Here is a 44,949-nt window from a genome sequence, read left to right as displayed (position 1 = left end):
CCTCCTTTGTCATGGATGAGGCGCATGCGCTCGCGGCGGCCCGCTATATCGAACGCAATCCCGTGCGTGCAGGCATGGTCTCGGACCCTGCCGATTACCCCTGGAGCAGCGCCCTGGCCCATTTGCAAGGGAGGGACGATATTCTGGTAAAGGCAGGGCCTCTGCTTTCCATGGTTCCGGAGTGGCGAAGCTTCATAGCCTCAGAGGATGTGCAGGATGATATGGATGCCTTGAGTAAGCATGCACGGACAGGCCGCCCGCTCGGCAACGACGTGTTTTTCGATCGGTTGCAAGCCCGTACAGGAGTGGACTTGCGACCCCGGAAACCCGGCCCGAAGAAGCGGAATTAGGTATACTGTCCCTCTAATTCCGCGTCCCTCTAATTCCGTCCCTTGAATTGTTGAGTCCAAATCCTAACAAGCCAGGGAAGATGATGATTAAAAAAGGTGACAACTTACGTATAAATATCAAGGACTAGTGTATGAAATACTCTTTTGACTTACCAGACGGCAACTATTGGAAAAATGGAGTTGAAGTTGAAGTTCACATCAATGCTTCAAACGAAGTAGTACTAAAAGCTAATTCTGCAGGATTTTTATCATTAGCACGACTGTTTTTGTTGTTTTCAATGGATGACACTTTGAAGGGGGAGCATATGCATTTAGATGAGTTGACGGGGTTAGAAGACGGATCGTGTGAGTTAATAATTGAGCGTTCATAATAGAAGTTTCACATTTTGGGAATTAGGGGGACAGGAATTAGGGGGACAGTATACCTCGAATTAGGGGAACAGTATACCTAATTCTTGACTTGGTAGAGTCCATGTAGGATATTGCGCCCATGCCGAGAATTGCTCGTATTGTCGTATCCGGTGAGGCCCACCATGTGGTGCAGCGAGGAAACCGTCGATTGCCCACGTTCTTTTGCGAGGCGGATTACCAGTTGTATCTGGAACTTGTCAGGGAGTGGTGCGACAGACATTGCGTGGCCATCTGGTGCTACTGCCTGATGACCAATCATGTGCATCTGATTGCCGTTCCAGAGACCGAAAGCGGTTTGCGCCTGGCTTTCGGGGAGGCTCACCGCCGCTACTCGCTCCATGTCAACAAGCGCGAGGGTTGGACCGGCCACCTGTGGCAGGATCGCTTTTCCTCCTTTGTCATGGATGAGGCGCATGCGCTCGCGGCGGCCCGCTATATCGAACGCAATCCCGTGCGTGCAGGCATGGTCTCGGACCCTGCCGATTACCCCTGGAGCAGCGCCCTGGCCCATTTGCAGGGGCGGGACGATATTCTGGTAAAGGCAGGGCCTCTGCTTTCCATGGTTCCGGATTGGCGAAGCTTCATAGCCTCAGGGGATGCGCAGGATGCTATGGATGCCTTGAGTAAGCATGCACGGACAGGCCGCCCACTCGGCAACGACGCGTTTTTCGATCGGTTGCAAGCCCGTACAGGAGTGGACTTGCGACCCCGGAAACCCGGCCCGAAGAAGCGGAATTAGGTATACTGTCCCTCTAATTCCCTCTAATTCTAAATAGCCCTACAGTGAAGGCGATCGAAGGAACATACCGAGGAGATGAGGTTATTCATTTCGTTGACCCAAAAACAGGACTAAACATGATAACTAAACGTAATGGTGAATTTCTTAGTGGGTGGAAGTTAAATAACAAACAATTAACCAATATTTTATCTAGAGGGAGCCTTTAATGGCAATGCACATAGATATGGTTAACAGCCACTACTCAAGAAAAGTGTATATAAAAATGATTGTTACTTTTTTAAATAAAAAAACTAAAGCAGAAACTTTTCAAAAAGAATACTTTAGAATCTTTTCTAATGAAGCAAAAGAAATTCCAGAAAAAGACTATGAGATATTAAATACTCTTTGCTACGCAGTTGAAGCGTATTGCCCAGATCCTCATTTGCGAGATGGCGACGATATAGATGAAATAGAATTGAAAAAAAGTGCACAATTGCACTAGAGGCGCTAAATTATCAAGAATGAACCAGGTCTTGAACTACAGTAAGCATATAAGAAAGGGGTCAGGTTTTGCTTTTTTGTTGTTTTTGAAGCGTAGGACAAAAAGCAAGACCTGACCCCATTCTGTTTGTTCAATGAGGATGAATCAATGCGTCTGACACAAATATTTGAAGATGTAAAAAAGCAATGGCCCAGAGATATCTTAATTGGAGATTGTATACTCTGGGATGACCAAGAGGGGCTATCGTGCGAGTGGCTGGATGGTTTATTTTGGGATATAGATACGAAAAGTGTCCATGGCGAATGGGGAAACCTAATGTGTTGGGGTATTTTTTGTGGGCTCAAAAAACATATAAAAACTTTACAGCCCCCATATCCAAATAAAATCCCTATTGATTGCCTGGATTTAAAGTACGCAGTAGAAAAGATTAATGAAAGCATCAACATACCTGAATCTGTCTACTACCCAGAGCGCCACAAATATGAAAATGATCTGGATGGCTTGCTTAAAGATCAGGTAGGAGAACTCGATTCGTGAGTTTAGTATAGGAACGGGGTCAGGTCTTGTATAGGAACGGGGTCAGGTCTTGAATTATAAGTTTTTTTGCCTGTATGCCCTCTGCATGACAAGACCACTACGCATAGAATATCCTGATGCATTTTATCATGTGATGACGCGCGGAAATGCGCGATTACCGATTTTTGAAGACGATTCGGACCGAGAGGGCTTCCTTGCTCTTTTGGGAACCGTATCTGATAGATTTAATTTTGTTTTCCATTCGTTTATTTTGATGGGCAATCATTATCATTTGCTTCTTGAGACCCCGGATGCAAATCTCTCCGCAGGAATGCGGCATATCAACGGCGTGTATACACAGTCCTTCAATCGCCGCCATGGCCGTTCAGGGCATGTGTTTCAAGGACGATATAAGGCAATACTTGTAGATGCCGAATTGTGAAAAAGATGACGCCTGAAACCTTATAATTCAAGACCTGACCCCATTCCTAATATCACCAAGCAGGAATCAATATATGAATATCGATACCAAGAGTAGGGTTATACATCTTATCCAAGAACTGCTTGAGACTGACACAACAGAAGAGAGGGATGTTGAAATAGCAATTGAATTGAAGAGTATTGTCCCTGACCCCTACTGTATGGACTATATATTTCAATCCGATGAATTTGTTAACAGCGATGGTAGTTTTAATTATGAGGGATTGATTAAAAAGTGTTTTGACGATTATGAACCAAGCATAATTGCTCTATAAGTGAGGAAAGGTGAGGAAAGGGGTCAGGCCTTGAATTATAAGAACGGGGTCAGGTCTTGCTTTTTGTTGTTTTAGTTAACAAAAGGACAAAGAACAAGACCTGACCCCATTTCCCCAGGCGGCATTCGGGGGCCGATGACTATTTTGTGCTGACAACTGGGAATTGATTCCATACGTTCCTTAGCGGGGATGCCCAGCCTATTCGAAATCGGTCGTTCTTCACACGCTAACTATCTGCAAGTTGTATCATTTTTTGCACTTTTCCCTACCGTTATGCTTCCGGCTGGCATTGTCGCCGCGATTCTGTCATAAGGACCCCATTGCAAATCTACCCGCACCGCGGAAAAGGACACGGGTCGATTGGTTTTGATACAGATAACAAAGGAGACAGAACAAATGCCTGTCCGATACATTCGCTTCATTTCATTACGCAGAACAAGGATACTTGCCACTTTGCTGTTTGCTGTGGTGGGCATGACTATGCTGCCGACTCTTCCCGACGATGAGGCCGCCATGTTCCTGGGGCCGAAGACAGTCAGAGCCGCTTCGTCGGCTTCCGAGCCTTTCGATTACGCCATACTCAAAGGCAAGGCTCGCGCCCTGGCCCAAACATCATACATCGACCACAAGGGCGCTGTGCCCAAGGCGGTGAAGAAGATGACCTGGGATCAGTATCAGGCCATCCGTTTCAACACCGACCATTCCCTGTGGCGCAAAACGGATTCAAAGTTCAGGGCCCACCTGTCCCACCTGGGCCTGTACTTCCTGCAACCCATATCCATACATGAACTGAAGGACGGCAAAGCCCAAAAGATCGAGTACAGTCCCAAGCTCTTCGATTACGGCAAGTCCAAGATCAATCCCGGGAAACTTCCGGCGGATCTCGGTTTTGCCGGCTTCCGCCTCCAGTTCAGCCCGGACTGGATCCGCGACGTGGTCGCCTTCCTCGGCGCGAGCTATTTTCGCGCCGTGGGCAAGGAGATGCAGTACGGCCTGTCCGCGCGCGGCTTGGCCGTGGATACAGCCCTGCCCCGGCCCGAGGAATTCCCGACCTTCACCTCCTTCTGGCTGCAACGTCCCGATCCGGGCAGCAACACGGCCACGGTCTACGCCCTCCTGGATTCGCCCAGCATCACCGGAGCCTACCGTTTCGACATCACGCCAGGCGACACGCTGACCATGCGCGTGGATGCCGCGCTCTATCCCCGCAAGTCCATCGAACGCCTTGGCATCGCCCCGCTCACCAGCATGTACATGGTGGGCGAGAACGACCGTCGCACAGGCTACGACTGGCGGCCGGAAATCCATGATTCCGACGGTCTTGCGATGCAGACCGGCTCGGGCGAATGGATATGGCGGCCCCTGAACAATCCGCGCATTTTACGCTTCAATGGATACATGGATGAAAACCCCAAGGCGTTCGGCCTGCTCCAGCGCGATCTGAACTTCGACCACTATCAGGACGACGGCGTATACTACGACAAACGCCCCGGCCTCTGGGTGGTGCCGCGCGGCGACTGGGGTAAGGGATCGGTGCAGCTCGTGGAGATTCCGACCCTGGATGAAACCTTCGACAACATAGTGGCCTTCTGGCACCCGGACAAAGACATCGAACCAGGCCAGGAACTGCTCTACAGCTACGACCTCTTCTGGGGCACGGCCTCGCCCGGTCCGCAGGAACTGGCCCATGTGGTGGACACCTTCACCGGACTGGGCGGCGCGGTCGGCAAACGGCGCACCGAGTACAGCAAACGCTTCGTGGTGGACTTCTCCGGAGGCCCCCTTGGCCAGATAGGCAGGGACGCCGAAGTCACCGCCTCCATCACCGCAGCCGCAGGAAAAATCGAGCTGGTCCGGGTCGAGCCGCTGCACTCCGTAAACGGCTACCGGGTCCGCTTCGACCTCGTCCCGCCCGACCGGACCGAAACCCCGATCAACCTGCGCCTGTTCCTCAAATCCGGCAAACAAACGCTCTCCGAAACCTGGCTCTACCAATGGACCCCGCCCCCGGCGGAAGAACGCCAACTCCACAACGCCGGCCATCTGTACTAGAAAGCCGTCCACTGGCACAACACACCAAACGGACATGCGGCCATAATGACCGCATGTCCGTTTTTTTCAGAAAGAAAACCCGCAAGGCAACGTGACCCGTAGATTTGTCCACCTTAAATCCGCCCCTCTGTGGTCCAACAAAGAGAACCCACTTCTCCTCTGTAAATCAGACAGAAATGAGGCTATGAGCCAGGCATTTGCAGTACATAAGTATACATAGCAGGAAATCGCAAATCACACAGGCCTTCATTTTAGTTGGGTTAGTAGGCTTATTGCCAAAACAACAAAAAGCAAGACCTGACCCCGTTTTTTCGTTTTTCTGTTCACGTTTTTCATTTGGGAACAAGAATTCCTGACGGTTGCGATAACCGATGAACGACCTGGTTCTTCCGAACCGTCATCACATCGAAGGTATCCGCACCATTTGTCATATATTCGGACTCAAGACTCATCGTTTTTCCCGATTCAAGAGAGACCAGCACCTCGTAATGCGAATCTCCGGGGATTTCATAGCGGGCTGCACAAAAATCCCCATCAGGAATTTTCGGAAAAACGAGTTCGATTTCCCGAATCCGTATAGTTGCTTCAACGATGTCCTGCCCACTGTCGTTCTCAAGGATGACCACCCCGATATCCGGCGGAAAAAACGAATGAAGCCAAGAACTAAAAACAATGGCACACATCAAGAGGACTGAACAAGGAATCCATTTTTTCATTATCGGGGTCCGTGCCTTTAGGAGCCAGGTACACTCTTGCCCCGAGAAAACAATTTCTCGGCTAACCAAGCCACAAGAAGTACCGCAACATACAAAATCACATAGACAGCGAACCGGAGGAATACGGTCCAATCGTCAAAAACCATCTTTGGATAGTATGGGTCAAAATAATCAACGATACTGAGCAGCACCGCACCGTAACAACTCAATTTGATCAGCGACAGAAATGAAGACACCGTCAGCCTCCGTTTTTGCAAAAGCCATATCAATGGCAAGAAGGAGAGGGCGAGAACGATTTAATTAACAACACGCGAATCCGCATTGTAGACAGAAATAAGGTAAGCGAAATGGACAACGGTTGGATATAAAACGATAAGTGTGTTCATGACTTCCGAAAAGGGATGCCCTTTTCAGGGCATCCCCGGGTAAGATGATTACTTCGCCTTAAAGCGTATCTCCCCTTTTTGTTTTTCCAGTAAAGGAAAAAGCTCCCTGTCTCCGCTTCCCATATCGACACATCCTTGAGTTCCAGGGACCTTTCCCCCATGGAGGAAAAAGTCTGATCGTTCATGAAGTTCGGTCTGCCCGGTCGCTTTAAGGGGAACCTTATAGTCGCCCCAATCTCCGAAAAGAGGCTGGTGCCACTTGTTCTTGGTGATATCCTTTGGCAACAACCCATACTCACCAGGAGGAATCGGACCCTTGTTCTTCAATGTATGGTCCTTGACCCCAGGCTTGCCCGATGTGGTTTTGGACCGTTTCCGCGTTTGGCCGTCCTGATCAAGTACATCCAACTCCTCCTTGTCGTTGGCGTACTGCAATCCGCCAATTTTGAAAAATAGCCCGGCCTCGGAATCCGCACCAGCGTACTTCTTCGAAGCAAGCCCCAACGGGTCCACCCCGTTGACCGGATCATCCAAACAATAGCCATACCAGTCCGGATCACCGCCCCTGTCTCCGATGGGGGCGGGCGCGGTCCACCTGCCGGTGAAGGTGTCGTAATTCCTCCAGCCGAAGCGGACGAACCACAAATCGCGGTCGTGCAGGCCGCCTGCAAAGCCGATGGGCACGCGCAGGCCCGGATTGGTGTCCGCTATAATTCCGCCGAAGGGATCATAAAGAACTTCCTTTATCACGTTGCCGTACGCGTCGGCAACCACGCGCAGGGAACCGACCTGGTCGTAGTGCAGGGCGAGCACGGCCCCGTCCTCGCGCCCCATGGTCGAGGGTAGCCGCTCGTTGTCTCCGTACCCGAACTCGTAACCCATACGCCCGTCGTGGAACGCGCCGAGCCGGACGAAGTCGAGCCATTGGTAGGCTTCGACGAGTTGGTCATTGAGATACTTGGCGTCCCGCCTGCCGTCCTCGTCGTGGCGGTATGTGTAGACGTGGCCCTGGTTCTCCACCTCCTTTTGAGCAGCCGGTAGTCCGGCGTATACTCGTACAGGTGGTATGTGCCGCCGTTCGACCAGATGGAACGGAATCCGTTTTCATCGTGCGTGTACCCGTTGTTGCCCGCGCTCATCAGCTGGTTGTCCAGGTTGTATCGGTAGTCGCGGTAGCCGGACCCCACGGTGGCCGGGAAGTAGTCCCGCGAGCGGCGGCCTTCCCTATCATAATAGCACTGGCAGATCAGTCTGCCGTCAAGACGGGCCTCGAAAAGCCGGCCAGCCTCGTCGTAGCGGAACTCCCAGGTAAACGATATCGAGTTCCTCGCTGAGGTCACCATCAATGCCTGTGTGCTGAATGATGATGAGAGAGCTCCTTTTCTCTTGAAGGCGTTTTGCAAGTGTTTGTGAACTCGCATAGACAGGTCTGTAAGGGATATTTAGATTTTGCTTGTCTGCTTTGACTTTCTGGGGAGTTTTGCCCATGGCCTTCCTTCACTCATTGTTTGGGGCAGATGTTGACTGAGTTATAGGCAAGGTTGTCTCTGTCAAAAGAGGAGGGGGGGGGCGCAAACGTTATGTCCGCCTGATGGGGGTAGTGCTGGGGAAAGTTGGAAAACGAAAGATACCGATCATTGCTGATCGGTATTTTTGTTCAATATTGGCGGAAGCGTACAGGAGTCGAACCTGCCTGTGAGTGTTATCCCACACATTGGTTTTGAAGACCAAGCGACACACCGGTGCCGAAACGCTTCCTTGCAGTTTTTGCGTGACCGGCATGTCCTGTGCCGAACTGTTCCCAATGATTCAGGCCCTTGTGTGTTGGAATTCGCTGGGCGTGATCGGGGCGTGGGGCTAGCAGTGCATAGGTGCCTGTCGGAAACAGACACCTATCAACTTTGTTCGGCCCGGACAAGTGGGAAGCGTTTGGGTGTGGTTTTGCACCTCGGCCTAGGGGAAGGGCGGAGGCGGCGGCGGGAGGCGGAAGATGTTGAACTCCCGCTTGCGGGTCTTTTCTATCATATGGTCGAATGCAACCTGTTGCTCCGGCGAGAGATGAATTTTCACCCGTCTGATGCCTTCGGCGATGATGGCCTCGGCTTTTGGGCGTATCTCGGCATGCATGTCCTGCAACAGCTTGAGCGCGGCCGCCACTTCGGTTCGAATTGGTTCCATTTCCTGGTCTGAGAGGTCAAGCCCATGCTGGATGCCGTCGGTCAACTGTTGGGTCATTCTTTCCCGGAAGGCATTTTTGTCCTTGGGCGGGGTGAAATGATGCTTGATGAACAGGCCGGTACAGGTGGTGCCGACAATGGCGCCAGCCAGGAAGACTGCTGCAAATGCCATCCATATTTTCCAGTTCAGCATTGTTTGCTCCTCATAGCCCGAGTCCCAGGGGGCCAAGTTGCAATGCATGGCTGGAAAGGACGGCAAAAAGTTGTCCCGGCAGGTCGTTCAGGGACCAGGTGGCGGCCAGGAGGCTGGCCACCGAGATGACCGCCGCCGCAAAGGTGAATCGGGGGGCCAGGCGGTCGAGTTCGACGGCCATGACCGAGGCGTGGATTCGTGCCACGTCTTCCATGACGGCCTGACGCCAGGTCCGGGTGGGTTGCCATCCGCTGCGGTTCGCATGGATGTGTTGCAGCAGTTTGCGGAAGGATGTCCGTGGGATGTTACGCTTCATGCTCCTCTCCTTGGATGCCGTAGCGTTTGAGAAAAACCTTGAGTTTACGTTTTGCCCGGAATGCGCGCACTTTGACGTTGGGTACGCTGATGCCGAGCATGTCGGCGGTTTCCTTGGTCGTATGCTCTTCAAGATACGTCAGGGAGAGCACCATCCGATCCAGCGGCGACAACCGAGCCAGGACCGTGTCCAGGATTTCCCGTAGTTCGCGTTGTCTGGCCAGAGTTTCGAATACCTCTGCCGAATCCGCAGCCAGGGCCGTGTCAAGCCAGCGTTGCCCGTCTTCGCTCATGTCGCATACCGGAGCTTCCTTGTTACGGTATTGTTTGCGCCAGAAATCATTGCAGCATCGCAGGGCAACAGTAGTCAGCCAATTGCAAAAGGGTTTGACCGGTTTGTATCCAGGCAGGCTCCGATATGCCCGGATGAATACTTCGTGGGCGACTTCTGCCACATGCTCAGTGGGCACATGGGCTGCCACAAGCCGGGAGACAAGGTTCTCATGCCGTTCAAGCAGGAGTGCAAAGGCGTCCAGGTCACCATCGAGCACGAGTTCTATGACTTTTTCGTCACCCAGGTATGCGGGCATTTTACCCTTTTCGTTTGTCACGCCGGAAACATAAGCAGGGTGAGCATTAAAGCACAAGCCCCAAGCACCCCCCCCGGGAGATCCTGTGTCTTCGGGCGAAGTTGAGGCGGTGCCCCTCAAGGAGGAGGGCCTCACTGTCCTTGGGACGGATCAGCGGCGGGAAAGCACGCTAGCAAAAATATCATCGTCGAGAGAGCTTGTGTGGTTACACTTTATTTTGGCCGGTTGTCATATCGATTCGACCCGCCTGGTCCGGTCTGATGTCTCGGTGCCGGTGTTGACTGTGGAAGCGGCTTCAAAAAGCATTATCCACGTTTCATCCTCGCAGGACGGCATGTGCTCCACCTGGTGGGGGACGACGATGAATTCACCCGGCTCGAGCATGACGTCATGGTCCCGAAATCGCATGGTCAGCCGCCCTTTGGTCACGAAGAACATCTCGTCCCCGGTATCGTGGGAGTGCCAGATGAAATCGCCGTCGATTTTGACGAGTTTGACGTGCATGTCGTTGACCTGGCTCACCAGCTTCGGGCTCCAAAGCTCGTTGAACAGATTGAATTTTTCTTGAAGATTGATTTTTTCGGTCATGGAAACTCCTGTTGTTCGACATGTGAGACTAGGCTACCTTGTGGTCGTTTTCATTTCAAGGCGATCACGCAACCAAGGAGTACATAATGGCGCTGACATACGTTTCGGCTACGGTCATGGCAAAGGACGGCTGCGAGGCGGCACTGGAAAGGGAACTGGCAAAGGTGGTGGCCGCTGTCCGGGCCGAGGACGGCTGCATCCGCTACGACCTGCATCGGTCCGAGTACGGCAACGTCTTTCTGTTTTATGAAATTTGGGAAAGCCCGGCCCACCTTGCCGCCCATCTGCGGACTCCGCACATGGACTCCATGCGTGAGGCGACGGCTGATCTGGTGACGGGTGTGGCCGAGGTCAATTTATGGGAAGCAGTGGACGTGGCCGTATAGCCCGACTCCGTCCAGACTGGCGGGTATCCGTGCAAGTTGCATAGCTGTGCTCTATGGAGCGGCAAGGAGCTATGTCGTTTAGCTATTTTTCGAATCGCCCCATTTCCATTAGGGTGTTGCATCGTGAGAAATCCACGGCAACAACCATTGTGACTGGGAGAACGAAATGCACACCATGAAATACCTGGGCTGGAGTCTGACCCTGTTCCTCATGCTTTTCTTGTGCTCGGGCGCTGCCCTGGCCAAGGAAGAAAACACGCTGACCATGTATGTGGCATATGGCGGCCCGGAGGTCATTGCGCAGAAGTTCGAAGAGGCCACGGGCATCAAGGTGGCGTTTCTGACCATGTCTTCCGGCGAGGTGCTGACTAGGCTTCGCGCGGAAAAGGCCAATCCCGGCGCTGACGTCTGGTTCGGGGGCGGCTCGGACGCCTTCATCCAGGCCAAGAAGGAAGGGCTGACCCAACCCTTCGTCGCTCCGAACGCAAAGCGTGTGGGGGCCGCGTTCAAGGACCCTGATGGGTACTGGACAGGAGTTTCCCTGGTTGTCGTCGGATTTCTGGTCAACAAGGATCGTCTGGCCTCCAAGGGACTGAAGGTCCCCGTCTCCTGGGCCGAGCTGGCCTCGCCCGAATACATGGATGAGGTCTCGGCCTCCAATCCCAACACCTCGGGCACGGCGTACACCACGATTTCCGGCGTCCTGCAGATCAAGGGCGAGGAAGCCGGCTGGCCGCTTCTTGACAAGCTCTATGCCAACATTCCCTTTTTGACCAAGAGCGGTTCCGCTCCCGGAAAGATGGCCCTGGCGGGCGAATATGCCGTGGGCATTGCGCCTGATCCGCACAACCTCGCCGGGAGAAATCCCGATGCCCCGCTGGCCGTGGTCTTTCCGGAAGACGGCGTTCTGGCCTGGCCTTCCCCTGTCTCCATCATTGCCAATGCCAAGCATCCTGAAAACGCCAAGGCATTTGTGGACTGGTGCCTGACCCCGGAGGGCCAGCAGATCCTCATGGAGGCCAGCCCCCGGGTGCCCACCACGGATGTCGAGACCCTGCCCGGCGTGCCCAGCCTCTCCCAACTGAATCTTGTCCCCTATGACATCCTGCATTGGGGCAACGAGCGTGAGCGGGTGATGCGGCAGTTCAACGAACGGTTCCCGAAATTCCAATAGCCCCCCCCCCGACGGGCTTCCGGCTGAACGACCGGAAGCCCGTCTTGTTCCCTGCGCGAGGACGGCCAATCCATGCTTTGTCATTCATCCAGGAAAAGCAGCTATCTGATATCCTGCACGGCATTTGCCCTGTTGCTGCTGCTGGTGGTGTATCCGGCGTTCACCGTCCTGCTGGAGAGCCTGCGCCCGAGCGGCGTGTGGGGCCTGGCTTCCTACGGCAGGCTTTTCGAAGGGCCGCGTTTCGCCTCCATCATCGGTTCCAGTATGGGTGTGGCCCTTGCCGGCGGTCTGGCCGCGTCGTTGTTGGGCGGAACCCTGGCCGTGATCGTCATCAAGACAAATGCGCCGTTTCGTCGCCTGATGGGCGTTGCGGCTCTGCTTCCCATCATCCTTCCGGGGTTCGTCTCCTCCATCGCCTACATTTTCCTGTTCGGGCGCAATGGTCTGGTCACGTACCAGTGGCTGGGCATTTCCTGGGACGTGTACAGTTGGAAAAGCGTGCTCGTGCTTCAGGTGGTGGACCAGTCCACAACGGCCTTTCTCCTGGGAGTCGCCGCGCTCAGAAACATCGATCCGGCCCTGGAAGAAGTGGCCGGGAGTCTCGGTGCCGGATCATGGCGCATCCTGCGCACCATCACGTTTGCCCTTGCTTCTCCTCTGGGGGTGGCCGCGTTTTTACTCAATGTCATGCACTCCATGTCGGATTTCGGCACCCCGCTGGTCGTGGGAGGTCCTTTCGATACCCTGGCCTCGGCTTCCTATACCCAGCTCATCGGCAAGTATGATGCGTCCATGGCCTCGACCCTCAACATGACGCTCCTGGCATTCTGCCTTTTGGCCTATGCCGGGTATGCGCTGCTGGAATCGCGTTTCGGGCGCACCCAGGTCATGGACCAGTCCAAGCCGGTGAAGCGGCTGCCCCTCGGCGGGTGGCCGGGCCGGGCCGTCTGGTTCCTGTGCATGGTGTTTTGCCTGTTCATGCTGGCGCTGTTGGCGTCCGTGCTCCTGGCGGCCTTTACCAAGCGCATGGGCGGGGATTATGCGCCGACCCTGATGTACTTCGAGTCCGTGGCCACGCGCGGTTTTGAAAGCGCGCGCAATACCCTGCTGTTCTCGCTCATGGTCGGTTTTCTGGCCGCCCTCGGCGGGCAGGTCCTTGCCTACCTCGTCAAGCGGATGCGCATTCCCGGTGCCGGGGCGCTGGACATCATGGCCACATTGCCTTTTGCCGTGCCGGGTACGTTCATCGGCGTGGGCTATGCCCTGGCGTTCAACAGGCCGCCACTGGTCCTGACCGGGACCTGGGCCATCATCGTGCTCAATCTGGTCATACGCAAACTGCCCATGGGCCTTCGTGCCGGGGCGTCCGTGCTGGCCCGGCAGGACCGCGCCCAGGAGGAGGCCTCCCTTTCGCTGGGCGCTTCAATGCTGCGTACTTTTTTCCGGGTAATCCTGCCGTCCGTGCGAACGGCCATGCTGGCGGGCGGGTTGTATGCCTTCGTGTCTGCCGTGCAGTCGCTCGGCTCCATCATATTCATCATTACCCCGGGCACGCGGCTCCTGTCCGTTGACGTTTTCGAAGCCGTGGTGCGGGGAGACGTGGGGCAGGCTGCGGCCCTGTCCGTCATCATGCTGGCCATGGCCGGTTTCGGCGCGGCGTGCTTTGCCGCAGCAACAACCATGAATCGAAAGAGCAATGAAGCAATACGAACACCTGCCGACATCCTCGGCCAGCGCTGATATCGAGTTGATCGGCGTGAGCAAGGCTTTTGGCGGCGCTCACGCGGTCAATGACCTGTCCATGCATTTCCGGCAGGGCGAGTTGTGCTGTCTGCTCGGCCCGTCCGGGTGCGGCAAGAGCACCACCCTGCGCATCATCGCCGGTCTGGAACAGCCGGACTCCGGCGAAATCCGCATCAACGGACGGGACATGAATGGACTGGCCCCGCAGGAGCGCAACCTCGGTTTCGTATTCCAGAACTATGCCCTGTTCCCGCATATGAACGTGTTCGCGAATGTCGCGTACGGACTGCGTAGCCGAGGCAGGTTGCCGGGCGGCCAAGTGAAAAGGGCCGCATCAGATGCCCTGGCCATGGTCCGGCTCCAAGGATACGGCGACCGCCGGGTGTATGAACTGTCCGGCGGGGAACAGCAGCGGGTGGCCCTGGCCCGCGCTCTGGTGACCAACCCTGACGCGCTCCTTTTGGACGAGCCGTTCTCCAACCTGGATGCGCGGTTGAGGGAGGCCATGCGGGCCGAGCTGGCCGATCTGCGGCGGAGGCTGGGGATCACCACCATCTTCGTGACCCATGACAAGGAGGAGGCCTTTGCCCTGGCCGACCGCATCGTGCTCATGCGGGATGGTCGCCTGGAGCAGGTGGGACTGCCGGAAGCCATGTATCTGCGGCCGGTTTCCGCGTTTGCCGCGGGTTTTCTGGGCAGCGTCAACAGCTTTGCCTTGGATGAAACCTTTTCCCGGACGTTCGGAGCGGCGGCAGCCCCACGGACCGGGCAGGTTTTCGTGCGCCCGGAGAGGATCGTCCTGGTGCGGGACGGGCAGGGGGCTTTCAGCGTGGTCGAGGCCCTTTTCATGGGGGCGTATGTGCGCTACCGGCTGCACAAGGTCGATGATTCGGGGTTTCCGATGGTGGAGGCGCACCGGCCGAACAGCGAAGCGAGGTTTGCTCCGGGTGACAGGGTGACGGTGCGCGTCGTCCCCGAGGATTAGGGGATCAGAGAAATTTATTTCGCCAGGGGCGCAAAGACACCGCCGGTCATCGCCGACAGGTCTGCCGGGGCCAGTTCGATTTCCAGTCCCCTGCGTCCGGCGCTGACGAGCATGGTGGAATGCTCTTCGGCCGAGGCGTCGATGAAGGTCATCAGCCGCTTCTTCTGTCCCATCGGGCTGACGCCGCCGACCACATAGCCCGTGGTCCGCTCCACCTTTCTGACGTCCGCCATGACCAGTTTCTTGGCACCCGCAGCCTTGGCCAGTAGCTTGAGGTCCAGCTGGCACATGACGGGCACCACGGCCACGATCAGGTCTTTGCATCCGTCGACAACCAGGGTCTTGTATACCTTTCCGGCCTCGACACCCAACTTTACTGCCGCCTCCCTGCCGTAGGACTCTGCAGCGGGATCGTGCTCGTATTCATGAACGGTGTAGGGAATTTTGGCCTTTTTTGCCTGATTGATAGCTGGAGTCATGGCATTTGTCCTGAGAGTTGATCGGTGAGGTCGTATTCCTACAGGCTCTTCCGTCATTTTTCAATGACAGTGGTATGGAGCTCTGCCCGGCCGGACCGGCTGACGTCCGACCAAAAAAAAGAAGCAACCGCTGATGCAGTTGCTTCTTTTGATATCATGGCGTCCCCAAGGGGATTTGAACCCCTGTTAACGGCGTGAAAGGCCGCCGTCCTGGACCAGGCTAGACGATGGGGACGCATGGAGCGACTGGCGTTTCCGGCGGGTAGTCTGGAACCCTGTGTTGCCGGTTTGCCTCGTCTGGAATGGCGTCTTTTACACATTATTTGATGCGATGCAAGTTTTTTCGAAGACGGGAATGCGATTGTCCCAGGCAATCATGGTCAGTCTGATCCGGTTGGCTGTCCTAAAGAGATGGCCGGGTCGAAAAAGAGACTGTATCAACCCTTGGATTGCCCCACGAACGTATTGGGAAAAGTTGCGCCTTCATGGGCACGAAACCGTGAAAGCCGTAGCCCTTTTTCGCTTTGCAAAGGGGCGGGGACAGCTACTGCGCCGTTGTCCAGCAAGGCAATATGCGAAGATGTATAGATGGTATCTATATATAATATGTGGCAACAAGATATAAAACAATTGGTCCCGTCTATGTCAAGGGGCTAATGTTCCAGAAGTTTTAATGGGGGACCGTTGGACAATATTCTATTAGGAAAGGAGGAGGTATGAGTAACTTTTTCGCCACACGAAAAGGCATCATTTCCGTTGGGCTGGTGATAGGCGGATTGGCCGCGCTGCTCCAGTACCTGGGAAATCCGGGGAACATGGGTATCTGCGTGGCCTGCTTTGAGCGGGACATTGCAGGGGCGGTAGGGCTGCACCGGGCGGGCGTGGTCCAGTACATGCGCCCGGAGATCATCGGTTTCGTGCTCGGTGCCCTGGGGGCGGCATTCGTAGGCAAGGATTTTCGTCCGAGGGCCGGTTCCGCGCCAATAGTCCGCTTCATCCTGGGCGCGTTCGCCATGATCGGGGCTCTGGTATTTCTGGGTTGTCCGTGGCGGGCCGTTCTGCGCCTGGCCGGAGGAGACCTCAACTCGCTCTTCGGGCTTGCGGGCCTGATCGTGGGCATCGGCGTGGGCACCATGTTCTTCCGGCAGGGGTACAACCTCGGGCGCAGCCAGAAGACCTACTGGTCCGTGGGACTCCTCATGCCCTTGCTCATGGTCGGTTTTCTGGTCCTGATGTTCCTGTATCCGCAAGTGGCTGACCAGCCCAAGACCGATGTGCTCTTCTACAGCCTCAAAGGCCCCGGCGCCATGCACGCCCCTCTGCTCATATCCCTGGGTGTCGGTCTGCTGGTGGGTGTCCTGGCCCAGCGCAGTCGTTTCTGCACCATGGGCGCGTTCCGCGACCTGATCCTTTTCAAGCAGGTACATCTGCTTTCCGGCGTGGTTGCCTTGCTGGTGGCGGCTTTTGCCCTTAACCTGGTTCTGGGACAGTTCAATCTCGGTTTTGACGGTCAACCTGTGGCCCATACTCAGGGGCTTTGGAACTTCATGGGCATGCTTCTGGCCGGTCTCTGCTTTGCGCTGGCAGGAGGCTGCCCCGGCAGGCAGTTGTTCCTGGCCGGTGAAGGTGACGGCGACGCCGCAGTCTTCGTGCTCGGCATGATCGTCGGTGCCGGGTTTGCCCATAACTTCGGTCTGGCCAGTTCTCCCAAGGGCGTTGGTCCACATGGCATAGCCGCTGTGTTCATCGGTCTGGCCGTCTGTTTGTTCATCGGTTTTACCATGCGAAAAAAAGCAGCTTAAGGGGGGCGTGACATGAAAGAATCAATAGACGCACGGGGCCTTTCCTGCCCTCAGCCGGTTCTGGACACCCTGGCCAAGATCGAGGCCATGGGTTCGGGCGAGTTGGAGGTTCTGGTGGACACCGAGGCATCCAAGGAAAACGTGTCCCGCGCCGTTCAGGCAAAGGGATGGCGTGTGGAGTCCATTACTGAGGACAACGGGGAATACTGCCTGAAGCTGGCTGGAGATTGATTTGGCCTTTCGCGACCTGTTCAAGAGAATAGCGCCCCGTCCGCGCGCTGACCAGCGCGCGGATCGGGGACTTCTGGTTTTTGAGCACACCAGCGAAGTCATCCGGGCGGAGCAGATCCTTAAATCGGCGGGCTATGCCGTGAAGGTCATGGGGCCGCCTCCCGAGGTCCAGAAGGGGTGCGATCTGGTGGTGGAGTTCCCGCTCATGGAGGAACTCGATATCCTGCGCAGCCTGAAAGGAGCCGGGGTCGCTCCCATGGAAGTGCTGCCGGTGACCGGGCCGCTGCTCGCGCCGGTGGATCTGTTTCAGGTCAAGGATTTCGGCCAGTACCTGATGGTTCGCGCCGCAAACATGAAAATCACCGTGGAAAAGAATACCCGTGTCATCGTCAACGTGTCCGGAGGAGGGTGCCCGGACGTGCCGTACATCGCGGCCCGTTTGATCGGTTGTACCCTGGATGACGCACCTGCGCCGCGGGACATCGGGCATACCCTGTGCGGCTACGCCCTGGAACTCGCCCACGCGGAGATGCTGCGTTTATGCTCGCCATAGTCGGAACAATCCCGGACCCCACGGTCCCGGTGCTGGATGCGCCTGTGGAGCTTGCGGACGACAGCCTGCGTGTCTTTGGTCGGGTTGTCAGTCCGGATCGGGGCACACCGGCCCTGCTGGCTGCGGCCTCCATCGCGTGTCGGCATCTTGGCCTGCCGTTGCCCCACGCATTTCTCGTGGGCGATGAGGGACTGGGCAAGGGCAGCCGAACGCTCTATCGCCATTTGACTGAAACCCTGCCCGACAGGTCTTTTTCCTCCATGGTCTTTCATTATCTCCAGCCGGATGTGGACTGGCACAACAAGGTTCTGCTGACCGCACTGTCCATGACGCCGCCGCCCACACTTATCGCGGACGCCGGGTTCATGTATGCGGCCAAGATGAGCGGCCAGGCCGGAGAATACGCCCTGTTTACGCCCGATGCAGGGGAGTTGGCCTTCCTGGCCGACGAGACGGCACCGCATCCTTTCTACACGCGCGGTTTCATTCTTCAGGACGAAGGCCGGGTGCCGGAACTTGTCGGGCGCGCCTATGTTCACGACAACGCTGCCGCCTGCCTGCTGGTCAAGGGTAATACGGATTACATTGCGGACCGCAGCGGCATTCTGGCCACGGTCACCGGCCCGTCCGAAGAGGCCATGGAAGCCATGGGAGGTACGGGCGACACGCTGACCGGCATGGCCTGTGCCCTGGTGGAGTACGGTCTGACCGTAGCCGAGGCCTCATATGTAGCGGCCCAGGCCAACCGTTACGCCGGACAACTCGCCGCGCCGACTCCGGCCACGCAGATAGGGGAACTGGTCAGGCATATCCCGGCAGCCCTGAAACGGGCCATGGATGAATTGACATGACCGGCCGCCGCATCACCTCTGACATGACGCTCCTGGATATCGTGTACCGATACCGGGCCACGGAAGCGGTTTTTCATTCGTTTGACGAACAGGCTGGTGAATGCCTGCTCTGCAAGGCGCTCTTTGAAACCGTGACAATCGTGGCTGAACGCTACGGCCTTGATCTCGACGTCCTGTTGGGTGAATTGGAGCGGGCGGCGGAAGAGTCGACGCACTGAAGAATTGACAGCCCCGTCCCGGTTGCGAAGCTGTGCCGTGAAACCGCGGGCACACTTTCGGGAAGAACTCGGTTTTTCTGCTCCGGCGCTGTGCCCGGATTTAATCCGATCCGGCACGGTCCTTAGGCGGCGGCAGTTCTCCGCCGCACTGCTTGCAGGATACGGTCTTGTTCTTGTCCACCAGGCGGACGAGTTGTGTCTTTCCGCAACGTTTGCACCTGCGTTTCATGTTCATTACGGACTGCAGGGCGGCGTGGAAAAACCACATGGCGACACTCCTTGTCGGTTTTGATCAATGGTTCTTTGCGGGCAAAGAGTCATAGCAGATTGTTGTTCAGGACCAGGGACGAGAGCGTTACCATGCCGACCACCTCGCCCATGTCTTCGACCGGGGCGCTGCGTACTCCGGTTCTGTTCATCAGGCGAACGGCGTATCGGATGTCCATCCTGGCCGGGACAGTGATGATCGGTTTGGTCATGATCTCATATACATCGACCTTATCTCCATCCAATCCGGGAACAATGACCTTCTTGACCAGATCGGTAATGGTCACCACTCCCCAGGCGTCATCTTCGTGGCGGCGATCCACCAGGAGTTCGGACACGCGCATTTCGCGCATCTTTCTGGCAGCCTCGGAGGCCGAGGTCATACCATCGATGCTCAATATTTCTTTACTCATGACATCGCCAACGCGGACAATGGGTTCAGACATACTCCCTCCAAGGCCGGATGACGGCGTCACCACGGCTCGACAGTCGTTTACAGGTACTTTTCCCTGACCTCTTCCTTGAACCGTTCGATCTGGCTCTCCATGCCGACGACCTGCTCGACGGGCAGGACCAGGGCTATTCCGGTTCCGGGTTTCTTGAATTCTCCGGCGTCTTCTATGCTCTTCAGAACAGGATTGACAAGGTGTTCCTCCAACAGGAACATGACGATATCGGTTTGATCTTCCAAGGCAAGTCCAAAAAATGTCAATGCTTCGCGCATTCCGGTCCCGCGCCCGGCAATGATGGTCGCCCCGGTGGCACCCACGGCCTTTGCGGCATCCACGATGGGATCGGTCCTGTGTGTTTTGACCGCAGCGAGTATAAGTTTGAATCTCATTGGGTACCCCCTGTATTGGATTTGGTTCGGCGATTGGTCGCCCACTGCGTCAACTGGGCGTAAGTCATGACGGAAATGATCGGGAACAGGCTGGCAAAGGCGATCAGCCCGAATCCGTCAATGGCCGGGTCGCTGCCCGGGACGGCTTCCGACAATCCCAGACCCAGAGCGGCCACCAGCGGCACGGTCACTGTCGAGGTGGTCACCCCACCCGAATCATACGCAAGGGCGATGATCTTTTTCGGGGCAAAGAACGTCTGTGCGATGACCACAACATAGCCGACGAGAATGTAAATGTACAATGGCGTGCCTGTGACTATGCGGAAGGTTCCCAGGGCGATGCCCACGGCTACGCCCAGAGCCACAGTTATCCGCAGCCCCCATTGGCTGATGCCGCCGCCCGAGACCTCCTTGGCCTTCAGGGCCACGGCCAGAAGAGACGGTTCGGCAATGGTCGTGGAAAAACCGATCATTGCGGCGAATACGTATATCCAGCCGTAGGCGGTCCAACTGGAAACGGCTTCGGCTCCTCCCATCAGGAAAGACGGATGGGAAAGCTGGGCGGCCATTATTCGTCCGACAGGGAACAGGGCTTTTTCAAGACCCATCAGGAACAGGGCAAGGCCGATGACCACATACACTCCGCCCAGGACCAGCCGTTTCGGATGTGCAATGGGCTGCCGGAGCACGAACAGTTGAAAACCGACAAGCAGGGCAACGATGGGCAACACGTCGCGGCATGTAGAGAGAAAGGCTGTGATGAACTCGGAAAGTAATTCCATCCTTGTCTCCTTGCTATATGCCGAAGATGAACAGGCCGTACCCGATCACGGCAATCATCGGCAGCAGGGACGCGAACGCGATCAGGCCGAAACCGTCGGTCAGCGGATTGCGTCCCTTGATTATGGATGCAAGCCCAACCCCGAGTGCCGCCACCAGGGGGACAGTCACCGTCGAGGTGGTCACACCCCCTGCGTCGTAGGCGATGCCCACGATTTCCTTCGGAGCGAAGATGGTCATGATCATGACCAGCACGTAGCCGCCGATGATCAGGTGGTGCACAGGCCAACCGCGCAGGATGCGAAGTACGCCGATGAGGATGGACAGTCCTACGGATAATGCCACGGACAGACGCAGTCCCATGGCATAGCTGTTCATGGAGGCCTCGCCTGGCAGGATGAGTCCTCCTTTCGAGGCGATGCTGGCGGCTTCGGCCGCAACGGCGATGAGCGCCGGTTCCGCCACGGTCGTGGCAAACCCCAGGGCAAAGGAGAATGTCAGCAGCCAGAACAGACTGCCCTTGCGCGCCAGGGCATGTGCCATCTGCTCACCGATGGGGAACAGCCCGATCTCAAGTCCCTGTATGAACAGGGTCAGGCCCAAGACCACGAGCAAGGCCCCTTGCAGGACTCCCAGTACGTCCGGCAGGGGCTGCCGGAGCACCACGCCCTGAAAGAAGGCTATGACCAGAATGATGGGCAGCAGATCCTTGAAGGAAGCCCACAGCCGTATACCCATGCCCTTTGCATAGGATAGGGTCAATGTCGTTGCGGCGGTCCTTTTCATGCTTCCCTTGGTTGTATTCAACCCTTCTCGAATTTTCAGCGAGGTCTCTTGGGGCTGCGATCCGTCGAGTACAATATGAACAGTATGATTATATTCATCAGGGGAGGGCATCGTCAACGAGAATCGGAATAGCTGAGCGCTGTTGCGTAGCGGCGCTTTTTTTCACAGGTCTTGAGGAGTTAGCGGCGCCTGCTGTCCCGGGCTTCCCCCGGGAGGGGCGTTGTTCGAGATTGTAAGGAGAAAAAAGAAAAGGGTTACGGTTTAAACCGTAACCCTATGCTTTCTTATGGCGTCCCCAAGGGGATTTGAACCCCTGTTAACGGCGTGAAAGGCCGCCGTCCTGGACCAGGCTAGACGATGGGGACGCAATATTTGGCTGGGCTGCAAGGACTCGAACCTTGATTAACGGAGCCAGAACCCGTCGTCCTGCCAATTGAACGACAGCCCAGTAGCGAGAAGATGATTTAAGGGTTAGGCCCCCTTATGTCAACTCCTTTTTAGCGCAAAATTAAATTGCGCGTGCGAGCTTGCGGGTACGCTTCTTCAGCGTGTTGATCTTGCGGCGAATGAAGGTGCGCTTGCCGCGGTCTTCCATTTCATTCTTTTGGGCGCGCAGGGCACGGATCTGCCTCTTGATTTCGGCGATCTGCTTCTTGTAGGGAGAGACCTGTTCTTCATCGACGATGCCGAAGGCGTCCTTGATCTCCTGAACAAGGGCGTCCTTGTCCTTGCCGGAGGCGCCGACGATCATGGGGAGTTTTTCCACGCAAAGAGCGCGCAGCTCCTTGGCGGTCATTTTCTCCAGGGGCTTGGTCAGGCCAAGCTCGTCAAAGGAAATTTCTTTTACTTCTTCACTCATGGTGTACTCCTTAAAAAAAGCCCTGAGGCTAAAATGTGGTTATGAGTCGTCAAACAATCGTTGGTACGCCCGATAACATCTGCCCACTGGCGAATCGGGGTCCAGCTCTTTATTCAAGTTGCCTAACTTCTCAGGTCTTTTAAGTTTCCTCGGAGGCTCGGGAGCCTCCGGCCGGACTTCTCCGTCCAAAGGAACTCTGCCGTTTAGCAGTTCGAACACCACCTTGTCAAAGACTTCTTCGCCCAGGAAACCGTTTATTTTATCGAGCAGCAGAGGGCCCAGATACTGGGCTTCCTGCATGACCATCGGGTCCTCGGCTGCCAGGATGATTTTCGAGCCTCGGTGGCCCAGCGGCCGGGCGATCTGAGCCATTTCTCCCATGAGGCTGTCCCAGGCACGCCACAGTCTGGCCAGGGCATATCCGCCGGTGGTGTCCAGTTTGTCCAGAAAACGGGGCAGGGCCGAGCCAACGGGCTGTACCCGGTTGGACCGTCCGGGCCGGTCGTAGGTGCGTCTGTAAAAGACCATGGGTTAAATCTCGTCGCCCTTGGGGGTCAGTTTGATGGTGACGAGGGCCGGTTTCAGCACGTAGGCATCGCCGCTGCGTTCCTGTTCGTCCACTTCCTGGGCCGTGGCAGAAGCAACGCCCTCGGGATCGCCCCCCCTGATGATACCGGTGATCAGCCCGTCACGGATGGCCCGATCCGGTTTGAATTCGCGTTTCAGGATGACTTCCTCCTGCGCATAGCCCTCTTTGACGATGGTGATGAGGTGATCGGACTGTTTGTCCGGATTGACCGAGCAGGGGGTGGTGCATGTCTTTTTGCCGTCGAGGTAGACGGTCGCGCCGATGGGGTCGGTCGAAACCGGAATATTCTGCTTGGGCACACCGCAGGCGCACAGCGTGAGCAGGCATATTATCATATATATGGGGGCCGCTCTTTTGGTCATTGAATTCCCTACATGCAGACACGGGCCCGATAATTGACGATGATGACCGGGCAGCCGGGAGAGAGCGCCACCTGGATGGAGGTGGACCCTATGGCCGGTTTGGCCGGTTCTTCGCTGCCTGAGTACTGGGCCATGATCACCAGATCCGCCTGCTCCCAACGGGCCTGTTTGAGTATCTCGATGTACGGGATACCTTCCCAGCAGTGGAAGGCGTGGCTGATGCCTGTCAGGGCCACGGCGTATTTCTTCTGCATCCTCGCCAGGGCCTTGTCGATGAAGATATCCATGGACTGCATGTAATATTTGGGGTTTGGGGTGGTCTGGCCGATGTCCAGCACGTGGAATATGTCCAGGTGTGCGTCATTGGCGGCGGCGAGCTGGATTGCATAACACAGGGCCGAGTCCGAAGGGGTGGAGAAGTCGGTGGCCATGACCATGCGCTTTATTTCAGCGCCCGGAGTCATTTCGTTGGTCACCACCATGACCGGAGCAAAGACATTGGCGCAAACCTTGCGGATGGTGGTGTCCACTACACCCCACATGCGATCGGGGCGGTGTACGGCCTGGGTGTGGTGTCCCATGACGATCAGGTCCACGCCTTCGGAGTGGATAACCTTGAGCATCTCTTCATGGGCAGGACCGCAGGCCACCCGTATGGAATGTTTGGGGATGTCCTTAAGGTCGTCTGCGTAGTATTCAGCGATTTTCACTTTGGCCGATTCATTCAGGGCCTGTGCCGGAATGGTGTCGTCAAAGGAACACCAAGCGTCCCTGCCGATGGGCAGGGCGTGGAACAGCACCAGTTCCGCCCCGCGCTTGCGGGCAAGGTCAAAGGCCGCTCTGGGTGCGGTCGGAGTGTCGATCTGCGGAGTTACAGCCAGGAGAATCTTTTTGAACATATCGCCTCCTTGTCGTGCCGGTGAGTGTTGTTCTGCATTCCGCCAACCGGCTTGGCGGCTGTCCAATGCTACTATTGCAAAATTCGGATGAGCAGAGCAAGCATTATCGGAAGTCTGACCGACTGGAAAAGGAAAAGGCCCCGCTGATGCAGGGCCTCTTGGTATTGTTGTGTTTATTCTTTGGATTGATCCGTGCCGCCCTCTGCGTCTTCCAGCAGGTGAAGGACTCCGAGTCCTGCCTCCACCGGGTTGACGTGTACGCCCACTTTCACCGAGCTGGAGGAGGAAGTCTGTTTCATTGACCCGTCACCGTTGTAGTGGGTGGAGGTGTGGGAGTGATGGCTCACTTCCTTTTCGGTTCCCACGGTCGGGGCTGCAACGGCTGCGCCTTCCAGCAGGGCCTCGGCTTCTTGGGTCGGGTTGTTCTCAATGGCGCTGCCCAGTGTCGCTGGCTCGGTCGTTTTGACCAGTGCCTCCCGGTCTTCGGGGGCGAGTTGGTCACTGGAGATGACGATGGGGGCCTGCCCGCCTTCAGCCTGGGAGGTCTGCGCCTCAATGGGTTGCAGTCGGACGACCACGGAACTGGGGGAGAGGACATAGGCGTCGCCGCTCTGCTCATCGGCGCCCATGGTCATCAGGGCATTGGCCACGGCACCTTCGGTATTGGCTCCCATGGAGCTGGTGCTGAGGCCGGATTGTGCCGCGTCGCGGGTGACGCCTGTCGTGTCGTATTTTTGGGATATCTGGACATCGACCTGGTGAAATCCGTCTTTCTTGAATGTCAATATATGCGGCTGCGTCTTTTCCAGGGTCACGTTGCAGGGGGTTTGTCCGACCTGGTTGCCGTCGGCAAAGACCAGGGCTCCGTCAGGGTTGCTGCTGACGGGAATGTTCTGTGTGGCGGCGGAGCAGGCGGTGAGAGCAAGGCAGGCGATCAGGATTAACGGAAGGGTAAGTTTCATGGGGATTCCTCATTGGTTATGTTTCAGGGCACTATACCTAAGGCTGGTTTTTAGCTCAATGATAGATTGAGACTCGGTTCATACAGGGCTTGACGGGTCTGGGGTTCATGGGCTAGAAGTCGGATATTCCTTATATCAAGATATACTGATATAGAGTGAAAAATATGGAAATAATAAAATATTGCAAAGCATTGTCTGACGATACGCGGGCGCGACTGGTCAACGTTCTGCTGGAATACGAGCTGAACGTCGGTGAAATCGTCCAGGTCATGGAGATGGGGCAGTCCCGTATTTCCCGTCATCTCAAGATCTTGTCCGAGTCCGGTCTGGTGCATGTGCGCCGGGAAGGGTTGTGGGCCTTCTACCGGGTCAGCGAAGACGGGCCGGGGCGCATGTTCCTGAACGGCGTCAGTGCGTTGCTTGAAGGCGAAGCTGAGTTGAAGCGGGACCGCAATCGGGCCGAGAAGGTCGTCAGGGAACGGACTGCCGCCACGCGTCAGTTCTTTGATGAGATAGCTCCCGAGTGGGACCGCATGACCGCCGAAGTTCTGGGCGATCTCGACTTGGGTCGAGAGATCCAGGCACGGCTGCCGGAGTGTGCCTGCGCCGCCGATATCGGCTGCGGGCCCGGCGACATGCTGGAAATCCTGTCCCGCTCGTCTGACAAGGTCATCGGTGTGGACAACTCGCCCAAGATGCTGGAGCTGGCCGAGGAGCGGTTCCCCGACAACGCACGCATGTCCCTGCGCATCGGCGAGATGACCCATCTGCCCCTGCGCGACTGGGAAGCGGACTGCACGGTCATGTCCCTGGTCCTGCACCACCTGACCCGGCCCATAGACGCCATCAGGGAGGCGGGCAGGGTGCTCAAGATCGGCGGCAAGCTGATCATTGCCGAGTTCGATCAGCACGAGAACGAACTCATGCGTTCGGAATACGGTGACCGAAGGCTTGGTATCCCGCGTGAAAAGATGTGCGTGTGGTTGGAGAAAGCCCGGTTTACCATCAGTGCCGTTACGGAATTTTCTGTCAACATGGGCCTCGTTGTTGTTTTGTACGAGGCAGAAAAAAATTAATATCCAACCCCTTATTTGGAGGTAACAATGTCCAAGAATGTCATGCCCGTGGATCCCGCGTGCGAAAACAAGGTCGCTGATCTGTCCCTGGCCGAATGGGGCCACATGGAAATGCAGCTGTCCGAGCGCGAGATGCCGGGCCTTATGTCCATCATAGAAAAGCAGGGCAAGGACAAACCGCTCAAGGGTCTCAAGGTCATGGGCTCGCTGCACATGACCATCCAGACCGCCATGCTCATCAAATGCCTTTATGAGCTGGGTGCCGATATCCGCTGGGCGTCCTGCAACATCTTTTCCACCCAGGATCACGCCGCAGCGGCCATTGCCGACTCCGGCATGGCCAAGGTCTTTGCCTGGAAGGGCGAGACCCTTGAAGAATACTGGTGGTGCACCGAGCAGGCCCTGACCTGGCCTGACGGCTCCGGCCCTGACCTCATCGTGGATGACGGCGGCGACGCCACCATGCTCATTCACCAGGGTGTCAAGGTCGAGGCTGATCCGTCCATCGCCGACCAGAAGTACGATGTCCTTGAATTCCAGATCGTCATGGAACGTCTGGCCGCCAGCGTGAAGGCCAATCCGACCAAGTGGACCGGGATTGCCAAAAAGATTCGCGGCGTGTCCGAAGAGACCACCACCGGCGTGCACCGTCTCTACGAGATGCAGCGCGCAGGCGAACTGCTCTTCCCGGCCATCAACGTCAACGACTCCGTGACCAAGTCCAAGTTCGACAACCTGTACGGCTGCCGCGAGTCCCTGGCTGACGGCATCAAGCGCGCCACCGACGTCATGGTGGCGGGCAAGGTCACGGTGGTCGTGGGTTACGGCGACGTGGGCAAGGGCTGCGCCCAGTCCATGCGCGGTTTCGGTGCACGGGTGTTGGTCACCGAGGTCGATCCCATCTGCGCATTGCAGGCCGCCATGGAAGGGTACGAAGTGACCACCATGGACGAAGCCGCTCCGCAGGGCGACATCTTCGTCACCTGCACCGGCAACTACCATGTCATCACCGGCAAGCACATGGATGCCATGAAGGACGAGGCCATCCTCTGCAATATCGGCCACTTCGACTCCGAGATTGAGATGGCTCACCTGGAAGCGAACCCCAAGTGCATCAAGAAAGAGGTCAAGCCCCAGGTGGACAAGTGGACCCTGCCTTCCGGCAAGTCTCTGATCGTCCTTGCCGAAGGTCGCCTTGTCAATCTCGGTTGTGCCACCGGCCACCCGAGTTTCGTCATGTCCAACTCGTTCACCAACCAGGTTCTGGCTCAGCTCGACCTGGCCAAGAATGACTATGATCCCAAGGTCATGATCCTGCCCAAGAAGCTGGATGAGGAAGTGGCCCGTCTGCACCTGGCGCGTCTCGGCGTGAAGCTGGAGAAGCTGACCAAGAAGCAGGCCGATTACATCGGCGTGGACGTGGAAGGTCCGTTCAAACCCGACCACTACCGTTATTAGTCATTAATATCGTTGAATATAGTAAGCGGGGGTCGATTGGCCCCCGTTTTTTTGTGCGGGACTGCCCATGTGTCTTGTGCTAGGAGTGTGGTCATGCGCGCAACAAGTCTGATTATCCTCTTCCTGGTCTCCCTGCTCATGGCCGGTCCGGCCCTGTCCATGGACGTGAATATCAAGGTTTCCAGCTTCAAGATGGACCTTGTCCTGGCATACGCTCCCGAGAATCTCATGGACGGGGATCCGACCACGGCCTGGGCAGGGGGCAGTATCTCGTCCGGTGAAGGACAGTGGATGGAATTTGTCTTTGATGTTCCGGTGCGGGTTACCCGATTGGGTGTTTACAACGGGCATCAGGGCGAGGGGCAGTTCGAGAAGTTCCGGCGCATCCGTTCGGGGCGCATCGTCTATCCCGACGGGACCGAATTCCCGTTCTGGCTCCGGGACGAGCCGGGCGAGCAGATCATCGAGTGCAACGGCGATGCGTTCAAATCGATCAGGGTCGTGGTGGACGAAGTGTTTCCTGAAGGGGTGCCGCTGGCCAAGATGAAGCTGGCGGTTTCCGAGGTCAAACTCTATCTCACCCTGATGAGTCGTCCGTCCATGGCCGGCGAGAGGGATACGGCGGTGCAGGCGGTGCACGTGCCGGCTCCGCCGCCGGTGGATACGAAGAATTCGGTGCCGGAAGAGATCAAGGAACTGCTCAGAGAATTTTACGTCAAGCAAGCCTCGCTGGATGACGATTATCCTATGCTGTTCGCGCCTCACGTGCGCGACCGGTTTGATTTTCAGCTTGAGGTGTTCAAGCAGATCCAGCGTCAGCGCGGCACATACCAAGCCCTGCGCACGTCCGAGGTGGACCCGTCCGGTCTGGGGTTTGAACTGATCTATCTGGATAAGGATGTGGCCGAGGTCCGGGTCTTCGGCGTCTACCGGGTCAAGGTGGCACAACTGGATCAGAATCTGGAAGATGATTCGGTCTTTGCCCTCATCAAGGGCACGGACGGATGGAAGATTCTCGAGCTTGAGGGTCAGGAAAAGGGTATTTAATCAGAATCCTTTAATCCCAGTCTGTTATATAATCCACACATCAATCAATTCTGTGGCGTAAAGCCCTTCTGACGTGGCCGGAATTGCGGCCAGGCCATGGGCCTGGACAATGGTCCGCAGCAGTCCCGACTTGCCCAGCACAGGGTGGGCCAGGGGCGGTTGGCCGACCCTTTCCTCCAGGCGGATGCGGATATAGTCCTCGCGGCCCGGCTTGGAGGGCATGTTGCGGGCGAGTTCCGCCGTGCGCATCGGGCGCAGCAACTCCGAAAAAGCGTCTGCTTCCCCTTGGAGGTGGCGGATCAGGGGCAGGATGAGCACGTGCATGACAACCAGGGCGGAAGTCACCTGGCCGGGAAGGCCGAGCACGGGCTTTTCGCCCACCCGGCCGAGGATGGTCGGTTTGCCGGGGCTCAACGCCACGCCGTGGGCCAAAACCTGCGCATCATCCATGGTTTCGATAGCCTGGACAGTGAGATCCCGGACGCCGATGGAGCTGCCGCCCGACAACAGCACCAGGTCGTTTTCGGCGATGGCCTTTTGCAGGGCGCGGGACAGGCTTTCAAGGTCGTCCCTGACGATGCCGTATCGGGTGGGCATGCCGCCCGCCAGTTCGGCCAGGGCGGCCACGGTATGGGTGTTCACGTCCCGGACCTGGCCCGGTTGGGGAGTCCGGCCGACTTCGATCAGCTCGTCGCCGGTGGACAGGATGCCTACCCTGGGGCGGCGGGTCAGGGAGAGTTGTTCGAAACCCAGGGCGGCTGCCAGCCCGATTTCCTGGGGCCGCATGATTGTTCCGGCGGGCAGGGCAACGGCATCGGCCTTGGCGTCTTCCCCGCGCTGCATGACGTTTTCACCCGGAGCGATGCTCTTGCGGATTTCGATAGTGCCGTTTTCCGCGTCTTCCTGCATGGACAGGGTGTGTTCCACCATGATGACGCTGTCTGCGCCCTCGGGCAGGACGCCGCCGGTTGAGATGCGGGCGCATTCGCCGGGATTCAGGGCGATGTCCGGCAACTTATCGATAGACAGGCTGGCCACGCATTCCAGATAGCCGGGATTGGATTCTCCTGCACCGAATACGTCGCGGGCGTTGACCGCGAACCCGTCCATGCAGGAACGGTCGAGCAGCGGCCAGTCGTGGGCTGCGGTCAGGTCCTGGGCCAGCACACGGCCGGAGGCCAGGGCCAGGTCCACGGTTTCCTCTCCCAGCGGCGGGAATGTCCGCAGCAGGGTTTCGAATTCAGCGCGGCTGATGATGGTGAAAAAACCGTGACTCATGTGGCTCCTAACAGACAGTTGAAAAACAGCGACCTGCGGCGTTGCTTCAAAAAAAATTAATCCTCACGTGCAGGAAGTACACTTCGGTCTTGAACTTTTTTTTGCGTCTTACATCTCACTATAACTGAACGGTCTGCATTTTTTGATTATTTAAACGGCCTGTTAGTAAGTGATTTCGGTGCCGATGCCGGATTTGGTGAACAGTTCCAGCAAAATGCAGTTTTCCACCCGACCGTCGATGATGGCGGATTTCTCCACCCCGGCCACGGCTTCGAGGCAGCACTTGATCTTGGGGATCATGCCTCCGGTGACCACGCCGGAGCGGATGGCCTCAAAGGCCTCCTTGGCGGTCAGGGATGTGATCAGTTCGCCGTTGGCGTCGAGCAGGCCTGGTACGTCGGTCAACAGATAGAGGCGCTTGGCGCCGAGGGCGGTAGCCACGGCTCCGGCCACAGAGTCGGCGTTGATGTTGTAAGTCACGCCCTGGTCGTCCACGCCCACGGGCGCGATGACCGGGATGAAGCCGTCCTTGAGCAGGGAGTGGATGAGCTTGGTGTTGACCGAGGTGACCTCGCCCACCTTGCCCAGGTCGATGATCTCTGGCGGGGCGTCGTTCTTTTCGATGGCCAGCTCCTTGGGTTCGGCGGTGATCAGCCGTCCGTCCTTGCCCGACAGCCCCACGGCCTCGCCGCCGTGCAGGTTGATCAGGTTGACGATCTCCTTGTTGACCTTGCCCACCAGGACCATCTCCACCACGTCCATGGTGGCCTCGTCCGTGACACGGTACCCCTGGCGGAAGTGGGACTCGATGTTGAGCGCACTCAGCATCTTGCCGATCTGAGGTCCCCCGCCGTGAACGACCACGGGGTTGACGCCGATATATTTGAGCAGGATGATGTTCAGGGCAAAGGCGCGTTTCAGGTTTTCATCGATCATGGCGTTTCCGCCGTACTTGATGACGATGGTTTCGCCGAAAAATTCAGTGATGAACGGCAGGGTCTCGATGATGGATTTTGCCTGAAGCTGGTAGCGCTTCATATCCCGCTTGCTGATGGACTCGTGTTTCATAAATGGCTCCTGAATTCCGGGAATAGCCCGGATTGGGGCGGATTGTCCTTCAAAGGCCCGCCTAAGTCAACAGATTGAAGTTGCGTGTCCTGTGTAGAATCTGTAAATTCTTCGTAAGTTATGTGAAATCTACACAGGACAACCATATGAAAATCAGCTTCAACAGGATGGAATGGGCCGGGAGCATGGGCGACCTGGGGACACTTCTGCCCCTGGCGTTCGGCATGATCATGATAAACGGGCTGTCCGCCACCGGATTGTTTTTGACCGTGGGACTCATGTATGTCGTGGGCGGGACCTATTACAGGGTGCCCATTGCCGTGCAGCCCATGAAGGTGGTGGCCGCCTACGGCATTGCCATGGCCCTGTCTGCCGAGGTCATTACCGCTTCGGGCATGCTCGTGGCCGTGCTGCTCCTCTTCCTGGGCGCCACGGGCCTGGTGGATGTGGTGGCGAGAATCGTGCCCAAGCCGGTCATACGCGGTGTGCAGTTGTCCACCGGCATCCTTCTGCTGTCCAAGGGCGTGTTCCTGATCGTGGGCAAGAATCCGTTGCAGGTCATGCGCGGGGCCGTGGAGCCTTTCATGACGGTCCAGTCTTTGGGGCCGGTGCCCATGTCCCTGGTGTCAGGTGTACTTTTTGGACTGATAGCCCTGTTCCTGTTGCGCAGCAACCGCTATCCGGCAGGGCTGGTTGTGGTCGTGACCGGCGCGATTTTCGGTGTTGCATTTGGCGCGTGGCGGGAGCTGACCGTCATTCAGCCGGGGCTGTATCTGCCGGAAATCCTGCCTTTCGGCATCCCGTCCGGCGCGGACTTCAGCTTCGCCCTGCTGGCCTTGGTGTTACCGCAGATTCCCATGACCATGGGCAATGCGGTCATCGCCAACCGGGACCTGAGCTTCGAGTATTTCGGCCACGAGAGTCGGCGCGTCACGGACAGGGCGCTGTGCATCTCCATGGGGCTGGCCAACGTGTTCTCGGCCATGGTGGGCGGTATGCCCGTCTGCCATGGAGCAGGGGGACTGGCTGCGCATTACGCCTTCGGTGCCCGCACTCCCGGTTCCAATCTGATCATCGGCGGGCTGTTCATCGGACTGGCCGTGTTCCTCGGAACCCAATCGATCAATGTGCTGCATCTGCTGCCCATGGGGGTGCTCGGAATGCTGCTTTTCTTTGCGGGCGCACAGTTGGCTCTGACCATTCAGGACGTCCAGACGCGTTCGGGGTTGTTTATCATGATGGTCATGCTCGGCATCACCATGGCCTCGAACCTTGCCTGGGCCTTCGGCGTGGGAATCTGCATGACCTATATAATTGAAAAGGGGAAGATCAGCATTTAGCATGGTGCTGTCTCGTCGAGAACGAGAACGACCTTGTCTTTATTTTTATGGACAGGTAAAATAGTACTCTCACGTCAACAACACTGATCCGGAGGGAAACACATGGGCAAGCTGATCAAGGAAAAGGGCGCGAAAGGCCGGTTGCATATAGACACACCGCTGCTGGGAGAATCCCTGGTTGGCAAGGCCCTGCTCAGGACCACCGAGGCAACCGAGTATTTTCGGATGCAGCCGGATGTCAACGTACTCAAGATCGGCGGCCAGTCCATTATGGACCGCGGCGCAAAGGCGCTGTTCCCCATTCTGGATGAGCTGGTCAAGGCCAAGGAAAAGCACAAGATCCTGCTCATGTGCGGCGGCGGAACCCGTGCCCGCCATGTCTATACTATCGGTATTGACCTGGGCATGCCTACCGGCGTCCTGTCCAAACTCGGCGACAAGGTGTCCGCCCAGAATGCGGAGATGCTGTCCGTCCTGCTGGCCAAGCACGGCGGGGCCATGATCGGCCACGGCGCGCATCTGGAGCAACTGCACATGTACTGCCAGCTTGGCTATATACCCATTACCACGGGCATCCCGCCCTACGGGTTCTTCGAGCATCCGGCCGAGATCGGTTCCATCCCGCCCCACCGCACCGACTCCGGCGCCTTTCTGCTGGCCGAGAACATCGGCGCCAGGTCGCTCATCTATCTGAAGGACGAGAAGGGCATGTATGAGAATGACCCCAAAAAGGCCAAGAACGTAAAGGATCTGAAGTATTTTGATAAGATTCATGTGGAAGAACTGATCGAGATGGACCTGGAAGACCTGATCGTGGAGCGCCCGGTCCTGACCTTCCTCAAGAACGCCAAGACGCTGAAGTCCTTCCAGATCATCGACGTTCTCCGGCATCCCGAACATTTGATCCCCGCTCTTGACGGGGAGCATGTGGGCACGATCATTTACAAGGATTGAGTCCGGGCATCAGACGCAAAAAAGACCGGGAGCTATATGCTTCCGGTCTTTTTCTCTAGAGCTATTTTTTTTTGCCCTCGGCCCCTTCGCCGTCCCGAGCCAGGTAGATAACCTCGGCTCCGGTAATCTCGGCGATCTCCTTGAGTTCGCATTTGCGGATGCGTTTGGCATAGAGCTTGAGATCCCCGCCCTGGACGCCCACGACCTTGAATCTCGGTTTCTTGGTTCCCTCATCGGCCCTCTGACGCTCACGTACGAATATTTTCATAACTGCCTCCTTGGTGTTGTGCCTTCGTGGATTGTTGTCTATACTGTTTATATATCCTCTAAGCACATATAGTCAAGAAGGACTTTGCACAAATGTCGAAAAAAGTGGGCGGCGGAAAGCCGCAAAGATACGTTCAGTCCTCTTTGCTCATGGCCTTGAGCAAAGGGCCTTCCTATGGATACCAACTTATCCAGTCCATCGGCGAGTTTGGGTTTCTGCGCGGCGATGCGCCACCCGGTATGATTTATCGGCATCTTCGTCAGATGGACGAGGAGGGATTGGTTACTTCAAATTGGGATGCAGAGGGCGACGGTCCGGCCAAGCGGGTCTACTCGGTCACACCTGAAGGGCTTGAGGTTCTGGAGGCCTGGATTCTGCACATGGAGAAACAGCGGGATCGGTTGGACGCCTTTATCGAGCGGTATCGGCAGTCATAGCTCTTTTTCTGACAGGGAGATCAGGCGAGAACCCGGCGGTAGAGGGCGCGTTCATAGCACCACGTCACTGCGGTTGCCGTCCCGTGGGCCAGGCCAAGGGTGCGCAGTCTGCAGTAGACGTGCAGCGGATTGAGTTTGTGTTGTAAGCGCGAGCGTATTCCGGTCATGTCTTCTTATCGGATCGATCCGAGTCTCATATTAGGGGTGGGTGGCCGCTAATCGGTGTTTTTGATGAAAAACAGGGCGATGATCAGGATGGTTGCAGCACTCAATAGGCCGCTCCAGAAAACGGCGTTCATGCCGAACATGGCATAGACGCCCCCCATGAATACGGGGGCCAGGGTCTGGGCCAGTCTCAGGATCAGCCCGTTGACGGCCATGAATGCGCCGCGTTGTTCCATGGGGGCGATACTGGCCAGCATGGTCATGACGATGGGGATGTTCAATCCCTGGGCCAGGCCGAAGCACATGACCGCCGGGATGGTCAGCAGCAGGCTGGGGGCAAGGGGGATGAAGAGCATGGTCAGGGCGTAGAACACTGCGGCCGTGCCCAGAAGGGTGCGCTGGCCAAACCGGGTGGTGAGTTGCCCCAGTTGGAATGCGGCGATACCGGCGAAGCCGGATGACACCAGAAAGACCATGCCTATGGCAGGGGCCGAAGCCTGGAACCGGACGCTGAGCAGCAGCGGCAGGTAGGTGACGACGGGGCCGTAGAGGATGATGAAGGTGAGCAGCGTGGTGGCAAAAAGGCTCAGTGCCTGTCGTGTCTTCATCATTTGGAAGGCGTCGTTGAAATAGTCCTTGAGGCTGCCGTTTTTTTGCGGCTCCGGTGTCTTCATGAACAGGGATATGGCCAGTCCCATCGGGATGGCAAGCAGGGGGAGCAGGAACGGGTAGTTCCAGCCCAGCAGGGCCAGAAGACCGCCCAGCGCCGGGAATCCCGCCGTGCCCATGGCAAGCACGCTGGCATTGTAGCCCATGGCCTGTCCGCGTTCCCTGCCCTGATAGAGGTCTCCGATCATGGTCCCGTAGAGAACGCCCAGGGGGCCGGCTCCGATGCCCTGGAGAAAACGCAGGACGAGCAACTGTTCTATGGTCTGGGCAAAGAAGCAGGCAAAACCGAATCCGCCGAAAATGAAAAGGGACGGGACCAGAATGACCTTGCGTCCCACACGGTCGGCCAGAATGCCCACCAGGGGAGACACGAGCACGCCCGGCAGGGTGAATGCGGAGATGACCAGCCCGATCTGAACCGGGCTGATGTTGAGGCCGACAATGATGTCGGGCAGCGCGGGGATGATGGACGAGACCCCGATTATGGCCATCAGCGTGACGCCGAAGACGAACTGGAGATTCCTGTCGAGATAGAGCCTTCGCATCAAATGGCCGCATCCAGGAGCATGTTGTCGCGGTGGACAGCCTCGTCATGGGGAAGCGGGCCGAGAATGGCGGCCAGCTCGTCCGTGCGTTTTCCCTTGATGCGGGTCAGTTCGTCCGCCGAAAAATTGGACAGTCCCACGCCGAGTTGATCGCCTTCCAGGGTCTTGATGAAGATCAGGGCGCCGCGCTCAAAACATCCGTCCACGTCGGCGACGCCGATGGGAAGGAGCGACTTGCCCTTGGCGAGCAGGGCGTTTGCCGCCCCCTTGTCCACCAGGATGGCACCGGACGGGTTGTCGTGGTAGGCGAGCCAGAATTTCTTGCTGGAGACGGTCCTGTCCTCGGGCAGGATCAAGGTGCCGCCTTCACCGCCCTTGAGGACGTTCAGGATGTCGAATTCACCCCTGCCGGACACGATCAGGGTGGGGACGCCGAGTTGGGCCGCACGTCGGGCCGCACGCAGCTTGGAATACATGCCGCCCGTGCCCACGTTGGTCTTGCCGTCGCACATGGCCTCTATGTCCAGCGCGCTGATATTGTCGATGGTGGGGATGGGTTTGGCCTCCGGATGAGCATCCGGGTTCTGGTCATATACGCCGTTTGCGGACGTGAGATTGATGAACAGGTCCGCTCCGATCAGGCCGAGGCACATGGCCCCGAGGGTGTCGTTGTCGCCGAATTCAAGCTCTTTGGTGGATACGGGATCGTTTTCGTTGACGATGGGGATGACACCCCATTCCAGCAGCCGTTCCATGGTGTTGCGAGCGTTCAGGAATCGTTCCCGGTTCTTCAACCCGCTCCGGGTGAGCAGCATTTGGGCCGTGATCTTGCCGTGCCGTGCAAAGGCCTCGTCATAGTCGTGCATGAGCCGTCCCTGGCCGATGGCCGAGGCGGCCTGCCTCGATGCCATGTCCCTGTTGTTCTTGCTCTTCGTGCTGGTGCGTTCGAATATGCGTTGCCGTCCTGCGGCCACTGCTCCCGACGAGACCAGGACCACGTCCAGCCTCAGGTTGACAAGGGCGGCGAGTTGGTCGGCGAGTCGGTTGATGGCGTCGCAGTTCAGTCCGTCCCCGGTGGTCACCACGGCCGAGCCGACTTTGACCACCACACGGCGGACATCATTGAGCAGGGTGTCTCTTGTTATGCGCGAGTTCGTCATGGGGCGCACGGTACTCCAACTGCCTTTCAGTCGCAAGGCTGGTCTTTGAACGAATTTCGGGATGTTGTCTGTCGGGTATTGTGATTAAAGAGTAAAATTCACGTTATGTTAAGCTGGTCTAAAGTTGCATGAACATGTGTCGATATAACGTTCATATCGAATTGGTGGACAAAACGCATGTCCACACCGTCCTCATGGAGTAACAATGGTCCAACCCCTTGACGCCGCTTCGTTTTATACTCTGACCGATACCGAATCCGCCAAGGCCGTTCGCCGGGAATCCGAGACTGCGGCCGTTTCTGCGCCGCAGTCTGATGTCGTTACCATCAGCGAGGAGGCCATCCAGCGTTTCAAGGCTGAAGTGGCCAATTCCGTCATGCTCCGCGCAAGTGAGCAGGCCGCGGAGCAGAAGGAGTCGCCCTGGAAACTGCCTTCAGGTAAGAACCATGCCGAACATTCCCTGAAGAACGGGCACACCGAGGTCATCGATATCGACGGTGATCGTCTTGAAATCCGGGAGTATGACGGAGACCGTCTGGTTAAATCCGTGGAAGGGACCATGATTGATGGCCGTGCCACCATGGACACCACCTTTTATGATGAGAGCGGTCAGGTCAGTCAGACCATTCATGCCGAGTTGAATGAACTGACCGGCAAGAACAAATGGACCGGTGCCAGGATGACCCGGTCGGTGGAGTGGTTCAAGGACGGAAAGTCAACGCGGACGTTGAATGACGAAATGTTTCTCCAATCAAGGAGCTATGACGGGCAGTCAGCGGGCCTTTCCGTGAACACCTTGAACAAGATGACCGATGTCAGGGCCGACAATTCCGAAGACCTGGTCAAGTACCTGACCAGCGAGGATCACATTGTCGATTACCATGCAACCATCCAGGAATTTCACGAGAACGGCCGACTGTCCAAGAACATGGTTATTGAGCAGTCCGGCAAGTACGCGCAGGCATCCAACCGGCATATGGTGAAGGTGGGCGGCATGGAGCCTCTCAGCACCAAAGAGCTGAGCCATGTGAGCAAGTTGATCATAAATACCTCGGACTACGACGAAGACGGCGAACTGCTGCGCGAGGCCTCGGTTTCGGATGTGCAAAAGGACGGCGTCGGTCAAGACAACGGGACTCAACTCCAGACAGCAGACGTTTCCTGGTACAAAGGCGGCGAGCTGGTCAAGCGGAGCCACGGCTCATTTAAGGTAGATGAGAGCGCCAGTTGCGGGTTGATGCACAGGCCGGGCATTCTGGACCTGCTCGGCATGAAGCCCGAGGAATACCTTACCTCCGAACCGCAGGAAGCCGTGGAGCTGCTCGGCCGCAAGGCTCTGGACAGTTCGGCGGAAGCCTCGTTTTTCATTGACGGTCTGGCAGAGGGCATTGCCAAGGGCGAATACGGCACAGCTACCGCCACCAGTAAATACGGTCACAAGGATCGGCCCTACTCTGCGGACTGGACCACAGAACTCTATGAAGAGGGCGAGCTGGTCATGCGCAAGAAGGACAGCGAACGTGCCGTGGACGCGCCCGACAGGGGCATCGACGATCGTTTGTCCTTCAGAACCGGAGGGGGGTTGAGCGATGGTGATCGTCCCGTGGTTCTTGAGCAGACCGATCATACTGTGGAGCTGTTGCAGGACGGGGAGACCACTGCAATGGAATCCCTGGAAGCCAAGGAAATACTCCAGCCCAGTGAGGCCGGACCTGATACCCTGATGACCCTGGCCGACTACGACCGACTGAGCGCTGACGGCAGGGACGGTTTGAATGTTTTCTATCAGGGCGGTCTGGACGAGGCCGACCCCGACGCCCATGCCGCTGCCCGTTCCATGGGTGAAGAGTTCGATCTGACCATGGATTCGGTTTACGAAATGTACAAGTCCGTGCGCGGTGGCCTGGAGGCCGGACTTATGGACAGTGTCGTCCGCTATGCGCCTGTTGGGTAGTCTCTGCTTTCAGCGAGGTGTTCCAGAAAGGCCTTGACGGGCGGTGAATGAGGCCCTTGCCGGACGATTGTCTGGAATTCCAGCAGCGGCGTGTTCCCTGTAAAGGGGATGAAGGCAACATCCCTTCGGCCTGTTTCGGCTGTGGATCGCGGCACGGGCGAGATGCCCAGTCCAGCCGCCACCAGGGCCACGGTGGCGTGTTTGGTGATCACTTCCTGGGCCACGTGCATGTGTGCCCCGGCCCCGGCCAGGAGGGCTGCCCAGGCATCGAACAGCATGGGGTTGAGCTGCCGGGGGAACATGATCAGCGGTTCATTGTCCAGCATGTGCGGCTCTATGAGCGGCTTCCCGGCCAGAGAATGGGTTGCAGGCACGGCCAGCACGTATTCTTCCCGGTGGTAGGGCAGGCACTCCAGTTCGACAGGGGGCACCTCCATGCGCCGAACCACTCCCATATCCAGACCCTGTTCCCTGACCAAGTTGACTAACTCCGGCGTGGATTTTTCGTGCAGGTCCAGAGCGATGCCGGGCTGCGTCCGGCTGAATTTCTTGAGGTCATGGCCCAACGGACCGTCTATGGCCGGGCCGATGAACCCGATGCGCAGCCTGCCGATGCGTCCCAGGCCGGTGTCCACGGCCTGCCGGCGCGCAGTTTCTATGGACCCCAAGATAAGGCGGACGTCATTGAGCAGGCACTGACCGGCCTCGGTCAGGCGGACAGAACGTCGGTCGCGGATGAACAACTTGACTCCGAGATCCTCTTCCAGGGCCGATATCTGTTGGGACAGTGGCGGTTGGGACATGTGCAGCCGTTCGGCCGCCTTGCGGAAATGCAGGGTCTCGGCAACAGCCAGAAAATAGTGCATCTGTCGGGTGTTCATTGCTGATACTTAAATCATATCACAGGGCATGAAAAGCAATATTGGACGTCTCAAGATTCCATGACCACAGTGGTGAAAAAGGAGGTTGTCATGGACAACGAACGGTTTGAACGCGGAATGGAGATGTTGCGCCGGGTGGATGGCGAACTGGGCGATCAGGTGGTGGCTTCCCTGGAAGAGGTGGCCCCGGACCTGGGCAGGCTCATGGTGGAATATGCCTTCGGGGACATCTATTCCAGGCCGCAACTCGGTCTCAAGGAGAGGGAGTTGGTGACCATCTCGGCCCTGGCGGCCAAGGGAGCATGCGCTCCCCAACTCAAGGTGCATATCAACGGCGCGCTCAATGTGGGCTGGACCCGGGAGGAAATCGTCGAGTGCTTCATCCAGTTGACGGTCTATGCCGGGTTCCCGGCGGCCCTGAATGCCCTGTTCACGGCCAAGGAAGTCTTTGCGGAGCGGGACAAGGCCGAGATGTGACGGACCGGGGTTATTCCCCGGCCATTGCGGCGCGCTGCTTCCACATTTCGTCAAGCAGCGCGTCCACTCCGTCTCCGTGAAGTGCGGAGATGAAGAAGACCTTTTCCCCGGTTGCCTCGATCTTGGCCTTGATGTCGGCCAGGTCCTCTTCAGACAGGGTGTCGATCTTGTTGATGACCTTGATTTGGGGCTTTTCGGCGATCTCGGCGTTGTACTCGCGCAGCTCCTGATTGAGCATGTCGTAGCCGTCGATGGGGTTTTCGCGGTTCACGTCCTCGGCAGCCAGGATGTGCACCAGAAAGCGGGTGCGTTCCACGTGCTTGAGAAAGGTGATGCCCAGGCCGCGTCCTTCGGATGCCCCTTCGATGAGTCCGGGAATGTCGGCGATGACCATGCGCTCGAAGTCGTCGTTCTCGATGACCCCGAGGTTGGGGACAAGGGTGGTGAACGGGTAGGCCGCGATTTTGGGACGGGCAGCGGAAATCTGGGCGATAAAGGTGGACTTGCCCGCAGAGGGCAGGCCGAGCAGTCCCACGTCGGCCAGGATTTTCAGCTCCAGGCGGATCTGCTTTTCCTCGCCCGGCAGGCCGGGTTCGGCATAGCGCGGGGTGCGGTTGGTGGAGGACTTGAAGTGCAGGTTGCCGCGTCCGCCGCGTCCGCCCTTGCAGATGACGATCTCGGTGCCGTCTTCCACCAGGTCGGCGATGAGTTCTTCACGGACGTTGCCGTCCTCGTCCTCGATGAGTTCATAGACGAGGGTGCCCACGGGCAGGTCGACGATCATGTCGTCAGCGGCCTTGCCGTAGCGGTCTCGGCCCATGCCCTGCTCGCCGTTCCTGGCACCGTAGTGCCGCTTCAAACGAAAGTCGTAGAGCGTCATCAGGCGTTCGGAACCCCGGAAAATGAGGTCGCCGCCCTTGCCGCCGTCGCCGCCGTCAGGGCCGCCCTTGGGTACGTTGGCTTCACGCCGCAGGCTGGCGCAGCCGTTGCCGCCCTTGCCGGATGCCACCTTGATGGTCGCTTCATCTACGAATTTCATAACGATTCCTTATTACACAGGTTGGCATATGAGCGCCAGATGCCGGGAGAAAAAACACGGAATCGAGGCGTACCTCGTACACCTGACTGATTCTGGTCTTGTCCTGGGGCGGCACCGGCGGCCATTCGCAAACCCGAACGCAAAAAACGGGCAGGGAGCATTAGTACTCCCTGCCCGGTTCAAATGCTGTTTAACGAGAACTAGGCCTCGGCGGGCGTTACACACACGCGGGTCTTGACGACCTTTTTGCGGGTGTACTTCTCGAATTTGACGAAGCCGTCGATCAGGGCGAACAAGGTGAAATCCTTGCCCATGCCGACGCCGTCGCCAGGGTGAAATTTGGTGCCGAGCTGACGAACGAGAATGTTGCCAGCCAGAACTTCCTGACCACCGAAACGCTTCACGCCACGCCGTTGACCGGCGCTGTCGCGACCGTTTCTGGAACTACCACCAGCTTTCTTATGAGCCATGTTATCCTCCCTTCCAGGCCGCTAGGCCTTGATGGACTTGACTTTCAGTTGGGTGTAATCCTGGCGGTGACCCTGGGTCTTGCGAGCGTCCTTTTTGGACAGCTTGTGAAAGACCACGATTTTTTCGCCGCGGGTGTGGCCCAGAACTTCGCACTCGACCGCTGCACCTTCGATGTAAGGTGCGCCGATCTTGGTGTCGCCGTCCTTGTCAACCAGGAGAACGGAATCGATGCTCAGCGCATTGCCGGCATCTGCCTTGATCAAATCTACATTAAGTTCAAGACCTTCTTCAACGCGGTATTGTTTCCCGCCGGTCTCGATGATAGCAAACATATATAAAACCTCCAATTCGTAAGAGGAGGCAACCTAGCCGCAACCATTGGTAGAAGTCAAGTCCTGATCCACCTTTTTTCAAGTTTTTTTACTGATTCGTGCTGAAGCGGGCAATTCATATATTTATGTGGCTCATGTCGGCTCCTGCAGGGCGCGAGCCAGGACCAATACGTCCACGCCGCCGGCTCCGGCTCGCATCAGCGTGCGTGCGCATTCCCGCAGGGTGGCTCCGGTGGTGTAGACGTCGTCAACAAGCAGCACGCGCTTGTCTTTGACCTGTTCAGGGGCCGCGTAAAAGGCGTCCTTGATGTTGACCTGACGCTCCTTGAGCCCGAGGCGCGTCTGGGGCGGCGTGTGCCGCGTGCGCGTCAGTCCGTTTCCCAGGACCGGCTTGCCGATGTTCCGCGAAAGGCTGCGGGATACCTCCAGGCTTTGGTTGAACCCCCGCCACAACAGCCGCCGATGGTGCAGCGGCACCGGGATAATGACGTCGGGAACTCGGGCCTGCCTCTTGTGGAAGGTTTGGGCAGCCATGGCCGCCAGCAGGCGGGTGTGGCCGAAACGGTTGCCGAATTTGTAGGAGATGATCAGCTCGCGCATGAGCCCGGCATACTGTCCGTGGAAATGCATGGCGTCCCATGGCGGCGGGTTCAGACGGCAATCCGGGCACTGGGAGGGCGGGGCGTCCTCCTGTCCGTGCATGAGGCCGCAGGTGGGGCAGAAACCGCCGGTGCGGAGCGGAAGCCGTTCAGCACACAGGGTGCAGAGGAGCTGACCCTGATCGGCCAGGACCATGCCGCAGACAGGGCAGCGCACAGCGGTCAGGCCGAGCCTGCGGGCAAGGGACAGGGCCGTTCGAAGCATGGTTGTCAGTCCGCCGAGTTCCAGACCTTGCGGCCGAGTTCGATGATCTGATTCTCATGGTCGGTGCGCTGGCCGAGGTCCTTCCTGCTGTCCACGCCCCGGAAGGTCAGGGGAGCGGCCAGATCCATGTTGAAGTTCTGGACAAAGTACTTGAGGGTCAGGCGGGCTCCGTCAAAGAGCTTTTCGCCGGAGGGCTGTCCTGCCACAAGCACGGCATGGGCCGTGCGGGCGGGCATGTCCGCCACCCATGGCTCGTTGTCCAGGCGGGCCTGCCAGAACTGCTGGCCGCGATCTATCCATGTCTTGAACCGGGAGGGCAGGTGATAGAAGTATATCGGTGACGCGAAGAGCACGGCTCTGGCGGTGAAGAAGTGCCCGAACAGTTCCCAGGCCTGATCCTTTTGGCCAAGCACGCACCGCTCGACGCCCTCGCGTCCCGCCGTGTCGCAATATCCGCAGGCCAGACAGGGGAGTATGTCATGGTCGCGAATGTACAGGATTTCAGCCTTTCCCCCGGCATCCTGAACGCCCCTGGCAAGCAGTTCGGCCGCATGATCCGAGTTGCCGTGTCGGTGGCTGCAGGCGAATATGGCGGCGTATGTCATGCTGTCTCCTTTCCGTAGCGCGGTTTCCTGCGGGTGATGACGGCCAGCGCATGGTCGTCGAATTCCTCGAACTCAAAGACCCAGTCCGGGAAGATGTGTTCTTCGTGGCGTACCTGGGCGGCTGCCTTGAGGGAAACTTGGGCCTCGATGCGGTCTGCCTTGGCGAAACGGAGATACCAACCTACCTCCAGTCCCACGCCTCAGCACTTGTCGCGGATGTCGATGCGGACGGCTTCGCTCATCTAGAACCCTCCGAAGAACGGGTTGTGATTTTGTTCGTCGCCAACTGTGGTCTCGGGTCCGTGGCCGGACAGGAGCCGGGTTTCGGGCGGCAGGGTGAATATGTGCTTTTTGACCGACGCCTTGAGGGTGTCCAGGTCGCCGCCGGGAAAGTCCGTGCGACCAATGGAGCGGTAGAAGATCAGGTCGCCCACAAAGGCGGCACCCGCTTCCGGGAAGTAGAAGGTCAGGCTGCCTTCGGAGTGGCCGGGCGTATGGAATATCCGGCACTCGGCTCCGGCAAAGGTGATTTCGCCCGGCTCAAGGTGTTCCCATTGGTAAGGGGCGATGAGGGGCAGGCCCATGTCGCCGCCCTTGCCGAGCCATGTGTCCAGGAGGGAGGCGTCCTTCTTGTTGGCCAGGATCGGCGCGCCCGTGGCGTCGTGCAGGGCCTTGTTGCCCGCAGTGTGGTCGAAGTGCAGGTGGGTGTTCAGGATGTGGGTCAGGGTCAGGCCGCCCGCCTTGAGGTGGGCGAGAACTGCGGCCGGGTTCCCGCCCGGGTCCACGGCGATGGCCTTCTGACCGTTGGAGAGTACGTAGCAGTTGGTCTCCAACTGGCCCAGGGGAAAGGTCTCTATGTGCATTGAAAATCCTCCAGCATGAGTTCGGAAAGTGGCTTGCGGTCGGAGCTTCCTTTCTGGTCGGGGTGTCCGAGGGCGATGACGGCTTGGAGTTCATATTCTTCAGGGGCTTTTCCCAGCACGCCCAGGGTGGCGGCCTGGTCGTTGACGATCTGGCCGATCCAGACCGCGCCCAGACCGAGGGCGTGGATGGCCAGCAGCATATTCTGGATGCAGGCCCCGACCCCCTGGTGGTCCTTCATTTCATTGTACATGGCCGCCTTTTCCAGCAGCACGCAGATGCATGCGGAGGAGGCCCGGACAACGTGTGCATACTTGGTGCATCCGGCCAGCCCGGCATGGCGGGGATCGTCTCTGGTGACGACCATGAATCGCCAGGGTTGGTTGTTCAGTCCGCTGGGCGCCCATTGGCCGGCCGTAAGGATGGTGGTGATATCCTGCCTGGATACCGGCTCGTCCGTGAACTTGCGGATGGAGCGGCGGTCCAAGATGGCTTGCAGGACAGGGTTGTCGAATGTGCTCATGGTTGTGTTTTCCTCGCTGGTGAGTGTATTTGTGTAGCCTAGGAGAAGAAGACGGGCAAGTGGCTGTGACCGAAACCGGCCTGGCGACGTAGATAGTGTTGCAGATGAGTTGCGGCCCTGGCCGGGGCCGACGGGAAAGGAATGAAAGAGAAACGCGAAGCGGACATTGTACGGGAAGTGCTGCTGGGCAAGGTCCAGTCGTTCGGTGTGCTGGTGCAGGAGTACCAGCGTCCCGTGTATAATCTCATGCTGCGCATGGTGGGCGATGAACACACGGCAGCCGATCTCGCCCAGGAAGCCTTTACGCGGGCATATGAAAAGCTCGGAGCGTTCACTGTGGGAAAACGGTTTTTCCCTTGGCTTTATTCGGTTTCGCTGAACGTCGCTCGGGACTGGCTTCGCAAGAACGGGCGGGACAAGCTCCTGTTCGTCGAGGACGCG

The 44,949-nt window shown here is 57.5% G+C and carries 57 protein-coding genes, 4 tRNA genes and 1 pseudogene (1 of these 62 cut by a window edge); 26 read left to right on the top strand and 36 right to left on the bottom strand.

Annotation, left to right across the window (positions count from 1 at the left end; all coding sequences use genetic code 11):
• From DWB63_RS17200 to DWB63_RS03600, 8 genes and pseudogenes are all read left to right on the top strand, one after another.
• Positions 1-350: pseudogene (locus DWB63_RS17200) on the top strand (hypothetical protein); the annotation flags it as partial.
• A 131-nt stretch (positions 351-481) separates the two neighbouring features.
• Entirely contained in the window at positions 482-721 is a 240-nt protein-coding gene (locus tag DWB63_RS03635; RefSeq protein ID WP_128327441.1) for a hypothetical protein, read from the top strand.
• Positions 722-840: 119 nt separating this feature from the next.
• Positions 841-1,500: a transposase gene (locus DWB63_RS03630; protein ID WP_128327440.1), complete on the top strand. Its 660-nt coding sequence runs from the start codon at positions 841-843 to the stop codon at positions 1,498-1,500.
• Positions 1,501-1,705: 205 nt separating this feature from the next.
• Complete coding sequence (locus DWB63_RS03620; protein ID WP_128327439.1) at positions 1,706-1,981, top strand: colicin immunity domain-containing protein; 276 nt, start codon at positions 1,706-1,708, stop codon at positions 1,979-1,981.
• A 147-nt stretch (positions 1,982-2,128) separates the two neighbouring features.
• Positions 2,129-2,518: a hypothetical protein gene (locus DWB63_RS03615; RefSeq protein WP_128327438.1), complete on the top strand. Its 390-nt coding sequence runs from the start codon at positions 2,129-2,131 to the stop codon at positions 2,516-2,518.
• A gap of 85 nt (positions 2,519-2,603) precedes the next feature.
• A complete protein-coding gene (locus DWB63_RS03610) occupies positions 2,604-2,939 on the top strand; it encodes a transposase (RefSeq protein ID WP_128327455.1) in 336 nt (111 codons plus the stop codon).
• 73 nt (positions 2,940-3,012) lie between these two features.
• Complete coding sequence (locus tag DWB63_RS03605; protein ID WP_128327437.1) at positions 3,013-3,252, top strand: hypothetical protein; 240 nt, start codon at positions 3,013-3,015, stop codon at positions 3,250-3,252.
• Between the two features lie 480 nt (positions 3,253-3,732).
• A complete protein-coding gene (locus DWB63_RS03600) occupies positions 3,733-5,304 on the top strand; it encodes a glucan biosynthesis protein D (protein ID WP_241648597.1) in 1,572 nt (523 codons plus the stop codon).
• 332 nt (positions 5,305-5,636) lie between these two features.
• On the opposite strand, the gene DWB63_RS03595 is transcribed toward DWB63_RS03600, so the two are convergent.
• The 7 genes from DWB63_RS03595 to DWB63_RS03565 form a co-directional block, all read right to left on the bottom strand.
• A complete protein-coding gene (locus tag DWB63_RS03595; RefSeq protein ID WP_128327435.1) occupies positions 5,637-6,020 on the bottom strand; it encodes a hypothetical protein in 384 nt (127 codons plus the stop codon).
• Between the two features lie 434 nt (positions 6,021-6,454).
• Positions 6,455-7,426 carry an RHS repeat-associated core domain-containing protein gene (locus DWB63_RS03590; protein WP_241648591.1) on the bottom strand — a complete coding sequence of 324 codons (972 nt, stop codon included), beginning with the start codon at positions 7,424-7,426 and terminating at the stop codon, positions 6,455-6,457.
• 644 nt (positions 7,427-8,070) lie between these two features.
• A tRNA-Sec gene (locus DWB63_RS03585) sits at positions 8,071-8,164 on the bottom strand.
• 195 nt (positions 8,165-8,359) lie between these two features.
• Entirely contained in the window at positions 8,360-8,755 is a 396-nt protein-coding gene (locus tag DWB63_RS03580) for a hypothetical protein (RefSeq protein ID WP_128327434.1), read from the bottom strand.
• 31 nt (positions 8,756-8,786) lie between these two features.
• Positions 8,787-9,092 carry a hypothetical protein gene (locus DWB63_RS03575; RefSeq protein ID WP_128327433.1) on the bottom strand — a complete coding sequence of 102 codons (306 nt, stop codon included), beginning with the start codon at positions 9,090-9,092 and terminating at the stop codon, positions 8,787-8,789.
• Positions 9,082-9,702 carry an RNA polymerase sigma factor gene (locus tag DWB63_RS03570; protein ID WP_241648590.1) on the bottom strand — a complete coding sequence of 207 codons (621 nt, stop codon included), beginning with the start codon at positions 9,700-9,702 and terminating at the stop codon, positions 9,082-9,084. The genes DWB63_RS03575 and DWB63_RS03570 overlap by 11 nt, the downstream gene beginning before the upstream one ends.
• A gap of 207 nt (positions 9,703-9,909) precedes the next feature.
• Entirely contained in the window at positions 9,910-10,269 is a 360-nt protein-coding gene (locus DWB63_RS03565) for a cupin domain-containing protein (protein WP_128327431.1), read from the bottom strand.
• Positions 10,270-10,355: 86 nt separating this feature from the next.
• Here DWB63_RS03565 and DWB63_RS03560 point away from each other — a divergent pair, with 86 nt between their 5' ends.
• The 4 genes from DWB63_RS03560 to DWB63_RS03545 all read left to right on the top strand — a co-directional run bounded on the left by DWB63_RS03560 (position 10,356) and on the right by DWB63_RS03545 (position 14,557).
• A complete protein-coding gene (locus DWB63_RS03560) occupies positions 10,356-10,655 on the top strand; it encodes a putative quinol monooxygenase (protein WP_128327430.1) in 300 nt (99 codons plus the stop codon).
• A 166-nt stretch (positions 10,656-10,821) separates the two neighbouring features.
• Complete coding sequence (locus tag DWB63_RS03555) at positions 10,822-11,829, top strand: ABC transporter substrate-binding protein (RefSeq protein WP_206613126.1); 1,008 nt, start codon at positions 10,822-10,824, stop codon at positions 11,827-11,829.
• A gap of 72 nt (positions 11,830-11,901) precedes the next feature.
• On the top strand, positions 11,902-13,569 hold the full coding sequence (locus DWB63_RS03550; protein WP_128327429.1) for an iron ABC transporter permease: 1,668 nt from the start codon (positions 11,902-11,904) through the stop codon (positions 13,567-13,569).
• Entirely contained in the window at positions 13,526-14,557 is a 1,032-nt protein-coding gene (locus tag DWB63_RS03545) for an ABC transporter ATP-binding protein (protein WP_128327428.1), read from the top strand. Before DWB63_RS03550 ends, DWB63_RS03545 begins: the two co-directional genes overlap by 44 nt.
• A 14-nt stretch (positions 14,558-14,571) precedes the next feature.
• Here DWB63_RS03545 and ybaK read toward each other — a convergent pair whose 3' ends face one another.
• Together ybaK and DWB63_RS03535 are read right to left on the bottom strand one after the other, a co-directional pair.
• Positions 14,572-15,036: a Cys-tRNA(Pro) deacylase gene (ybaK, locus tag DWB63_RS03540; RefSeq protein ID WP_128327427.1), complete on the bottom strand. Its 465-nt coding sequence runs from the start codon at positions 15,034-15,036 to the stop codon at positions 14,572-14,574.
• Positions 15,037-15,193: 157 nt separating this feature from the next.
• Positions 15,194-15,271: transfer RNA gene (locus tag DWB63_RS03535), tRNA-Glu, on the bottom strand.
• Between the two features lie 481 nt (positions 15,272-15,752).
• On the opposite strand from DWB63_RS03535, the gene yedE reads away from it, so the two are divergent.
• From yedE to DWB63_RS03510, 5 genes are read left to right on the top strand one after another with little or no spacing between them, the layout of a single operon-like run.
• Positions 15,753-16,838 carry a YedE family putative selenium transporter gene (gene yedE, locus DWB63_RS03530; RefSeq protein WP_128327426.1) on the top strand — a complete coding sequence of 362 codons (1,086 nt, stop codon included), beginning with the start codon at positions 15,753-15,755 and terminating at the stop codon, positions 16,836-16,838.
• Between the two features lie 12 nt (positions 16,839-16,850).
• Positions 16,851-17,069: a sulfurtransferase TusA family protein gene (locus tag DWB63_RS03525; RefSeq protein ID WP_128327425.1), complete on the top strand. Its 219-nt coding sequence runs from the start codon at positions 16,851-16,853 to the stop codon at positions 17,067-17,069.
• Position 17,070: 1 nt separating this feature from the next.
• On the top strand, positions 17,071-17,622 hold the full coding sequence (locus DWB63_RS03520) for a DUF3343 domain-containing protein (protein WP_128327424.1): 552 nt from the start codon (positions 17,071-17,073) through the stop codon (positions 17,620-17,622).
• On the top strand, positions 17,610-18,473 hold the full coding sequence (locus DWB63_RS03515; protein ID WP_128327423.1) for an NAD(P)H-hydrate dehydratase: 864 nt from the start codon (positions 17,610-17,612) through the stop codon (positions 18,471-18,473). The genes DWB63_RS03520 and DWB63_RS03515 overlap by 13 nt, the downstream gene beginning before the upstream one ends.
• Entirely contained in the window at positions 18,470-18,691 is a 222-nt protein-coding gene (locus tag DWB63_RS03510; RefSeq protein ID WP_128327422.1) for a hypothetical protein, read from the top strand. Before DWB63_RS03515 ends, DWB63_RS03510 begins: the two co-directional genes overlap by 4 nt.
• Positions 18,692-18,791: 100 nt before the next feature.
• On the opposite strand, the gene DWB63_RS17195 is transcribed toward DWB63_RS03510, so the two are convergent.
• The 12 genes from DWB63_RS17195 to DWB63_RS03455 all read right to left on the bottom strand — a co-directional run bounded on the left by DWB63_RS17195 (position 18,792) and on the right by DWB63_RS03455 (position 25,036).
• Positions 18,792-18,959 (bottom strand): hypothetical protein, encoded by a 168-nt coding sequence (locus DWB63_RS17195; protein ID WP_164879778.1) that lies wholly within the window; start codon positions 18,957-18,959, stop codon positions 18,792-18,794.
• Positions 18,960-19,008: 49 nt separating this feature from the next.
• Positions 19,009-19,404 (bottom strand): CBS domain-containing protein, encoded by a 396-nt coding sequence (locus tag DWB63_RS03505; RefSeq protein ID WP_128327421.1) that lies wholly within the window; start codon positions 19,402-19,404, stop codon positions 19,009-19,011.
• Between the two features lie 47 nt (positions 19,405-19,451).
• Entirely contained in the window at positions 19,452-19,799 is a 348-nt protein-coding gene (locus tag DWB63_RS03500; protein ID WP_128327420.1) for a P-II family nitrogen regulator, read from the bottom strand.
• Entirely contained in the window at positions 19,796-20,581 is a 786-nt protein-coding gene (locus DWB63_RS03495; RefSeq protein WP_128327419.1) for a DUF1538 domain-containing protein, read from the bottom strand. The genes DWB63_RS03500 and DWB63_RS03495 overlap by 4 nt, the downstream gene beginning before the upstream one ends.
• A gap of 13 nt (positions 20,582-20,594) precedes the next feature.
• Positions 20,595-21,317: a DUF1538 domain-containing protein gene (locus DWB63_RS03490; protein WP_128327453.1), complete on the bottom strand. Its 723-nt coding sequence runs from the start codon at positions 21,315-21,317 to the stop codon at positions 20,595-20,597.
• Between the two features lie 335 nt (positions 21,318-21,652).
• Positions 21,653-21,730, bottom strand: a tRNA-Glu gene (locus DWB63_RS03485).
• 8 nt (positions 21,731-21,738) lie between these two features.
• Positions 21,739-21,813: transfer RNA gene (locus DWB63_RS03480), tRNA-Gln, on the bottom strand.
• 60 nt (positions 21,814-21,873) lie between these two features.
• Positions 21,874-22,224, bottom strand: a complete 351-nt coding sequence (locus DWB63_RS03475; protein ID WP_128327418.1) for a hypothetical protein — start codon at positions 22,222-22,224, stop codon at positions 21,874-21,876.
• 39 nt (positions 22,225-22,263) lie between these two features.
• Complete coding sequence (locus DWB63_RS03470) at positions 22,264-22,752, bottom strand: DUF721 domain-containing protein (RefSeq protein ID WP_128327417.1); 489 nt, start codon at positions 22,750-22,752, stop codon at positions 22,264-22,266.
• 3 nt (positions 22,753-22,755) lie between these two features.
• Positions 22,756-23,175, bottom strand: a complete 420-nt coding sequence (locus DWB63_RS03465) for a PEGA domain-containing protein (protein ID WP_128327416.1) — start codon at positions 23,173-23,175, stop codon at positions 22,756-22,758.
• Positions 23,176-23,183: 8 nt separating this feature from the next.
• On the bottom strand, positions 23,184-24,074 hold the full coding sequence (locus tag DWB63_RS03460; RefSeq protein ID WP_128327415.1) for a universal stress protein: 891 nt from the start codon (positions 24,072-24,074) through the stop codon (positions 23,184-23,186).
• A gap of 173 nt (positions 24,075-24,247) precedes the next feature.
• Positions 24,248-25,036, bottom strand: coding sequence for a PEGA domain-containing protein (locus DWB63_RS03455; RefSeq protein WP_128327414.1), 789 nt, complete (start codon positions 25,034-25,036; stop codon positions 24,248-24,250).
• Between the two features lie 164 nt (positions 25,037-25,200).
• On the opposite strand from DWB63_RS03455, the gene DWB63_RS03450 reads away from it, so the two are divergent.
• The 3 genes from DWB63_RS03450 to DWB63_RS03440 all read left to right on the top strand — a co-directional run bounded on the left by DWB63_RS03450 (position 25,201) and on the right by DWB63_RS03440 (position 28,617).
• A complete protein-coding gene (locus DWB63_RS03450) occupies positions 25,201-26,112 on the top strand; it encodes a metalloregulator ArsR/SmtB family transcription factor (RefSeq protein ID WP_128327413.1) in 912 nt (303 codons plus the stop codon).
• A 27-nt stretch (positions 26,113-26,139) separates the two neighbouring features.
• Positions 26,140-27,570, top strand: a complete 1,431-nt coding sequence (ahcY, locus tag DWB63_RS03445; RefSeq protein ID WP_128327412.1) for an adenosylhomocysteinase — start codon at positions 26,140-26,142, stop codon at positions 27,568-27,570.
• A 93-nt stretch (positions 27,571-27,663) separates the two neighbouring features.
• Positions 27,664-28,617 carry a discoidin domain-containing protein gene (locus tag DWB63_RS03440; protein WP_128327411.1) on the top strand — a complete coding sequence of 318 codons (954 nt, stop codon included), beginning with the start codon at positions 27,664-27,666 and terminating at the stop codon, positions 28,615-28,617.
• Between the two features lie 24 nt (positions 28,618-28,641).
• On the opposite strand, the gene glp is transcribed toward DWB63_RS03440, so the two are convergent.
• Positions 28,642-29,895 (bottom strand): gephyrin-like molybdotransferase Glp, encoded by a 1,254-nt coding sequence (gene glp, locus DWB63_RS03435; protein WP_128327410.1) that lies wholly within the window; start codon positions 29,893-29,895, stop codon positions 28,642-28,644.
• Between the two features lie 162 nt (positions 29,896-30,057).
• Positions 30,058-30,933, bottom strand: a complete 876-nt coding sequence (gene argB, locus DWB63_RS03430; RefSeq protein ID WP_128327452.1) for an acetylglutamate kinase — start codon at positions 30,931-30,933, stop codon at positions 30,058-30,060.
• Between the two features lie 176 nt (positions 30,934-31,109).
• Between argB and DWB63_RS03425 the strand changes: the two genes are divergently transcribed.
• On the top strand, positions 31,110-32,303 hold the full coding sequence (locus DWB63_RS03425; protein WP_128327409.1) for a putative sulfate/molybdate transporter: 1,194 nt from the start codon (positions 31,110-31,112) through the stop codon (positions 32,301-32,303).
• 102 nt (positions 32,304-32,405) lie between these two features.
• Complete coding sequence (locus tag DWB63_RS03420) at positions 32,406-33,257, top strand: uridine kinase (protein ID WP_128327408.1); 852 nt, start codon at positions 32,406-32,408, stop codon at positions 33,255-33,257.
• Between the two features lie 61 nt (positions 33,258-33,318).
• On the opposite strand, the gene DWB63_RS03415 is transcribed toward DWB63_RS03420, so the two are convergent.
• The gene (locus DWB63_RS03415) at positions 33,319-33,525 is read right to left on the bottom strand and encodes a hypothetical protein (protein WP_128327407.1); all 207 of its coding nucleotides are present in this window, start codon (positions 33,523-33,525) and stop codon (positions 33,319-33,321) included.
• A 92-nt stretch (positions 33,526-33,617) separates the two neighbouring features.
• On the opposite strand from DWB63_RS03415, the gene DWB63_RS03410 reads away from it, so the two are divergent.
• Positions 33,618-33,962, top strand: a complete 345-nt coding sequence (locus DWB63_RS03410; protein WP_128327406.1) for a PadR family transcriptional regulator — start codon at positions 33,618-33,620, stop codon at positions 33,960-33,962.
• 20 nt (positions 33,963-33,982) lie between these two features.
• Here DWB63_RS03410 and DWB63_RS17190 read toward each other — a convergent pair whose 3' ends face one another.
• From DWB63_RS17190 to proB, 3 genes are read right to left on the bottom strand one after another with little or no spacing between them, the layout of a single operon-like run.
• Entirely contained in the window at positions 33,983-34,129 is a 147-nt protein-coding gene (locus DWB63_RS17190) for a hypothetical protein (protein WP_164879777.1), read from the bottom strand.
• Between the two features lie 48 nt (positions 34,130-34,177).
• Entirely contained in the window at positions 34,178-35,341 is a 1,164-nt protein-coding gene (locus DWB63_RS03405) for an MFS transporter (RefSeq protein ID WP_128327405.1), read from the bottom strand.
• Positions 35,341-36,501, bottom strand: a complete 1,161-nt coding sequence (proB, locus tag DWB63_RS03400; RefSeq protein ID WP_128327404.1) for a glutamate 5-kinase — start codon at positions 36,499-36,501, stop codon at positions 35,341-35,343. Before proB ends, DWB63_RS03405 begins: the two co-directional genes overlap by 1 nt.
• 205 nt (positions 36,502-36,706) lie before the next feature.
• On the opposite strand from proB, the gene DWB63_RS03395 reads away from it, so the two are divergent.
• Entirely contained in the window at positions 36,707-38,455 is a 1,749-nt protein-coding gene (locus DWB63_RS03395) for a hypothetical protein (RefSeq protein WP_128327403.1), read from the top strand.
• On the opposite strand, the gene DWB63_RS03390 is transcribed toward DWB63_RS03395, so the two are convergent.
• On the bottom strand, positions 38,437-39,336 hold the full coding sequence (locus DWB63_RS03390; protein ID WP_241648587.1) for a LysR substrate-binding domain-containing protein: 900 nt from the start codon (positions 39,334-39,336) through the stop codon (positions 38,437-38,439). The two genes, DWB63_RS03395 and DWB63_RS03390, sit on opposite strands and share 19 nt — an antisense overlap.
• 90 nt (positions 39,337-39,426) lie before the next feature.
• Between DWB63_RS03390 and DWB63_RS03385 the strand changes: the two genes are divergently transcribed.
• Positions 39,427-39,813 (top strand): carboxymuconolactone decarboxylase family protein, encoded by a 387-nt coding sequence (locus DWB63_RS03385; RefSeq protein ID WP_128327402.1) that lies wholly within the window; start codon positions 39,427-39,429, stop codon positions 39,811-39,813.
• Between the two features lie 10 nt (positions 39,814-39,823).
• On the opposite strand, the gene obgE is transcribed toward DWB63_RS03385, so the two are convergent.
• The 8 genes from obgE to DWB63_RS03345 form a co-directional block, all read right to left on the bottom strand.
• The gene (gene obgE, locus DWB63_RS03380) at positions 39,824-40,852 is read right to left on the bottom strand and encodes a GTPase ObgE (protein WP_128327401.1); all 1,029 of its coding nucleotides are present in this window, start codon (positions 40,850-40,852) and stop codon (positions 39,824-39,826) included.
• A gap of 200 nt (positions 40,853-41,052) precedes the next feature.
• Positions 41,053-41,322, bottom strand: coding sequence for a 50S ribosomal protein L27 (gene rpmA, locus DWB63_RS03375; protein WP_128327400.1), 270 nt, complete (start codon positions 41,320-41,322; stop codon positions 41,053-41,055).
• Positions 41,323-41,343: 21 nt separating this feature from the next.
• Complete coding sequence (gene rplU / locus DWB63_RS03370; protein ID WP_128327399.1) at positions 41,344-41,655, bottom strand: 50S ribosomal protein L21; 312 nt, start codon at positions 41,653-41,655, stop codon at positions 41,344-41,346.
• Between the two features lie 132 nt (positions 41,656-41,787).
• The gene (locus DWB63_RS03365; RefSeq protein ID WP_128327398.1) at positions 41,788-42,519 is read right to left on the bottom strand and encodes a ComF family protein; all 732 of its coding nucleotides are present in this window, start codon (positions 42,517-42,519) and stop codon (positions 41,788-41,790) included.
• Between the two features lie 5 nt (positions 42,520-42,524).
• Positions 42,525-43,124: a flavodoxin family protein gene (locus tag DWB63_RS03360; RefSeq protein WP_128327397.1), complete on the bottom strand. Its 600-nt coding sequence runs from the start codon at positions 43,122-43,124 to the stop codon at positions 42,525-42,527.
• Positions 43,121-43,321, bottom strand: a complete 201-nt coding sequence (locus tag DWB63_RS03355; protein WP_128327396.1) for a hypothetical protein — start codon at positions 43,319-43,321, stop codon at positions 43,121-43,123. Before DWB63_RS03355 ends, DWB63_RS03360 begins: the two co-directional genes overlap by 4 nt.
• A 45-nt stretch (positions 43,322-43,366) precedes the next feature.
• Positions 43,367-43,987, bottom strand: a complete 621-nt coding sequence (locus tag DWB63_RS03350; RefSeq protein ID WP_128327395.1) for an MBL fold metallo-hydrolase — start codon at positions 43,985-43,987, stop codon at positions 43,367-43,369.
• Complete coding sequence (locus DWB63_RS03345) at positions 43,978-44,508, bottom strand: nitroreductase (protein ID WP_128327394.1); 531 nt, start codon at positions 44,506-44,508, stop codon at positions 43,978-43,980. The genes DWB63_RS03350 and DWB63_RS03345 overlap by 10 nt, the downstream gene beginning before the upstream one ends.
• Before the next feature lie 141 nt (positions 44,509-44,649).
• Between DWB63_RS03345 and DWB63_RS03340 the strand changes: the two genes are divergently transcribed.
• A protein-coding gene (locus DWB63_RS03340; RefSeq protein WP_128327393.1) for a sigma-70 family RNA polymerase sigma factor crosses the window boundary here: on the top strand, positions 44,650-44,949 show its 5' portion. 255 nt of this gene lie beyond the right edge of the window; the window shows 300 of its 555 coding nt (coding positions 1-300); the start codon lies at positions 44,650-44,652; its stop codon lies beyond the right edge, outside the window.

Origin of the sequence: Pseudodesulfovibrio sp. S3 (genome assembly GCF_004025585.1) — a bacterium.
Classification (GTDB): Bacteria; Desulfobacterota; Desulfovibrionia; order Desulfovibrionales; family Desulfovibrionaceae; genus Pseudodesulfovibrio.
This window is presented reverse-complemented; position numbering and strand designations above follow the sequence as displayed.

Excerpts from the sequence above, each read along its gene's own strand:
- DWB63_RS03635 (WP_128327441.1), top strand. The coding sequence starts at position 482 with ATGAAATACTCTTTTGACTTACCAGACGGCAACTATTGGAAAAATGGA.
- DWB63_RS03630 (WP_128327440.1), top strand. The coding sequence starts at position 841 with ATGCCGAGAATTGCTCGTATTGTCGTATCCGGTGAGGCCCACCATGTG.
- DWB63_RS03620 (WP_128327439.1), top strand. The coding sequence starts at position 1,706 with ATGGCAATGCACATAGATATGGTTAACAGCCACTACTCAAGAAAAGTG.
- DWB63_RS03615 (WP_128327438.1), top strand. The coding sequence starts at position 2,129 with ATGCGTCTGACACAAATATTTGAAGATGTAAAAAAGCAATGGCCCAGA.
- DWB63_RS03610 (WP_128327455.1), top strand. The coding sequence starts at position 2,604 with ATGACAAGACCACTACGCATAGAATATCCTGATGCATTTTATCATGTG.
- DWB63_RS03605 (WP_128327437.1), top strand. The coding sequence starts at position 3,013 with ATGAATATCGATACCAAGAGTAGGGTTATACATCTTATCCAAGAACTG.
- DWB63_RS03600 (WP_241648597.1), top strand. The coding sequence starts at position 3,733 with ATGCTGCCGACTCTTCCCGACGATGAGGCCGCCATGTTCCTGGGGCCG.
- DWB63_RS03595 (WP_128327435.1), bottom strand. The coding sequence starts at position 6,020 with ATGAAAAAATGGATTCCTTGTTCAGTCCTCTTGATGTGTGCCATTGTT.
- DWB63_RS03580 (WP_128327434.1), bottom strand. The coding sequence starts at position 8,755 with ATGGCATTTGCAGCAGTCTTCCTGGCTGGCGCCATTGTCGGCACCACC.
- DWB63_RS03575 (WP_128327433.1), bottom strand. The coding sequence starts at position 9,092 with ATGAAGCGTAACATCCCACGGACATCCTTCCGCAAACTGCTGCAACAC.
- DWB63_RS03565 (WP_128327431.1), bottom strand. The coding sequence starts at position 10,269 with ATGACCGAAAAAATCAATCTTCAAGAAAAATTCAATCTGTTCAACGAG.
- DWB63_RS03560 (WP_128327430.1), top strand. The coding sequence starts at position 10,356 with ATGGCGCTGACATACGTTTCGGCTACGGTCATGGCAAAGGACGGCTGC.
- DWB63_RS03555 (WP_206613126.1), top strand. The coding sequence starts at position 10,822 with ATGCACACCATGAAATACCTGGGCTGGAGTCTGACCCTGTTCCTCATG.
- DWB63_RS03550 (WP_128327429.1), top strand. The coding sequence starts at position 11,902 with ATGCTTTGTCATTCATCCAGGAAAAGCAGCTATCTGATATCCTGCACG.
- DWB63_RS03545 (WP_128327428.1), top strand. The coding sequence starts at position 13,526 with ATGAAGCAATACGAACACCTGCCGACATCCTCGGCCAGCGCTGATATC.
- ybaK (WP_128327427.1), bottom strand. The coding sequence starts at position 15,036 with ATGACTCCAGCTATCAATCAGGCAAAAAAGGCCAAAATTCCCTACACC.
- yedE (WP_128327426.1), top strand. The coding sequence starts at position 15,753 with ATGAGTAACTTTTTCGCCACACGAAAAGGCATCATTTCCGTTGGGCTG.
- DWB63_RS03525 (WP_128327425.1), top strand. The coding sequence starts at position 16,851 with ATGAAAGAATCAATAGACGCACGGGGCCTTTCCTGCCCTCAGCCGGTT.
- DWB63_RS03515 (WP_128327423.1), top strand. The coding sequence starts at position 17,610 with ATGCTCGCCATAGTCGGAACAATCCCGGACCCCACGGTCCCGGTGCTG.
- DWB63_RS03510 (WP_128327422.1), top strand. The coding sequence starts at position 18,470 with ATGACCGGCCGCCGCATCACCTCTGACATGACGCTCCTGGATATCGTG.
- DWB63_RS17195 (WP_164879778.1), bottom strand. The coding sequence starts at position 18,959 with ATGTGGTTTTTCCACGCCGCCCTGCAGTCCGTAATGAACATGAAACGC.
- DWB63_RS03505 (WP_128327421.1), bottom strand. The coding sequence starts at position 19,404 with ATGTCTGAACCCATTGTCCGCGTTGGCGATGTCATGAGTAAAGAAATA.
- DWB63_RS03500 (WP_128327420.1), bottom strand. The coding sequence starts at position 19,799 with ATGAGATTCAAACTTATACTCGCTGCGGTCAAAACACACAGGACCGAT.
- DWB63_RS03495 (WP_128327419.1), bottom strand. The coding sequence starts at position 20,581 with ATGGAATTACTTTCCGAGTTCATCACAGCCTTTCTCTCTACATGCCGC.
- DWB63_RS03490 (WP_128327453.1), bottom strand. The coding sequence starts at position 21,317 with ATGGGTATACGGCTGTGGGCTTCCTTCAAGGATCTGCTGCCCATCATT.
- DWB63_RS03475 (WP_128327418.1), bottom strand. The coding sequence starts at position 22,224 with ATGAGTGAAGAAGTAAAAGAAATTTCCTTTGACGAGCTTGGCCTGACC.
- DWB63_RS03470 (WP_128327417.1), bottom strand. The coding sequence starts at position 22,752 with ATGGTCTTTTACAGACGCACCTACGACCGGCCCGGACGGTCCAACCGG.
- DWB63_RS03465 (WP_128327416.1), bottom strand. The coding sequence starts at position 23,175 with ATGACCAAAAGAGCGGCCCCCATATATATGATAATATGCCTGCTCACG.
- DWB63_RS03460 (WP_128327415.1), bottom strand. The coding sequence starts at position 24,074 with ATGTTCAAAAAGATTCTCCTGGCTGTAACTCCGCAGATCGACACTCCG.
- DWB63_RS03455 (WP_128327414.1), bottom strand. The coding sequence starts at position 25,036 with ATGAAACTTACCCTTCCGTTAATCCTGATCGCCTGCCTTGCTCTCACC.
- DWB63_RS03450 (WP_128327413.1), top strand. The coding sequence starts at position 25,201 with ATGGAAATAATAAAATATTGCAAAGCATTGTCTGACGATACGCGGGCG.
- ahcY (WP_128327412.1), top strand. The coding sequence starts at position 26,140 with ATGTCCAAGAATGTCATGCCCGTGGATCCCGCGTGCGAAAACAAGGTC.
- DWB63_RS03440 (WP_128327411.1), top strand. The coding sequence starts at position 27,664 with ATGCGCGCAACAAGTCTGATTATCCTCTTCCTGGTCTCCCTGCTCATG.
- glp (WP_128327410.1), bottom strand. The coding sequence starts at position 29,895 with ATGAGTCACGGTTTTTTCACCATCATCAGCCGCGCTGAATTCGAAACC.
- argB (WP_128327452.1), bottom strand. The coding sequence starts at position 30,933 with ATGAAGCGCTACCAGCTTCAGGCAAAATCCATCATCGAGACCCTGCCG.
- DWB63_RS03425 (WP_128327409.1), top strand. The coding sequence starts at position 31,110 with ATGAAAATCAGCTTCAACAGGATGGAATGGGCCGGGAGCATGGGCGAC.
- DWB63_RS03420 (WP_128327408.1), top strand. The coding sequence starts at position 32,406 with ATGGGCAAGCTGATCAAGGAAAAGGGCGCGAAAGGCCGGTTGCATATA.
- DWB63_RS03415 (WP_128327407.1), bottom strand. The coding sequence starts at position 33,525 with ATGAAAATATTCGTACGTGAGCGTCAGAGGGCCGATGAGGGAACCAAG.
- DWB63_RS03410 (WP_128327406.1), top strand. The coding sequence starts at position 33,618 with ATGTCGAAAAAAGTGGGCGGCGGAAAGCCGCAAAGATACGTTCAGTCC.
- DWB63_RS17190 (WP_164879777.1), bottom strand. The coding sequence starts at position 34,129 with ATGACCGGAATACGCTCGCGCTTACAACACAAACTCAATCCGCTGCAC.
- DWB63_RS03405 (WP_128327405.1), bottom strand. The coding sequence starts at position 35,341 with ATGCGAAGGCTCTATCTCGACAGGAATCTCCAGTTCGTCTTCGGCGTC.
- proB (WP_128327404.1), bottom strand. The coding sequence starts at position 36,501 with ATGACGAACTCGCGCATAACAAGAGACACCCTGCTCAATGATGTCCGC.
- DWB63_RS03395 (WP_128327403.1), top strand. The coding sequence starts at position 36,707 with ATGGTCCAACCCCTTGACGCCGCTTCGTTTTATACTCTGACCGATACC.
- DWB63_RS03390 (WP_241648587.1), bottom strand. The coding sequence starts at position 39,336 with ATGAACACCCGACAGATGCACTATTTTCTGGCTGTTGCCGAGACCCTG.
- DWB63_RS03385 (WP_128327402.1), top strand. The coding sequence starts at position 39,427 with ATGGACAACGAACGGTTTGAACGCGGAATGGAGATGTTGCGCCGGGTG.
- obgE (WP_128327401.1), bottom strand. The coding sequence starts at position 40,852 with ATGAAATTCGTAGATGAAGCGACCATCAAGGTGGCATCCGGCAAGGGC.
- rpmA (WP_128327400.1), bottom strand. The coding sequence starts at position 41,322 with ATGGCTCATAAGAAAGCTGGTGGTAGTTCCAGAAACGGTCGCGACAGC.
- rplU (WP_128327399.1), bottom strand. The coding sequence starts at position 41,655 with ATGTTTGCTATCATCGAGACCGGCGGGAAACAATACCGCGTTGAAGAA.
- DWB63_RS03365 (WP_128327398.1), bottom strand. The coding sequence starts at position 42,519 with ATGCTTCGAACGGCCCTGTCCCTTGCCCGCAGGCTCGGCCTGACCGCT.
- DWB63_RS03360 (WP_128327397.1), bottom strand. The coding sequence starts at position 43,124 with ATGACATACGCCGCCATATTCGCCTGCAGCCACCGACACGGCAACTCG.
- DWB63_RS03350 (WP_128327395.1), bottom strand. The coding sequence starts at position 43,987 with ATGCACATAGAGACCTTTCCCCTGGGCCAGTTGGAGACCAACTGCTAC.
- DWB63_RS03345 (WP_128327394.1), bottom strand. The coding sequence starts at position 44,508 with ATGAGCACATTCGACAACCCTGTCCTGCAAGCCATCTTGGACCGCCGC.